Raw genomic sequence first — 57,671 nt, 5'->3', positions numbered from 1 at the left:
TGGATTTGTAAATGTCGCTGATTAATAACGATATCAATTGCCATAAAAACTCTGATCAAACAAGGAAAATAAATTTTGCTCATGATACCCAATTTTTATCAAAAAGGATAGATTGATGATCAATTAATTGTGAAAATCATGAAAATTTTGCCAAAATGCGGTAAAATGAACAATTTGAATCAATTTTTTACCGCAAGTTTATGGCTTGGCGGTTGATAGATAAGTGGGCACAGATGAGCGGTACACAAGATCAAACAGCACAGCTGAGTGCTTGGCAGGCCTTTAGCAAGGCTTATTTTAATCCGCAGGCGTTGGCGCTTGCTTTTTTGGGCTTTGCGGCAGGTATTCCGATTTTGCTGGTGTTTTCAAGCCTAGGGCTGTGGCTGCGTGAAGCAGGCATTGATCGCGCGACTGTGACGATGTTTAGCTGGGCGGCGCTTGGTTATTCGTTCAAGTTCATTTGGGCGCCGCTTGTCGATGCGCTGCCGTTGCCTGTTTTGACGCGCTGGTTGGGTCGTCGTCGCGGCTGGCTGCTACTCACGCAGATTTTGATCATCACAGCCCTAGTATTGATGGCGATGACCAATCCACAAGGCAGCGATGCGATGCTGTCAGTGATGGCGGCAGGCGCGGTATTACTTGGCTTTTCGTCTGCATCCCAAGACATCGTGATCGATGCGTATCGTATCGAAGCTGCACCTGCGGATATGCAGCCTGCACTGTCTGCGACTTATGTGGCGGGTTATCGCATCGGCATGATCGTCTCGGGTGCAGGCGCGCTGTATTTGGCGGATTATTTCGGCTCGGCGATGGATGCGTATAATTATGCCGCATGGCAAAAAACTTATCTGATCATGGCGGCGGTGATGCTGATTGGCGTAGTGACGACGCTTGTGATCCGCGAGCCGAAGGTCGCCATCAAGCCGATGACTTCTGAGACTACCGACTATCTTCGCTTGGTGATTGTCTTTATTTTGTCTGTGCTTGGCTTTATTTTCACTTATCGCATTGTCGGTGGTATGTTGCCTGAGACTGAGAGCGTGCTGGCAGGGTTTTTGTACGGCTGTGTGCAGTTTATCAGCAGTATTATTGCCTTTGCAGTGGTTGGCTGGCTACTGGTAAAAGTCGGCATCGTCGCTCAAGCGGTGGCGATGAAAACTTGGGTTGAGCCTGTGGCGGACTTTTTTGCACGCTATGGCAAAAAAGCGATGCTGCTGCTTGCTTTGATCGGGCTGTATCGCATCAGTGATGTCATCGCGGGCAATATCTCAAACATCTTCTACCAAGATCTTGGCTTTAGCAAGACACAGATTGCCAATGCAGTAAAACTGGTCGGTGTCGTAGCAAGTATCGGCGGTGGCTTTATCGGTGGCTGGCTTGCTCAGAAGATGAATATCATGAAAGCAATGACCGTGGGTGCGATTTTAGCCTGCGCGACCAACTTGCTATTTATCCTGCTATTTATGACGCCGACCGTGCCGATGATGTACACGGCAGTGGTGGTGGATAACTTAGCGGCAGGCCTTGCCAGTGCGGTGTTTATCGCTTTCTTGTCTGCCTTGACATCGATTCGCTTTACTGCGGTGCAATACGCGCTGTTTTCATCATTGATGACTTTAGCGCCAAAATTGATCGGTGGCTATTCAGGCGCAATCGTTGATGCCACAAGCTATGCTTTTTTCTTTGGTTTTACTTTCTTGGTCGGTATTCCTGTGCTGCTATTGATTTATCTGGTCAATAAGCACATCGATATCGAGCAGCCAAAAATCGGTGAATGACGGTGCAAAATCCACAAACCTTAAGCGCACCTGATGTGACACACCTGTCAATCGCAGAGATTCGGCAGGTGTTTGCATCGATAAGTAATGACAAATTGCCTTTGCATTGGCTCAATGGCTGGCTGCTTGCGGTGATTGATCAGCCGTCCAGTTTTTTGATCACTGATGGCGATTTTGTGCCAAGCATTGAGCAGGCGAAACGACTCAATGATGGCATCGTGCGCATGATGGCGGGCGAGCCGTTGGCATATTTGGTGGGTTCTCAGGGCTTTTGGGGGCGTGATTTTGCGGTCAATGCACACACGCTGATACCACGCGCTGATACTGAGATTTTGATTGAGACTGTGCTAAGGCTTTATCATGATGACAAGGCGGCAAGCACGCCTAAGATTTTAGACCTTGGTACAGGTACAGGCTGTATCGCGATTACTTTGGCAAAAGAGCTGCCATCATCGCAGGTGTGGGCGGTGGATTTTTCTGATGGGGCATTACAAGTGGCGCGCGCCAATGCCAAATCACTTGCCGCTGATAACTGCACGCTGCTACAGTCGGATTGGTACACGGCGGTTACGGAGCGATTTGACATCATCGTCAGTAATCCACCTTATATCGATAAAACTGATGCGCATCTGGCGGATCTTCACCATGAGCCGATTAGCGCACTGGTCGCCGATGATGCAGGACTTGGTGATATTATGACCATCGTTACAGGCGCAGGTGCACATTTGAACGCAGGCGGCGCGCTATTGATTGAGCATGGCTATGACCAAGGTGCGGCGGTGCGTAAGATTTTTGAAGATGCAGGCTTTACCCAAGTTGCCACCATTCAAGATTATGGCGGCAATGATCGCATGACGATGGGTTTTATTAAAATAATTAAGTAATAAATTATAAAAACGGAAAAAAATCATGACTACGGCTGATGCGCTATCCGATGACGAACTGATGCGATATTCACGGCAAATCCTACTTGATGGCTGGGATATCGATGCGCAAATTTGCCTAAAAAACAGCCATGCCATCATCGTCGGCATGGGCGGACTTGGCTGTCCTGTGGCGCAGACTTTGGTGCGTGCAGGTGTGGGGCAGCTGACATTGATTGATGATGATGTTGTCGATGTCAGTAACTTACAAAGACAAAGCCTATACACAACCCTTGATATCGGCAAGCCCAAATCCGTCTGTGCAAAGTCTGCACTATCTCATCACAATGAATACATCGCCATCACTACCATCACCGAGCGTATCAGCGCGGACAATATCTGTAAGCTGGTTGGCAAGACGGATTTGGTGATTGATTGTACGGATAATTTTGCCGTGCGTGATTTATTAAATCGATACACAAGAAGCCAAAACTTGCCGCTGCTATCGACTTCTGCCATCGCACAGGTTGGGCAAATCGCGCTTTATACTGAGCAAACAGGCTGCTATCGCTGTGTGTTCGGCGATGATGATGGTGATGAGATGACTTGCGCGACTTCTGGCGTCTTGGCAAGTACGGTGGCGGTGATTGGCGCGATGGCGGCGCAAGTGGCGCTGGATTTTCTTGGTAGGGGTGTCAATCCCATTGCAGGTAAATTGCTGCTGTGGCAAGGCGCGACTTTATCATTAAAACAGCTAAGCTTTAGCCAAGATGTCAACTGTCCTGTGTGTTCGGCTGAGTAATTAATAAATTTATATCAATTAAATCATCAAAAATTTTAAACCATTATGCCAAAATTATTGCCCAAAAATCCACTGAATTTCGCCAAAAAACAGCTCAGTCACGGTGTCAATGCCTTATCACGCCTACAAAAAACCGCCAGTGTCGCAGGCTTATCCGCCTTGCGCGTGGCAAAGGGCGATAAGATGGATGCGCAGTTGCTGCGCGAAGCCTTTGAGCAGATGGGTGTGACTTATATCAAGCTTGGGCAGTTTATTGCCAGTACACCATCGATTTTTCCGCGTGAATATGTACTGGCGTTCCAAGGCTGCCTAGATCAGACCACGCCTGTGCCTTTTGCCAAGATTCGTCAGGTACTGATCGATGAGCTTGAGACTGACAGTCGTGGGCTTGGCGATATTTTTTCTTATATTGATCCTGTGCCTTTGGCATCGGCAAGTATCGCACAGGTGCATAAGGCGGTGCTTGCTGATGGACGGCAGGTCGCGCTCAAGGTACAAAAGCCTGATGTTGATACCATTATGCACACCGATTTAAGCGTGCTGTATGGCGCGTTTTGGGCCTTAGAAAAAGTTGTGCCAAATTTAAAAGCAGCAAGCCTTGCGCCGATCGTCGATGAGATGCGCGCGCGAATGCTTGCCGAGACTGATTTTCTTGCCGAAAGTGCGCATATTGATAAATTCTTGGCACATCTAAAGCAAGTGGGTAATGACAAAGTCACCGCACCGACGGTACATCACGCGCTATCGACCAAAAAAGTGCTGGTGATGGATCTACTCATGGGCAAGTCTTTGATCGATGAGAGTTTGATTTGGGATGGTACAGCAGGGCGCGACAGCAAGCAGATCATGAGTGATGTGTTAGACACTTGGTTTTTATCATTGATGATGACGGGCGAGTTTCACGCTGATTTGCACGCGGGCAATCTGATGCTGCTTAATGATGGACGCATTGCCTTTTTAGATTTTGGCTTGATGGGGCAGATTGCTCCAAGCAGCTTGCAGGCGTGTTTTGGCTTGGTACAGAGCCTGCAAATCAATGACTATCGCGGCATGGCACAGGCGATGGTCGCCATCGGTATGACGCATCGGGCGGGTAAGATAGATATCGATCGCTTGGCTGATGATTTACAAAAAATACTTGGCAAAATCACGCCAAATGCCTACGGTCAGCCGCCCAAGCCCGCACAAATCGGCGCAGAAGGCAATGATGGCCTAAATGCGATGATGCTTGAAATGGTAGAAATCGGCAAACGCCACGGCATTCATTTCCCCAGAGACTTTGCGCTCTTGGTCAAACAGCTGCTGTACTTCGATCGCTTTATGGTGACTTTAGCACCTGATATGGAGCTATTTGAGGGCGAGCGGCTGAGTTTGGTGAAGGAGTGAATTTTGCAAAAATGCAAAGCGTTTTTGTCAAATGCGCGCTGTTTACCATCACGCAAAATTACTATAATGAACACATCAAATCGACAGCAAAATAATAAAAGGAGTTGTCACCATGTTTAATCCCAATGTAAGCTTTAAAAATGCCTTTGAAAACACTAACTTAGGTCATTTGGTCAATTTATTATGCCGCGCTTTGCTGTTGTGGTTGTTTTTCGTATCTGGTTGGGGCAAGGTTGTCAATTATGACGCGGTCGCTGCTTACATGGGAACGGTGGGCTTGCCATCATCATTGCTGCCTTTGGTGATTTTGCTGGAATTGGGCGGCGGTTTGGCGATATTATTCGGCTTTCAGACGCGCGTGATCGCAGTATTTATGGCGGTGTATTGTATCTTGTCAGCGATCTTGTTTCATGCAGGTGCGGACGATGCCAATAACTTTATGAAAAATTTCGGCTTTGAACCGACCCCCAATTCTTAGACACTAAGATTAACGGTTAAGGTTTCATCAAGGACTGAGTTCTGTATTGTACAGGACTCAGTCCTTTTAATTTGCTCTTTATTCTATCATGGTTGTAGTAGTGAATGTACTCATCAATCACTTTTCTAAGCTCATCTGGTGAAGTGAATTTAGTTTTCTCATAAAATATCTCTTCTTTTAATGTCCCAAAGAAACTCTCTATCACTGCATTATCCAAGCAGTTACCTTTTCTTGACATACTTTGGATAATGTCATTGTCTTTTAAGGTTTGTTGGTAATTGCTCATTTGATAATGCCAGCCTTGGTCAGAATGCAAGATGGGTTTGTCATCACCAGTTAGCGTTGTTATGGCTTTGTGTAGCATGTCTTGCACTAACTCATAAGTCGGTCTGTCTTTGATACTGTAGCTAATGATCTCACCATTATACAAATCAATGATGGGTGATAAATACGCCATTATGTAGCACTTGCACAAAACAATTGTTTAAAAAACAAGGATGATTTACCCAATCTTTTTCGGTTTGACGGCTAGTATATTTTCAATTCCTCGTTGCATTCTTTGCTCTGCATCGTATAGTTGTCTTGCTAATTCATTATAGCTAACTATATAATCCTGTACATACGCATCTTGCTCATCTTTGGGGATGTATTCTATCAAATACTCCGAAAACACAGTGTCGCCTATTGTTAGCTTTGATGAGCCATCCGCTAGGTCCGATACAATTCTTTCTCTAATGGATGAAAAATACACGTTGTAAAATTCCAAATTTACTGGATAGTCGTTACTTTTCGGCGTTAGGATTAAGCATAAATTACTCGCAATAAATTTACCATTTACATAATGTGTTCTACCTAAAGAGCCCGCTGCCTTTACAGCGTATACAATTGCCTCGCAGTCATGTGTAAAGTCAGAATGTTTTTTCCATTCGGATGATGCAGTAATAAAGTCGTATTCGCCATCCTCGCTATTGTCACTTGCCAGAGAGCCAGTTTCAATATTGAACAAGTCTGATATCTTAACCAACTTGTAATGACTGTTTTTGGTATTTTGAACACCAGACGCTATTAAAACATTTTCTTTGTAAATCTTTCTCTTTTCACTTACTCCATCAATTTCTTTTGAGTTATTAACAGTATTAATAATTTGACTCTCAATATCATTCCATTTGTTAAATTTATCCACTCTACCCTTATGTTGAACGCTAACTAAACCATCCTCTTTAAGGTGATAAAACAGCACTTCATCGTCTGTATCGTGTGGTGTTTTTGTAAAGCCAAAAATAGAGGTATTCACCGTTCGTTTTTGCTCAGAAAATATATTCATCGGCATTTTTATAACAAAATCTAATTTCGCTATCTTTAAGATATCATGGGTTATTCCTCCTGACCTCTGGTTTTTGGTTAAAGTTGGTGTCGGCATGATGATAATTAACCTGCCGTTTGGTTCAAGATACTCTAAAGCTTGTTTGGTGAACAATATCGGATTTTTGTTTTCATAAGGTGGATTTATGATACATTTAGTCGGCTTTAATTTTCTAATATAGTCTAACAAATCTTTGTCAGTGCTGTTAACAATATTTTCACTGCTGTCTTGTAATAAGCTGGAGCGGTAAAGAAGGTTTGTTTTGCCATCGCCGTGTAAGAACATATTAGAACAGGCAAGTGCAAACAGGACCGAATCCACTTCAAACCCAATAAGTTGTTTTTCCTTTATCCTTTCTATGATTTCATCGTTATCATTAGCCAGGTTTATTAGCTTTTCCATAGCGTCCATAAGAAAGCCGCCACTGCCAGTACAAGTATCCAACACCACATCATTAATGTTTAGACGAGCCAATTTAATCATCAAGCCTTTGATGTGGTCTGGTGTTAGGATAATATTTTTATTTTCCGCACTGCCTGCTCTAGATAAAAATATTTTATAGGCTTTTCCTAAAATATCTTGTTTTTCATCCAAAGTGTAAGGGGTATATATTTTTTGTTCAATTTTTTGAATAATATTTTTATATTCTTCTAAAGAATAATCGATAGTTTTAATAAATGAGAACTTATCAGCCCAACTAAACTCTTTTGATAAATTATTGATTTTTGATTCCAGTTGTTTGGTGATGGCTTCAATAATTGCCTTATTCAAATGATGTGCCTCCAAAACAGCGACTTTAACTGATGATAATTCTTCTTTGGAGGGGGCGGCGATGTTCTGGTATATACTTCGAAAATTATTATTTGTCAAAGCTATCATTAAGCCTGAAAAAAATAAACTTCGATCCGTATCCCGTATCTTATTTTCAGCATGGAAAGTCTCATTGAGCTCTTTTAAAACACATATTAATTCGTCTTCACTGATAAACTCACCATTTTTATGCTTTAGAAACTTTTCGTGCAGCGATTCAAGAGATATGAGACTGTCTTTAATTTTAAAAGGCAATATTTGTTCTGAACCTTTTAATTTGTAAAAGTAAGATACTTTGACCTGACTAGCATCTTGTCCTGAGACGGCGATGCCTATCAAATCTTTATTGATTTTATTATTTGCCATGTAAAATTGTATGTCAGATTCCGCTTCTGAATGCTTGACAGCTTTTGCTTCAACTACAATAGCATAATCTAAACCTTCCACATCTTTGAAAAAATCAGGGTAACCCTCTTTGTCCGTACCATTTTTTGATAAAAAACCATAATAACTAGGAATGGCGGATTTCTCAATAAACGTACCAACTCCATAGTGGGTCCTAAAGATATTCTCAGTTATGGTTTCACTCAGCTTAGTATTGCTCACATCAACCCCCAATTACTTGCAAGGCTGATGTTAAAAGCGTTACACTTGTGCTGTGCTGTGCTGTGCTGTGCTGTGCTGTGCTGTGCTGTGCTGTGCTGTGCTGTGCTGTGCTGGAGCATTGCAGTTCCTTATAATTTAATCAAGAATTTTTTTGTGATTACCGATATCTAATTTATCAAATAATTTTAAGGTCGGTGCATCCAATCGCAGTTAATACCTGCAACATAAAATCAGCCCCAAAAGCACCTCGAGTGATTTTGTTGCTTAGGTTTTGGGGCGTTTCTTCAATACCAATTTCTTTGAGTTTTTCAACGACATCGGCATAACTAAGATTTCGTAGTGCAATCTCAGACTTTAGAATGCCTTTGGCTTTATTTCGCCACAAGGCTTGTGTTTCTTTATTCATGGATACGTACCAGAAAAATCATTTAACAATTTTTTTCATTATAAACGATATTTTTATACTTGTCAAAGTTTGGTTCTTGGTATATAATCATCATATACGATATATTTATATTGGAGAACACCATGCCCCAACACTTCCTGCTCTCTGCCGAAGCACGCAATCTATCACCGATTGCTATTGCTCGCATGAGTGAATATGAGGCGGTGATGACAATGAAGAAGTTGCATTGGAGCGCAGGTGGAGAGGTAGCATGCCCTCGTTGTGGCGAGAAACACCAAGCCTATTTCATTAAAACACGTCATCAATGGCAGTGTAAACACTGCAACTATCGCTTTTCAGTCACAGCAGGCACTTTGTTTGCTCATCACAAATTGCCGCTTCGTGATATTCTGTTTGCCTGTAGCTTATATGTCAATGCTGCTAAGGGTATCTCAGCACTACAGATTGCTCGTGACTTAAATGTGCAATATAAAACCGCTTTTGTACTGCTACATAAAATCAAAGAAGCTCTAAAGGTACATAAGCAGCGTGAAGCGATGCAGCTGAGCGGTATTGTGCATATGGATGCCACTTATGTCCATTCTAGTCAAAAACCCAAAAATAAAAAGAGTGAGCGTGTTGATAGACGCTTAAAGCAACATGAGAACCCGCTAAAGCGTGCGATTTTGGTTATGCGAGATAGTTTTGCCAAGCAAGATGATAAACAAGACGCCAAGCAAATCGGCGCAAGAAACACCATTGCTTTTGTTGCTAAGTCTGAAAACAGCAAAGTTGTTAATAATCTTGCCAATAAACATATTGCCAAAGGCAGTACCATCCATACCGATGAAAGCCCCGCTTATGACAACCTGATTTATTTTCATGACCTAAAGCGCGTCAACCACCAAAAGGAATATCGCTCTGATGCTGGTGTGACCAATAACTTAGCAGAAAGCTATTTTAGTCGCTTTAAGCGCATGTACTACGGGCAAGTTCACAAAATGAACAATACCTACCTATACGAATACGCCAATGAAGTAGCTTATCGTGAAGATACTCGCCGTCTTAGTAATGGTGTTATTTTTAATGATGTGGTATCCAAATGCTTAACCAGTTTGCCTTCTGATGATTGGCGTGGTTATTGGCAAGGCAATAAAAAGCGCGTCGAAACTTTGGCAGCGTAGTTTTATGATTGCGATAGATTGCGATAACTTACGATAAACTACGATAAATAACAATTCATCACTGGGGTATATATGGCTCAATCTCATGTCACAAGCGGTATCGCCAACAAAATCAATCTCCTAAATAAACACAAGCAAGCTTTACTTAAGCAAATCCAAGATATCGATCAACAAATCAGCATTCTCACCCAAGCAGCTTACATCATGGGTGAGATAGAACACTTACCAAAACTGAGGAGTTCGGCATTTAATCAAAGCATTAAAACCCTTGTTGTACAGGTGCTTAAGCAAGCAACACAGCCCTTATCCGCCAATGAGATTACAGAACAGGCAGTGTCACTTGACAACCAACCACAATCAAACCAAGAGCCCATAGGAATCACCGCCAAACACCTAAAAGCCGCTCGCAATGCGCTGAATTTTTTAATCAATGATGGTGTTGTCAGTAAAATTGGTTCAAAACGTGGAGAAGTGAAATATTTATGGGCAGCAAATCAACAAAACCTTGAATAATCAGCTACATTCACAAATAAAAACAGCCATTTGGCTGTTTTTTTTGGAGGTGGTTTTGTGCAGGTGCTACATAATGGCGGATAAATACAGCTTTTGCTCTTTGATACCGCCATCATAAGTTTTGCTTTGTATTTTAAACTCAGTGACATCTGTTGCCCATTTATGATTGGGCTTGTCTGCTTTAAAATCACGGTTTAAGACATTGGTAGCGATTTTGCCTACTCGTCCACGGTAAGTGCTGTGTTTGCTTCGCTTACGACGAATTACTGCTTTAAGCCCAAGCTCGTGCATTAGCCGTTGCACTTTTTTATGATTGATAACAAAGCCTAACTGCTTTAGTGCTAGGGTAATACGCCGATAGCCATATCTGCCTTTGTGAGCGTGGTAGATGTTTTGGATTTTATCTTTGATAACAGTGTCTTGCTCAGGTCTGCTTAATTGTTTTAGATGATAGTAAAAAGTACTTCTTGGTAAGTGTGACACGTTAAGCAAATCATCAATCAGATAGGTTTGCCTTAATTCTTGCACAATCATCACTTTTTCTTGGGTGATGATGCGTTGTGTTTTTGACGAATTAAGGCATCGAGCTTTTTTAGATAAGCATTCTCAGCTTCTAGATATTGAATGCGTCTGAGTAACTCGGCGTGTTCATTGGTTAGTGTTTTATCTGTCCTGTCCACCTTGGCTGTTTTAGCTACTTTGCTTGTTTTCGTTGCTTTGGCTACTTTATCTGATTTATTGGTTGATTTGCTCATAGGTCTTCTGCCTTTAGGTTTGGGAGTAAGTCCCATGATACCATGAGTTTGATAAGCTTTTAACCATTGAAAGAGCACACTTGGGCTACTGATGTTTAATTCAGTGGCAACTGTTGGCATAGATTTGCCAGAGAGTAATTGTAATACTGCTGTGTGTTTAAATGCTGGTGAATAACTGGCTTTGCTTGTTCTTGGGCGAATGCCATCAATCCCATGAGTTTGGTAGAGTCTCACCCAGTTTTGGATGATAGAGCTTTCTATGCCAAAAAATTTGGCTGTCTGATTGTAACTATGTCCTGTTAAATAATGTTGAATGACGGACAGTTTAAAGTCCATTGTGTATTTGGTCATAAAAACACCCCAAAGGCTGTCTAACTTTTGGGGTGCGGTTCACTTAGCGGGTGGCTTTTTATTATTAACTGTGCATGGTGCAGGTCGTTTCAGTATTGATCATTTGTTAGAAAAATAATTTATAAAAATTAACAAATCCCAGCCGATAGAATTGGCTGGGATTTTTTGTGTTTGTGATTTAAAAAGTTTCAGTTCAATGAATGCAAATGCTCAATCAATTTCACCGCCACAGCATCAGCAAACTCACTGCGTAGTGCTGTTTTATCATGATAAGCGCCATCTAGACTTGAGTAATTGGGGTGGGTTCGGGCTTTTTTAAGCGCACTTGGCAGTTTGTCACTTTGCCAAGGTAGAGTATCGCCACTGGTTGAGATGATATCGACACTGGCATGACCGCGATGGCGCAGGTGGTGATGTAGATTTTGCGCACGCGCTGCAAGCAGGGTCAAAGTGGGTGCATCAATACTAAGCGTCTGAATACCCATGGCTTTGTCTTTGATGGCGTTGGTATTTGGTAAAATGCCGCCAAGCACGCCACCGATGGCAGTGCCTAGACCAAGACTTGCGCCCAAAGTTGCCACATCAATGCCTGCACCGATCAGCATTCCTGTGACACTGCCGCCTGCGGTGCGAATGCCATAGTGGGTAAGTAGCGCGCTGTCGAATGGATCTTGCGCTTGGCTGCCGATACCGACATCCTGCTGCTCGATATCTAGATGATAAAAGCGGTACAGTTCGAGCAGTTCGTGGTGCAGGATGGTTTCGGCTTGGCGTACGGCATTCTGCATTCGTGTCAAGGTCGGTGCAGGGTCGTCATCTTCATCGATTTTTTGGCTAAAGGCGGCGACATTGACCAGAAAATCAGCGATCAATAAGCTACCTTGTTCAAGCATATTTTGCCAAGCGTCTTTGCGCTCATTTTGCAAAGTAATGATATTGACATCGTCATTACGCAGCTTGGCAAGATTCGCCCATAGTGCCATTTCATTATCAAAATCAAACGCCACCGTATCAAAGCTGCAAGCGATATGCAGTGCGCGACGCGAGAGCATTTCGCGCCAGTGTGGCATATTGTCTTGACCTTGATGAATGAAATTAAACACAGGTAAAATCGGCGTGCCTGAGCTTGCCAAGATCGCAAGCTCGTCTTTGTACTTGGACAGTACAGGCTCGCGCGCATCGATGACATATAAGGCGATGTCAGCATCGATCAGGCTTTTGATGACTTTGGCTTCTTGGCTAAAATCGCCATCAAGCCGATTATCTTTATCTGCCACTGCGCGCAAAAATGCTTGCAGTCGCTCCACGCCATCCGCGCGCCCATCGGTATGATCTTGCAGATAATCCATCACGCCCGTAGCATCTTCTAGCCCTGGGGTATCGTGCAAGGTGATCAAGGCGCGGTGATCAGCACCCAAGATATCCACCGCGGCGACATGGCGCGTGGTGGCTGATGCGTTCGCCACTTCGCCAAAGCTACTATCGCGCAGCAAAGTGCGTAGTAGGGAAGTCTTGCCGACATTGGTATGTCCGATCACGCTTAGGGTGGTCAATGTATTGTGTGTCATATTACCATTCGTGTGTTTGTAGTTCTAGGCGCAATTCTTTACGCTTTTTCGCCATCTCGAAGCGATGCTTGGCAATCTCATCACTCAGATCTAGGGGTGGCACGGCTTTGGGTTTGCGATTTTCATCGACAGCCACCATGCTAAAATAGCAACTGTTGGTATGGCGGACGGTGCGCGTTTGGATATTTTCAGCTTCGACGCGGATGCCGACTTCCATCGATGTTGTGCCGACATAATTGACACGCGCCAAAAAAGTCACCAACTCACCGACATAAATCGGCTCTTTAAAAATCACTTGATCAACGGACAAAGTCACCACATAGCTTGCCGAATACCGACTGGCACAGGCATAAGCCACTTGGTCAAGTAGCTTTAGGATTGCGCCACCATGCACATTGCCCGAAAAGTTCGCCATATCAGGCGTCATCAGCACCGTCATGGTCAGATCGGTCGGTGCGATATTGTAAGTACAAAATTCATGCATGACTACATCCTTGCTGATTGCTTAAAAATGTCAGCAAGTATAGCACAAAAAATCTGCCAGTGTGTGACGGACAAGTTCTCACTATTTGGGCTGATTTGTGCTGATAATATCACTCAAATCAGGTTTGATCTTACCCACAGTAATGATGATAAAATCCGATGGATGAACCGTGTCTTTGAGCGCTCGATTGACCGAGTCTAAAGTGGCATTATCCAGTCGCTGCAGGCGCGTGGCAAGATGGTCATCAGGATAACCGATGAATGCCAAACCGCTGATGGTCTTGTGGATCGATGCATTGCTTGAGAAAATGTCTGGAAAGCTGTTTTTGTTACCCAATCTGACCAATTCAAGCTCATCAGTTGTCACGCCATTGTTTAGCGTATCTGTAATAATATCAAGCGTATCTTTGATGGCATCGCGCGCTTTATCGCCTTGGGTAGAAAAGCGAATTGCATAACTGCCTGCTGCTTGCAGTCGCTCCACCCCGCCGTAGATGCCATAGGTATAGCCTTTTTGTTCGCGAATGGTGTTCATCAGCCGCGCGTTAAAATCCGATCCTGCCAAGATTTCATTACCCAGTGATAAATCGCTAAAAGCTTGGCGCGCTTGACTGCTGCTGTCATCTTTTGGGGCCAAATGTCCGATGATGATTTGGGTTTGGCTACTGTCATGATCGATGTGAATGTGGCGTGCAGTAGGTTTGGCAGGCTCACTGATAGTGCCTTGATAGGATTTGCCATTTGGCAGGCTGTGTGCGATTTGATTGGCAAGCTGCTTTGCGCCATCTGTACTAAGATCGCCTGTGATGATGATTTGTGCATTGTCTTTTGTTAAGAATTTCTTTTGAAAAGCTTGCAAGTCATCACGCGTCAAGGCAGCGACACTTTGCTCATCGCCTGTGCTTGCGTGCCCATAAGGGTGGTTGCCGTACAATGCGTGGGTGTAGGCAAGTGATGCGACATAGGCAGGGTTTTGCTTGCTTTGTTTTAGGCTTGTAATCAGTCGCGTTTTGTTGCGCTCAAGCACTGCGGTATCAAAGCGTGGCGCGCTCAGTACTTGGGTGAGAAGCTGAGTGCCGTTTTGTAAGGTGGCGGGGTCAGATAAGCTACGCATTGATAAAGACAGACTGTCTTTGGTGATGCCGCTGCCAAGCTCAATGCCAAGCATCTCTTTTTTGGCGATAAAAGCCTCTTCGTCAAGCACGCCTGCTCCTTGAGTCAGCATGGTGGCGGTCATGTTGGCGATACCAAAGCTATCATCACGGATTATCTCATCAGCTGCTGAGCCTGCGTAGAAATTGATGCTGACATCGACGATCGGTAACTGGTGCAAAGGTGTAAAAACCACAGCGACGCCATCATCGGTATGAAATCGCTGCGAGCTTGGCGGCTGAAAATCCAAATCACCAAGCTGATTAATACTGTCAATAATGCTATCACTTGCCAGTGTCAAACTTGTGTCTGTTAAGGCAGTTTGATGCGCTTGATTGGCGTGAACCATTGGGCTGTGTAATGCCACTACCGCCAAAATTGCCACGCTTACTTGATTCATTTTACTTAATAATTTCATGCGAATATTCCGTGTGTTTTTATTATTTGGCTTGCGGCACGATGTATAAGGTGGTCAAATTATCACGCGTCAAATACGCCTTACCAGCACGCTGAATATCGGCTTTGCTGATCGCGGCAAGCTTAGCAGGTAGGGTGTCATAGGTGTCAATCGGCAGCCCTTGACTTGCCAGTGCGCCTAGGCTCACCGCTTGATTGGCGACGCTATCATTACCAAAGATCAAGCCTGAGACTAGGTTTGTCTGTCCGCGTTTAAGCTCATCATTGCTGATTTCACCTTGACTGATGTTTTGTAATTCTTCTAGGATCGCTGCTTCGGCTTGTTCTAGGCTGACACCGTCTTTGGGTGTGGCTTGGATGGTGAATAGTTCATCACCGCGACCGACCATACTGTAGCTGATACCGACACTATTTAATAAGTTTTTCTTACGAATAAGATTGGTCTCGAAGTGAGCTGACAGCCCACCATCAGCAACATCGGAGAATAAGGATAGCGCATAAGTATCTTGGGCATTGTGCTTACTGCCTAGGCTTGGGACATTAAAGCCCATCAACAGGCTCGGCACTTGCACAGCTTGCTCAGTGGTGGCGTTTTGATAGCCGCGATAGCTTGGCTGCGATAGGCTTACACGCTCAGGCAGGGTAGATGGGGTGAGTGTATCGAAGTATTTATGCACCCACGGCATGGCTTGATCAGGCGTGACATCACCGACGAGCACCAGTACGGCGTTATTTGGCGCATACCAAGTTCGATACCAATTTTGTAAATCTTCTAAACTCAAGCCATCAATATCATCCATACTGCCGATAATCGGGCGACCTTGTGGAGCATCAGGCTGCGCCATCTGATTGAAGATTTCGTACGCTTTGGCAAGGGGATTGTCATCGGTGCGTAGGCGGCGTTCTTCTTTGATGACTTGTTTTTCAGTTGCGGCTTCATCGGCGGTCAATAGTAGATTTTTCATGCGATTGGCTTCGATTTGTAGCGCGAGCGGAAACTGATTGGCAGGCAGGCTTTCATAATACGCCGTGTAATCAAAACTGGTAAAAGCATTGGTTGTGCCGCCAAAATGACTGATCAGCCGCTGATAATCATCATGGTTGATGCCCTTGGCGTCCTTGAACATCATATGCTCCAAAAAGTGCGACATGCCGCCTTTGCCCATTGGTTCATCGCTGCTGCCGACATCGTACCAAATCTGCGTCATCACGATCGGCGCGCGAGCATCAGTTTTGATGATGACGCGCAAGCCATTGTCAAGTTTGGTTTGATAAATGCCTTGTGTTCTGTCTTGCTTAGCGGCGGTAATGGCAGGCGTGGCAGTGGTTTTGCTACTTTGTAATGCTGTGCTACTTTGGCACGCCATCAAGCTTAGACTGGTTGCGATGATCGCACTCATCGGAAGTAGTTTCATAAAAATTCCTACAAAGTTTCTTTGTGATATTTTCTTATTATGATGCTTATTCTATGATGCCAATGGGCTGTCAATTGACATAAAATCAGCGATATATCAAGATGGCTTTGGTTGATTATCAATCATCAAGGTATGTCAAAGCCTTTAATTCGCCACAATATTATTAGCTGCCGACGCCGACCATCACGCTACCTGTTGGGCTAAAGCCAATACCAGCGGCGCAGGCGGTCAGTGTAAAGATGGCTAGGATGACGGCGGTGTATTTGATCAGTTGCATGGGATTTCCTTAAATTGGTAAAAAATTAGTTCTAAAGTAGTTCTGCATCATTAAGCGTGCTTGCCATTCTATCCTTTTCGTTGATATTTAACATCAATCCATCAATTTGCCAATCAATGCCAATCGTTTCATCATTCCACACGATACTTCGCTCACTATCTTTATGATAAAAGTTTGTGGTTTTATACAAAAATTGGGTATTATCTTCTAAAGCAACAAAGCCATGAGCAAAGCCTGCAGGTATCCAAAATTGGCGATGGTTTGTTGCATTTAGTTCCACACCGACCCATTGCCCAAAGGTTGGCGAGTTTTTACGAATATCCACCGCCACATCAAAGGCACGACCTTGCACTACACGCACCAATTTTCCTTGGGCATAAGGTTCAATTTGATAATGCAATCCACGCAACACACCTTTTGATGACATGGAATGGTTATCTTGTACAAAGGTTGGCACATCAAAACCACGTTCTTTGAGTGCTTTTTCAAATACATTTTGGTTAAAACTTTCCATAAACCAACCACGCTCATCAGCAAAAACACGTGGTTCAAAAATCAATAGTTCGGGGATTTTAGTTTCTATGACGTTCATGTTCGCACCTTAACCATTGTGTTCTTTATGTAATTTTAATAAATATTGTCCGTAGCCTGTTTTCTTAAAAAACTCTGCTCGTGCCAATAGTTGTTCATCATTTATCCAACCATTAGCATAGGCAATTTCTTCTAAACACGCGACTTTTAAACCTTGTCGATGCTCAATGGTTTGTACAAATCGGCTTGCATCAAGCAATGAGTCGTGCGTTCCTGTATCTAGCCAAGCAAAACCACGCCCGAGCAATTCAACATTAAGCGTATCTTTTTGTAAATACACATTATTAACATCAGTGATTTCTAATTCACCGCGATGCGAAGGTTTGATATTTTTGGCGATTTCTACCACATCATTGTCATAAAAATAAAGTCCAGTTACGGCATAATGTGATTTTGGCTCAGCAGGTTTTTCTTCAATGCTTAAGGCTTTGCCATTTTTATCAAATTCTACCACGCCAAAACGCTCTGGGTCATTCACATAGTAGCCAAATACGGTCGCTCCAGTTTCTTGTGCTGATGCACGGCGTAATTGTTCGCTAAAATGCTGACCGTAGAAAATATTATCACCCAAAATTAAGCAAACATTATCATTGCCAATAAATTCTTCACCTAAAATAAAGGCTTGAGCCAAACCATCTGGGCTTGGTTGAACTTTGTAGGATAATTTTAAGCCAATCTCTTCACCTGTTCCCAGTAATTTTTCAAAATTTGGTAAATCTTCAGGCGTTGAAATAATCAAAATTTCTTGAATACCTGCCAACATCAGCACCGATAATGGATAATAAATCATCGGTTTATCATAAATTGGCAATAATTGTTTTGATGTTCCCATGGTGATTGGGTATAGGCGAGTGCCTGACCCGCCTGCCAGGATAATGCCTTTACGGTTTTTAGTTGCCATGAATCAGTTCTCCAAGCACTTGGCGAACGCCTTGTTGCCAATGTGGTAAATGTAATGAAAAATTGCGTTGTAATTTGCTGGTATTAAGTCGTGAATTGTGTGGACGCTTTGCAGGGGTTGGGTAATCCGCTGTGCCAATGGCATTGACTTGTTTTACCATTAAGTCCGCTCCCTTTTCGCGAGCCACGTCAAAAATAAACTTAGCATAGTCATACCATGAACATTCGCCTTGTGGTGCAAGATGGTAATGCCCCATCTCAATACTTGCAGAGTTCAGCTGATATTGGCGAATAATTTGGGCGGTAATGTCTGCAATCAAACTTGCCCCTGTTGGGCTGCCAATTTGGTCAGCAATAATTCCGAGCGTTTCACGGCTTGCTCCCAGTTTTAACATGGTTTTGATAAAATTATTGCCATGTGTGCCATAGACCCAACTGGTGCGAAGGTTGATAAAGTTTGCTCCGCTTTGTTCAAGTGCAAGTTCGCCTTGACGCTTAGTTTGCCCATACACATTGATAGGGCCCGTGCTATCTTCTTCTGTCCAAGCAGTTTCGCCTGTACCATCAAACACATAATCGGTTGAATAATGTATCAATAGGGCTTGATGTTGTTTTGCTAATTCTGCCAAATGTTTTACAGCCAAATGGTTAATTAACTCTGCTTGCACGGTATCAGTTTCGGCTTTATCAACCGCAGTATAGGCTGTTGCATTAACCACAATATCAGGGCGAATTTGCTGAAATACGTGTGTCATCGCATCAAAATTCGCCACATCGCCACATAAACCATCAGCATTGCTATGGCGGTCTAGGGCATAGACTTGTCCTAAAGGTTGTAAACTTCTGTCTAATTCCCAACCGACTTGACCATTTTTACCTAAAAGTAAAATTTTCATCGTTTAACCTTGTTATGGCTTATTGATATTGCTTGTTAATCCAGTTTTGGTATTCACCACTTTGAACGTGCCCGACCCATTCTTGATTATCCAAATACCATTGCACGGTTTTACGCAAGCCTGTAGCAAAGGTTTCTTGTGGTGTCCAGCCTAAATCTGTCCCAATTTTACTAGCATCAATGGCGTAGCGTAAATCATGTCCAGGGCGGTCTTTGACATAAGTAATTAAATCTGCATATTGAGCAACACCTGTCGGTTTATTTGGTGCAAGCTCTTCTAATAATTCACAAATGGCTTTGACCACATCAATATTTTTCTGCTCATTATGTCCGCCAATATTGTAAGTTTCACCGACTTTTGCCGTGGTTGCCACTAAAAATAAGGCACGAGCATGGTCTTCTACATAGAGCCAATCACGGATTTGTAATCCATTGCCATATACAGGTAAAGGCTTGCCATTTAACGCATTTAAAATCATTAATGGAATTAATTTTTCAGGGAAATGATAAGGTCCGTAATTATTTGAACAATTGGTAATCACCACAGGCAAGCCATACGTACGGTGCCATGCTCGCACTAAATGGTCAGAACTGGCTTTACTGGCGGAATATGGTGAACTTGGAGCATAAGGTGTGGTCTCAAGAAACAAATCGTCTGTCCCTTCCAAATCGCCATACACTTCATCGGTTGAAATATGATGGAAACGGAATGTTGCCTTTTTATCATCGCTTAAACTATGATAATAATGACGAGCGACTTCTAATAGGGTATAAGTACCAATAATATTGGTTTGAATAAATTCGCTTGAACCCGTAATAGAGCGGTCTACATGACTTTCTGCCGCTAAGTGCATAATGATATCTGGAGCAAATTCATTAAACAATCGCTCAATTTCTGCACGATTACAAATATCTGTTTGGCTAAATTGGTAGCGTGGATTGTCAGATACAGGCAATAACGATTCTAAATTGCCTGCATAAGTCAATTTGTCCACATTTAACACTTGATGCTCGGTTGTTTGTAAAATATGGCGAACCACTGCTGAACCGATAAAGCCTGCACCGCCTGTGATTAGGATATTCATGGGGTTTCCTTGTGTGAATTTTTTAATTGATTAATTTTCTCATCAAGTAGTTTTTGACTATTTTCAATCATTTCTCTATAGGTTGCATTGTTAAATCCCCATAATGTGGAATCCAAATCTTCTTTATGTCCGACTAAATACGGAGATATAACCAAACCTTTAATGCCACCATGATTTTCAATGTATCGGTCAATAGTGTTATTGACAGAGCGATTAATATGACTCCATTGATATATTTTAGCATAACTTGATTTATTGTAAATATTAAACACCATGCTTACCAGTTTATTTAAGGCATAAAACTCTTCTTGTTGTGATGTTATTTCGGAGTTAGAAATAGATGTATCATCTGATAAATCCGCAATCAGACCTGAAAATACATCCCAATAATGGTGCGTATTTTTTAATGTGTCTATCACATCAGCATAGCGGGTTTTAAAATTTTCATAAAATAATACATCATCTTCGCAGATAGCAACTTGGGATAAGCCAAGCTCTTCTGCTTTTTTCATCATAAATTTATAGCTAAGACCGCAACCAATCCAGCCGATATGATGTCTAAGCCCTGTAAATAGCCAAATATCATATTGATTGTCTTTGATAAAGTCTTTGCGGCGCAATGTAGATTCTGGCAGACTTAAACACCAAAAGTCACCCATTGGCTTGATGTAGTTCGCACAAAGTTCATAAAATTTATCAAAGTCTAGCAGGTCTTGTGCTAATAAAAATCTGTAAAAATAAAAGTCAAATTTAGTGGTTTGATTTTTAAAATTGATAATATCTTTTAGTCTTATATCAAATTCGCTAGGTGAGTTTAGCCAATGACGAATTCGTCTAATCATTGCATCTATGTCATCTACATCGGTAAAATCAATAATACCACTTAATTCTTCATGCTCATCTTGATCGCTACCTTTTTCAGAAACAACAAGCTTTCCTAGCGACAAACACTCATACAGCCTTGTTGTTTCTAACAGTGCATTTTCATAATAATGAATATTGACAATAATTTTGGCTTTTTTTAATTCATTATGCAACTCATCACCAAAGACTTCAGAAATAACTTTCACATTAAAATGTTCTTGAAGTTTTTGTAAGAATGCTTTTCTCCTATCACAATTTGGATCGCCATAAAATGCAACATCATATTCATAGCTAGTTTGTGCTACAGTGGTATCTGATTTAGTCTCTGATAGTGTCCCAATGGGCATATAGTATAATTGACCAAATGGAATTTCATGATTATGCAAATATTCAATATTGGTAAGAGAATAGTCAAAAACAAAGCGAGCATTTTTAAGTCTATTGAAATAGTCTTCGGTAAACCATCTGCTTGAAACGCTTTGCTCCATTTGAAAGGCGATATAATGCTGTGGCAGACTTTCAAAGATTTGCGGACAGATGACTATATGCCATTGATCAGTATAACCTGCGCTTGGCTTTTCAAATATAATACTACTATTAATATCAATTTTTTTAAGAGCATTTGCAATTAGTTTGGCGATATAATGGGTGTGTTTTGTGGTGAGAATCACTAAGCCATCAGACAGATTGAATTCTTTATCTGTCTGAGCTATCCAATAATTGGTGCTACCACTTTGTTTGTATAAGATATCTTTTAAAAATGCCTTAGTAGGCTTAAAACCGTGGGCTTTGTAATATCGTCTTATTGTTTGATAAGCTTTACCAAAACTACCTTTTTCACGCATCAGGATACGAAACGCTTTGCGATAGCGATTAAGTGAGTGTAAGCCTTGCTCTAGTTTAATAAATGGCTTAAGCAATCTAATAAGCAATAAACGCTTGTACTGTGCTTGGCTGTCCTGAAGCTGAACTAACCGATGATTGAGTTGCTGATTTTCTTTAGACGCAGATCTTGATGCTTCATCTAAAGTGGCTTTTAATGCTTTTAATTCATGATCTTTGCTAGCTAGGCTAAGTTGTCCTTCTTCAAGCAGGGTTTCTAAATGTTGGGATTTTTTGACGGCGTTTTCTGCCGCAATTCTCAAAGAATGAATAGCGTTCAGGTTATTAAGATGTAAATACTTTAACTGTATAGTATATGCTGAGTTAACCTTGCCATAACCATGCGTAATGCCTTCTTTATAGTATGGGGGTATGCCATATGTGCGAGCCATCTCACGACATTCATCAATATTGATTTGATAATTGTTATCAGCGATTTTGTTTTGCATTTCAAAGATGTGAAAAGATTCACCTTCTTCTATTTTTCTACTGCTCACTGCAATGGCGGTGTTTAAAATCTTATTGATGACTTGTTTTGGTGAGCGAATAGGAAAGTGAGCCAATGCAATATCATCAAATACCATCTGATGAATAGGCTCATTGGTGTCTTTCTTATACAAAAAGTGATTGCCTTGAGACAGTGTAATCTGATCCAATAATTCACGGGCATAAATAACCTTTTGATGAATCAAAAGCGCCTGATTACACTCATAAAATTCATCAAAATGGTTGATATAATCATCATGATTATTATCAATGGGTAGAAAATTCAACCATTTTATGGCATACAAACCGCGCTGCACAACTTTATTAAGCTGTGATGTGAAAAACTGCTTACGCTCATCTTGTGACTGATGATAGATAGGTGAGCTTGGGTGAATGCAGATAAATTCATCAGCATCCAAGAACATAAAAACATCAGCATCAGTCTGATTTTTAATGCTGTGAAGCAAATTGGTAGAGAGTTTTTGTTGTTGGTGACCTGTGGTTGCGTCCTGAAAGAGATGTATGGGCAATCCTTCATCTTTGAGATGTTGTAGAATTAAGAAAGTATTATCGGTACTGCCATTATCCAAAATAAACATTTCATTAGCGAATTGTAAATTATGGCGAACAAAAGACTCAATGATATCCGATTCATTTTTTACCATTGCTAAAAGTGCTAATTTCAACATTGCTTCATCCCTTGTTGGAAATGTTCATCATTGCTTTGATTTGTTAAAAAGTTTTTGTATTTTTTGCTTGGTGGATAATTGGCAAACCAATCGGTAAATAAGGCTCTTTATCCAGCACATAGTGTAACCAATTACCAAAACTATACTTTTGGTAAATTTCATTTGGTAGTTCATGATAAGGCAACTCAAGAAATTCTTCAATATTGCTAAAATTCTCACCGTCCCAAACTAAGATATTGTTTGGATGATAAAACTCATAATGAATAATTTCTTTATTAGTTGTAATAAGCTTCTTGCGATAACCCAAAGCTTCAAAGGTACGAAATGATAAGCCGTTATGTTCATCAATTACAAAGTCAAGTAGTACGCGTGCTTTTTGGGATAGTTGCGTATTGATACTAAAGGGAATGATTTTATCCAAAATAGAGATATTGGGGTTTGGATAATATGCCTTTGCATTGTTTTGAATCCCTAAGGGAAATATGGTTAGGTTTGCGCTTAGACCTTTATCTTGGATGAATTGCGCAAAGTTTATAACGACTTGATGCCTAGATGGATGATGTGCGCCTAGGTAATAAAAATCATACTCGATGCGAGTATTGGGATCAATATTATGATCAAAATAAAAATTGGTGGCGGGTAATAGGGTATATTGATTGTTTTGAACATCTTGGGTGTCAAAAACAAAAAAACGATCAAATAAGGGGATCTTATCAAAAATAGATGGGTAGCGATCCAAGCCATCAAATTGATAGCCGACAGCGCCATTTCGGCAGATGCCAGCCACAGATTTGATAAAATCACTGCTGTATAAGTCGCTGCGAATGAATAGCGCATAGACTTCCCCAGTGGTATGGCGAAGGTGTTTTTCTAGCGCTTGAAAAGCCGCTTGTTCTTTGTATCTTTGTCCAGTTTGGCTGTCACGAAAGCACAGCTTACGGTATTTGGCATGGCATTGTGCCCAAAAGGAAGGGTACTTGCGATATGGTTTGATCAATTTAAATGGATCAAGAACTGTATAGCCTAGATGTTCTAGAGCATCCTTCATCAATAGCGATAAATCGGATATCGCAGGCATGACAAGTATTATGGTCTTGGTCACAAATATTCCCTAAAGTGGTTACAACATCTAGTGAGCAGCTGTACTCAAATTCCTAAGCTTGGCATAATAGCCAGCTTTTGCCATCAGCTCATCATGTGAGCCTTGTTCGATGATCTTGCCTTCATCCATGACGATGATGCGATCGGCTTGTTCGATGGTAGTCAGTCGATGAGCGACGATGATACTGGTACGACCATGCATCAGTCGCTCAAGCGCTTGTTGCACCAAGCGTTCCGATTCATTATCTAGAGCGCTGGTTGCTTCATCAAGCAGTAGAATCGGCGCATCTTTTAAAATCGCACGCGCGATAGAGACACGCTGACGCTGACCGCCTGAGAGCTGACCGCCATTAGCACCGATCGGCTGATTGAGTCCTTGGGGGTGCTTATGAACCAGCTCTGTCAAATTAGCTGCATCAAGTGCCGCCATGACTTCGGCTTCCGTGGCATCAGGGCGTGAGTAGCGTACATTTTCTAGCAAGGTATCATCGAACAAAAACACATCTTGCGAAACCAATGAAAACTGCGCGCGCAAATTCACCAGTTTCACTTCATTGATATCCACACCATCGATGGTAATCATACCTGCAGTTGGGCTGATGAAGCGCGGTAGTAGGTTGATCGCTGTAGATTTGCCCGATCCTGATCGACCGACCAGAGCGACTTTTTCGCCTGCACGGATCGATAGATTAAAATCATCCAATGCTTTTTTGTTTTCTGATTGATATTTTACATCAACATGACTAAATTGCAAGTTTCCTGCAACATTAATTAGCATAATGTCACCTTGGTCTTTTTCAGGTTCGGTATCCAAGAATGCGCAGACAGAATCTGCTGCCAAAAACATCGTCTGCATCGGAATGGTGATGTTGGCAAGGTTTTTGATCGGACCGAACATCTGCATCATTGCGACGATGAATGCCATGAACTCACCGATGGTGGTCACGCCATTTTGGCTTTGCCATAGCGCGATAAAAATCACCGCTGCCAATGCTGCTGAACCGATGGCTTCGCTGATCGGAGAGCGTGCTGCGGTGGCTTGCATGATTTTTTTGCCCAGTCGTAAGATGGTGCTATTGACACCGGCAAAGCGTCTGGTAGCTTGCGTTTCACCGCCAAATAGCTTGACGACACGATGCCCTTGATGAACTTCATTAACAGTGCTATTGAGTGTACCGATAGATAGTTGCGCGCTATTGATGATGTTTTTTAGGCGATTGCGATAGTAGCGCGTGATGACTGACATGATAGGAAACATGATCATGATTGCCAGTGCCAACTGCCAATTTAGATAGATTAAAACACAGACTAAACCAATGACGATCAGCGTATCGCGCGTCAATACGATAAAGACATTGCTAGCGTTATTGATAGAGTTTTCTGCCATCTGCACGATGTTCATCAAGACTTCACCTGATGAATTTTCCAGATAATACTGCGATGGCAAAGACAGCATTTTATCAAACATATCGCGGCGCAAATGGCTGATAGCGACGACCGCCACCCAAGTCATCAGATACTGGCTGACAAAACGACAAATTCCACGAAAAATCACCAATGCCATAAAGAAAATCGGCACTATCCAGACCTTGCTCTCAGTCCCCCAGATCATGTAGGTGAAGCTGTCTTTTAGGTGTTTGGCAGTCGCAATAAAGCCATCGCCGTCTTGGATCGGCGCAATGCCATCAGGTGCGGCAAAGCCTTGGTTGATCAAGGGTGCAATAAATGCCGCCAAATAACTTTCAGAAATGGCAACACCAACGATCGCCAGAAGTGCAAAAATAATACGCGCTTTGTAGGGTTTGACATAAGTCATCAGACGCACAAAGCTTTTGGTGTCTTCTTTGCTAAATAGTCCAAAGGTAAGGGTGCTGATCATATGTAAAAACCCGTATTATTCTAATGTAAATGAATGTTGCTAATTGAGTTTACCAAAATAAAAATAGATCTTAGTTTGGTTTGGTTTGATCAATTAAGATTGTTTATATTTAACTGAGAAAGTTTTGCTATTATACGCTAAAATTAATAGACTGCACATTGTAATTTGGTGTAAAATATAATTACTTAAATGTTTCTAAATTGATAAAATGTATAATTTGTGCCATTTTTATTGATAGCGGTAATTGGTGGAATGGCATTTTGTATTTTTGCATGGATTGGTTAAAAAAATTGCATTTAGTACAGTTTGAGTGTTTGTTTGAAGTGGTAAACTCCAGTATTTTCTGATGGTGTATGAATGAAGATATTTGTGATCAATATGGATAGCAGGTCAGATCGTTTGAACTTCATTACTCAGCAAATGGATGGGCTTGGTCTGAGTTTTGAGAGAATTAGGGGTGTTCCGGGTGCGCAATTATGTCATGATGAACTTTGTGTATTTGATAAAGAGCGTTTTATTGTACAATTTAAAAAACCCATAACACAAGGCGAAATGGGTTGTGCGGTATCTCATCGTTCAATTTGGCAAAAAATGATTGATGAAGATATCGATCATGCTTTAATACTCGAAGATGACATTAGAATTGATCGTAAATTGGTTGAATTTTTGTCACAACCACGACATTATCAATGCTTTGATTTTTTAAACTTGTCATCCAATGAACCATATCGACTTGATCAATCGGCACTCAGCACACTAAAAGCCATGCAACTGACAGAGCGGCCACCGTTTTGGCAATCACGCAGTGTATGGCGGCAGATCGAATGGCGCCGTAGTTGGCGGATTTACCGATTGCATTTTTTTGATAAATTTATTTGTTGTGAGTGCAATTTTGCACCAGCGCTAGGTAGTGGCTATATTTTATCCCAAAAAGCTGCAAAATCACTACTCAAAACCAGCGAAACAATGTATTATCCGATTGATCTGACATGGCGATACTCATCTGACCTGCTTAGACAGGCCTTTTTGGCAGAGCCAATCATACTTCAATGTTTGAATGATACAGACATTGCGGGACGAAATCATCCTTATCAGATGAGCATTTGGCAGAAAGTTAAGCGTACCTGTATTAGAAGTAGATATATTGGCAGGCGTTTGGCGACGATGAAGCTGTATGGATTATCCAAGCTTTAGTGCTGTGTTATCAAATTAAGATATTTTTGGGCGGCATAGTCAAGGTAAAACCATTCTTGAAGAGCGCTTTGAAACTTCACAGGTTTTTCACATACTTCATCAATCTTATTCGCCAAAGCATCAATATCTTGTACAGGTACCAAATTATTCATCGGTAAAATCTCAGCAGGCCCCGATGGGCAGTCGGTGCTGATTACAGGCGTGCCAAGTGCTAACGCCTCCAAAATTACCAAGCCCAAACCTTCAAAGTCTGATGATAAAATCATTGCATCGGCGTATTTGATCCAAGGATAAGGATTTTTTTGAAAACCTGAAAAAATCACTTTGTCCTGTAGATTAAGTGTATTGACCAACTGCTCGCATTCTGTTTTAAGCTCACCTGTACCGACAAGCACCAAAGGCTTGAGCTGCTTAGATTTGGCATAGGCACGGATTAATATATCATGGCGTTTTTGTGTTTTAAATTTACCAACATGCACCAAATAATTACGCTGATCGATGTCAAATGTATCAGCATCAGCTTGTATAGTCTGCACATCGATGGGGTTGTAGATGGTTTGGATTTGTGATTGATCACCAAACAATTTTACAAAATCATCACTCACGCCTTGACTGACACCGATGCAGGGCTTGGCAAGATAAATGCTTTGTAAGTGCTTGATCATTGCTTTATCTGCATGGTGATATTCAGCACTCATGGTGTTATGAATCACCAGATGTACATTAGGCAATTGGCTTTTGTGCAGGATTAAATCCACAGGATAAAGATTTGATAATACCAAATCAGGCGTGCCAATGCGTGTCTTGACAAAATGGTCAAAAGCACGCGCCGCGATACTGGGACGACAAAATTTCGGTAAAATGCGGTATTTGGCATAGTCAAAATGATGCAGTTGCACACCATCTGGCACAGGCAGATCAATGATTGGCTTAAAATAAACAATGTGCGCATCATGACCTGCATTGACCAAGCCCTTGGCAATCGTCAATGCAAAACGCTCAGCGCCATTGCCCTGTAGGGTAAAAATCGCCAAAACAATGGTTTTTTTCATCAAAAACGCTCTTTATCCAGTTGAATCATTCTTCGTTCGGATTTGCTTAACACTGATAATTGTCGTATACCCATGCGTAGCTGCGCACTGATGCGCCGCATTTTGAAGATCGGCTTTTCAGTCCATGAGCGGTATTCGACCTTATGGTGTTCAGATCGTCCGATGGTCGAGTCAAATCGCAGATCATCGGTCAGCCCATAGGCTTGCATTTGGTCTTGTTGGATCATCATTGCAGGTTCGGTTTGATAGCTGTTCAACTCATAGCTTGCGCAGATAAAGCCATCGGCGATCGCAGGCGCGGTGTGCTGTAGTCGATCAAGCAGCTTGGCAGCACCTGTGGGGAATAACACATAGCTGCCAGCGCCTGTACGATCTTGATATAGGCGATACAGTTGGCACTGACCGTCTAATAAAGATGCGGCAGGGCGTTTGCTGATGATTTTTTTGCGGCTGCGCACTTCTAAATTCACCAAATCTGTATCCACAGGCGTGGCAGTCTCAATGTCGTGTAATAGCTGCGCCAAATCCTGCACCAGTACCGCATCATCTTCTAGGATTAGGCAGGGCTTGCCATGTTCTAGCACGGTTTGCCAAGCTTTTTTGTGGCTTAAAAAACACGCCAGCTCCACCTTTCGAAGCGGTCGCTGCCACCCAAATGCGTCACGCTGATACGCTGAATCACTGATGTCATTGACCGACACGGCAGGCAGGACATCGAAGCTTAAGCCAAGCTTGGCAAATTGTGCTTGTTGAAATGCCAAACGCTCAGTCGATGTCGCCAAATTGATCAATAAAATTTTCATACTTACCACCAGCGTGTGCGTTCGCGCGTGTGCCGCTTGCGAAAACGACTATATACCGTATCGTGATTTGGGTTGGATAATCGCTCAAAAATTTCGATGACGATTTGCCCAAGCTCATGGCTGCCACACACTTTATCCAGTCGCCAGCGCATATTGCGAATGCTGTCATCGGTACCGACGGCGAATGCTGATGTGCCATCAAATAAGGTGACGCGCTCGTTTTGTAGTTGGGTGCGTGTTTGCTCATTCTCGCGCAAGGACACATCACACAGCAGGTGTTCAGTTTCTTGTAGTTTTAGCGTATTGATCAGCACCACCGCATTCATCAAGATCGCCTGTAGCGTCGCGTTATCATCATAATCAATAAAAGTATCGCACGCTGAGATCAGCCATCGTGTGTTCAATGTCTGTAATAAAAAATCGCGCTCAGTCTGCCACAATGCCTTGAATTTGGCGAAATTTGCCACCGCATCAATATCACGGCGAATCAGCACGATTAGGCTTGCGTGATAATGTGCCAGCTCTGGGCTGCCGATGAACTCTTGGCGTAGATTGGCGATGTGTGTCTGCAGATCCTTATCCGAGCCAAAGGTATAAATAGGGACATCGCCATCAATGATGGTCGATTTGAGCGTAGCGATATCCACACTTGCCAGTGCTTGCGCCACTTTATCGCTGCCAGCACGGCGCTTGTGTCGGCTTAGAGAAAACCATTGTTCGAATTTGGATTTTTGTCTGGGTGGCATAATGTGCTTTGGGCTCTATCATTGGGTTTGTAAATTTGGGCTGATTCAGCTGCCCGTGATGGGATTTTTATTAAAAAATTCAATGTACAATCCATCAAGATATCTGTTTATTTTACTTGAAATAAAGGGTATGTGCTAGTGAATTTTGAAAAATCCAAGCAGGTGCAGCACTAGCCAAAGCGCACAAACTTCAGTACAATAGGACAACTTTTATTTAAGCCATGAAAATTATGTTTTTGCCAAAAATCTGTTCTGCCGCCATCTTTGGCGCGCTACTACTCACCGCCTGTTCGAACGATGCATCAGCACCTGTCAAGTCTGCCGAGCCTACTCAGTCCGCCCAAGCAGCAAGCAGTAATTTTCAAGGCTGCTACACCATCGAACAAAGTGCGCCTGCACAGATCAAAATCAGTGGTGACAATGGTAACTATGTCATGCAGATGAAAGAAGGGCGTGATAAGTCAGATACATGGGATCAGCCTGAGAAACTGCTTGTGCAGCCTAAGAAAGACGGTTGGAAACACTTCTCAACTAACGCGCTCAATCTATCGGTGAGTGATGTTGTCGGCGAGATCATCGCGCGTCCTGATGGTGTGATGGCACTGGCGCAGATCGATAGTGCAGTTGCTAATACCAATCCTTTTGTCGATAGCAGCTATGTTGTCGCGCTGATGGGTGCAGTCAATACGATTTACCAAGTACCGTGTGACGACACGCGCGTCGAACTTGCGACAGCCAAGGAGTAATCATGGGATTTTTGGGTTATTTATTGATGGGTAGCATTGTCTATGTCATCGCTTTTATGATGAATCTTAAGCTGTTGCGTGCCAAGCGCAAATCAGGCGAGATTACATCCAGCACGCATCCGATTATTCTATCATGGCTCATCACTTGCTTTGTGATTATGCTTGGTGTCTCGGCGCTGATTGGGCGATTTATCCTTGATCATGACGGCTTTGACTGGGCGTTTATCGTGGTCAATAGCCTTGTGGCAACGGTGGTGTTTTATTTTGGATTAAATCCTGATACTTCGCAGATGAATCTGCCAGATTGATTGATAAAATTGATAAGATTAGAAAGAAAACTTGATAACGACTATAAAATCACACTATTTTACTGATGGTGTGATTTTTTTTATACCAAAAATTTGTCAATTGCCATCAGAAAACCACAACAAGGCAGGTTGAAAGATGCGAAAAATCTCCAAATTTTCAGTATTTTTAATTATAAAAACATATGTAAAAATAATAATATCTTATATATTTAGAAAATATCATGATATTTTAACTTTTTAATTTATAATTAAATATTCAACGAATTTTTATCATGAAAATAAAAACATTAAAATACAACAAGTTATAGAAATTTACTTCGAAAAACTATCCATTTTAGCAAGTTTTATCATGAATTTTTATATATTTATAGTATTTTATGATAATAGCATAATTTTTGCTGATTGACCCTTTACCTTTACCAAAAAAAGGCGTATCATTATTCACAAGCCAATGAAGAGACGGTGAATTGGTTCAATTTGTTCAACAGAACTGATCTGGATTCACCACTTCAGCATCGTTTCACAAGCTTTTAAAAAATCAAGCTTTTATATCAAAAAAGGAGAGCATTATGTCAAACAGGCTATTTGACTTGATCGAATCATCAGGCGCAAAATGGGTGGATTTTCGTTTCACCGACACCCATGGTAAAGAGCTACACCTAACTTTCCCTGCCAATACTGTCGATGAAGACACTCTAGAAGATGGCAAAATGTTTGACGGCTCGTCAGTCGCTGGCTGGAAAGGCATCGAAGCATCTGACATGATCTTGCTACCTGATCCAGAGACTGCTTATGTTGATCCATTCTTTGAAGCACCAACTGTGGTGGTCACTTGTGATGTCATCGAGCCTGCTACACTACAAGGCTACGAAAAAGACCCACGCTCTATCGCTCGCCGCGCTGAAACTTATCTAAAATCAACTGGCATCGGTGATACTGCATTCTTCGGTCCAGAGCCAGAGTTCTTCGTATTTGATGAAGTGAAATGGGACATCGACCAATCAGGTGCGCGCAACACCATCGTATCAGAAGCTGCTGCATGGTCAACGAACAAAGACTACGCATGGGGCAACAACGGTCAGCGTCCACATGTCAAAGGTGGCTATGCGGTGACTGCACCAGTCGATCACTACCACGATATGCGTGCGGTAATGTGTGATCGCATCGAAGACATCATGGGCGAAGGTCGCGTGGAAGTACATCACCACGAAGTTGCATCTAGTCAGCTTGAGATCGGTGTATCGTTCAATACCCTAGTGAAAAAAGCGGACGAAGTACAACAATTTAAATATGTCGTACAAAATGTCGCGAACCAATTTGGCAAAACTGCAACCTTCATGCCAAAACCAATCGTCGGTGACAACGGCTCAGGTATGCATGTGCATATGTCAATCTCAAAAGATGGCGTGAACACTTTCTCTGGTGATGAATACGCAGGTCTATCAACCACTGCACTACACTTCATCGGTGGTATCATCAAGCACGCTCGTGCATTGAATGCCATCACCAACCCAACGGTGAACAGCTATAAGCGTCTAGTACCACACTTTGAAGCACCGATTAAGCTTGCTTATTCAGCATCAAACCGCTCAGCATCGATCCGTATTCCGCATGTGTCAAGCCCGAAAGCGGTGCGTATCGAAGCGCGCTTCCCAGATCCAGCAGCGAACCCATACCTTTGCTTTGCTGCACTATTGATGGCGGGTATCGACGGTATCGAGAATAAGATCGACCCAGGTGAGGCTGCAGATAAGAACCTATACGACTTGCCACCGGAAGAAGAAGCATTGATCCCAACCGTGGCAGAAAACCTAGAAGCCGCCCTAAAAGCACTTAAAGAAGATCATGCATTCCTACTAAAAGGCGATGTGTTTTCAAAAGAAATGATCGATGCTTATATCGACCTAAAAATGCAAGAAGTTCACAAGATGAACGAAGCGGTACACCCGCTTGAGTTTGACTTGTACTATCGCTGCTAATGTATTTAATAACTAAGTATTTCAATGACTTAGTGATTAAATAAAGTTGGAGTAAGCCCTAGAATTGGTGGAGATTCTAGGGCTTACTTCTTTTTGTTTGTGTTAAAGGTGGTGTGTGGTAATGATGTATTAAGTGTGTTTTTGGGCAGATTTTGGGGATTTTGGTGTAAATTGTCCCAATTGTCCCAAGGAGATTTATGAGATTACCTAAAGTGTATTAAAGTGCTATAATAGCAAGCAATAAATTCGTTGATTATTTGGATAAATTGGTGAAATTACGAACAAATTACGATTTTATCATCATCGGTGCAGGCACAGTCGGTATGGCGTGTGCGATCGCTTTGGCGCAGCGTGAGTATTCGGTATTGCTGTTGGATAATAAGCCTGCACCGAGCGCGGATGATTTTGCGAAGCGGCTAGCTCAGCGAGATGCGCGTGTCTATGCGCTCAATACCGCAAGCATTGCACTGTTTGACGCCGTCGGCGTATGGCAGAACATGACGCGCCGCGCTGATTATACCGCCATGCAGGTCTGGGCAAAAGATGGGCGCGGTGAGCTGAAATTCGGCGGTGATGATGTGCTTCATCCAAGTATTTTGGGTTCGATGGTTGAGCCGTCGGTGATTGATCATGCCTTGTGGCAAAAATCCTTAATGCTTAGCGATCATCTGCACATTGGCTATGGCGCACAATTATTAGGCGATGGCATGGCATTTGATGTACTGAGTGATGGTGTGATGGTGCGATTTGTCATGGATAATCAGTCGTACGCTGCCAGAGCCAGCATCGTACTTGGTGCAGATGGTCGCGGCTCGATGGTGCGCACGACGCTTGGCATTGAGCTTGCGCGCCTTGATTATCATCAAACTGCCATCTGCTGCGCCATTCATACTGATAAGCCACATGGTCAAACCGCCCGTCAAGCGATGCTACCGACTGGGACTTTGGCGCTGTTGCCATTGGCGGATTTGCACGCGGATGATGGCGGTCATTGGCAATCGGTGGTGTGGACGCTGCCAAGTGCTTTGGCGTATGATTATTTAGACAAATTTAAACAAGATCCGCAGTTTTTACTCCATGAGCTTGAGCAGGCAAGTGGCTTTGAGCTTGGTGCGATCAGTCAGGTAGAATCGGTGGCAAGCTTCCCCCTATCGGCACAAATGGCGGCGCGCTACCATATCGGTCGCGTAGGGCTGATGGGCGATGCGGCACATGGCGTGCATCCATTGGCAGGGCAGGGGCTAAACTTAGGTCTGGCAGATGTCATCGCGCTACTTGATAGCGTGGATAAATACAAACATCAGCACCGCAAGCTTGACGCGCGGCTGCTGCACGACTATGAGCACGCGGTTAAAGGGTATAACGCACTGATGATGCACAGCTTTTCTATGATTAATTTTGCATTTGCATCAGGTGTGGCGGATTTGCACAGCTTTGGTTTTGTGCGCAGTGAAGTGATGAATTTGCTCAGTAAAAACCGCGCGGCGATGGCATTTTTTGAGCAGCACGCCAATGGGCAGGGCTGATCGATGTGATCATTGCCAAATCAATGGGTGATTTTTACAAACATTTATTATATTTATCAAATTTATCATAGCATTCACTAAATTTATCATTATTGCAACTACTGGCTGATTTCTTTATAATTTAGCGAAATTTGTGGGTGATTGAATAGTTTTGCCCCAAAATTTGTACAGTTTTTATACAATTTTTAGCCAAGAAAAGGATACAGTATGTCTATCGTCGCCATGAAAGATCTGGATTTAGCAGCCAAGCGCGTATTGATTCGTGAAGATTTGAATGTGCCGATTAAAGATGGCGTCATCACCAGTGATGTGCGATTGCAAGCGGCTTTGCCGACGCTAAAAGATGCATTGGCACAAGGTGCGGCGGTGCTTGTGGCGTCACATTTGGGTCGCCCAACAGAAGGCGAGCCTGAAGCAAAGTATTCTTTGGCGCCTGTGGCTGAGTATCTTGCCAAGCATTTGGATGCCAAAGTGCGCTTTGAGACTGATTATCTAAACGGCGTAGAAGTGGCGACAGGCGAGCTTGTACTACTTGAAAATGTGCGCTTTAATGTTGGTGAGAAGAAAAATTCTCAAGAGCTATCTGAGCGATATGCCAATCTGTGCGATGTCTTTGTGATGGATGCCTTTGGTACTGCGCACCGCGCACAAGCATCGACCGAAGGTGTGATTCGTGCCGCTGCTGCTCAAGGCAAAGCTGTCTGTTCGGGCAATCTATTGACCGAAGAGCTGAATGCTTTATCGCGCGCGCTTGATAATCCTGCCGCGCCTGTACTTGCGATCGTTGGTGGTTCAAAAGTATCAACCAAGTTGGATGTATTATTAAGCCTAGCTGATAAATGTGACAGCATCGTCGTCGGTGGCGGTATTGCCAATACTTTCCTTGCAGCGACAGGTGTGAATGTCGGTGCATCGCTATACGAGCCTGACTTGATCGACACCGCTAAAGAAATCATGAGCAAAACTCAGATTCTGCTACCAAATGAAGTGGTGGTTGCGGACAAATCACAGATTGATTTTGAAGATTTTCTAGGTTCGCTGGCTAAGGCGGATGCGGTGGTCAAGTCAGTCGCTGATATCGGTGATAATGATATGATCCTAGACATCTCAGAAAATAGCGCGAATATCATCGCCGATCATATTAAAAACGCTGCGACTATCCTTTGGAATGGCCCTGTGGGCGTGTTTGAAGTGGATAAATTTGGCACTGGTACTAAGATTTTGTCATTAGCAGTCAAAGACAGCGCGGGCTTTAGCATCGCAGGTGGCGGTGATACTTTGGCAGCGATTGATAAATATCAAGTAGCAGACGATGTCAGCTACCTATCAACAGGCGGCGGCGCGTTCCTTGAGTTCGTCGAAGGTAAGACCTTGCCTGCGATTGCTGCGTTAGAGCAGAGCAACAATTAATTAGTATTGACACGCGTTACTCAAGCCTTTGTTACTTTTTGTTGCATATTGGCTATTGCACTTGTCAAATTTGCGTTTGCAAGCTAAACTATCGTGTGTCAATAACTAATCCTGCATCGGACAGGCAATCAACAAGAGAGATTAATTATGAAAAAGATCGCATTGGTTGCAGCAGTGGCTGCATTGGCACTGGCAGCCTGCTCAAAGCAAGAAGAAAAAGCGGCTGAAGCACCAGCTACTGAGCAAGTAGCACAAGAAGCAGAAGCGGCTGCACAAGAAATTGCGCCTGCCAATGAAGCGACAGCAACTGCAGAAGCAAGCGCTGATACCGCAGAAGCGAAAGTTCCTGAAGATCAAAAATACTAAGCTGATCATAGATTGGCAAAACAGCATTGATAAACGGCGTTTGTCAATGCTGTTTTTTTATGCAGTTATACAAACTTGCAGTGCATTGCGGCTAAAATTTTGCTATAATCAGCACTGAAAATGACCTAAAATTTCGGACACATTCTAAACCAATTTGGGAGATACTCATGGCACTGGTTTCACTACGCCAACTACTGGATCATGCAGGTGAGCACGCTTATGGCTTGCCGGCATTTAATGTCAATAACCTTGAGCAGATGCGCGCCATCATGATGGCAGCGGACAAGACCGATTCACCGGTTATCGTGCAGGCATCGGCAGGTGCGCGCAAATACGCAGGCGCGCCATTTTTGCGTCATCTAATCCTATCAGCTATCGAAGAGTGGCCACACATTCCTGTGGTTATGCACCAAGACCATGGCACTAGTCCTGCAGTGTGCCAACGCTCAATTCAGCTTGGTTTTAGCTCAGTGATGATGGATGGCTCGTTAAAAGAAGACGGCAAAACCCCAGCAGATTATGACTATAATGTCAGCGTGACTCGCGAAGTCGTGAAAATGGCTCATGCGTGTGGCGTGTCTGTCGAAGGCGAAATCGGCTGTCTAGGTAGTCTTGAGACTGGTATGGCGGGCGAAGAAGACGGCGTGGGTGCAGAAGGTGTGCTTGACCACAGTCAGCTATTGACTTCTGTCGAAGAAGCGCGTCAGTTTGTCGCTGATACCAATGTCGATGCGCTTGCTATTGCTGTCGGTACTTCACATGGTGCGTACAAATTCACGCGCCCACCAACAGGTGACATCCTAGCGATCGATCGCATCAAAGAAATTCACGAAGCACTGCCAAACACCCATCTTGTCATGCATGGCTCAAGCTCAGTGCCACAAGAATGGCTAAAAATCATCAACGAAAACGGCGGTGCTATCGGTGAAACTTATGGCGTGCCAGTTGAGCAGTTGGTCGATGCCATCAAGCACGGCGTGCGTAAAATCAACATCGATACCGACCTGCGCCTAGCATCTACTGGTGCGATTCGTAAGTTCATGAACGAGCATCCTGCTGAATTTGATCCGCGTAAATACTTAGCAGCATCGATGAAAGCGATGGAAGAGATCTGTGTGGCACGCTATGAAGCCTTTGGCGCAGCGGGTAATGCCAGCAAGATCCGCCCAATCAGCCTAGAGTCGATGGTCGGGTATTATAAATAAATGATCGGCATGATTACAGGGCAGGTGCATTCGCTGAATGCGCCTGTCGCTTGCGTGATGACAGCAGGTGGGGTGGGCTATGAGATTGAATTGCCGATCCCGTCTTTTTGCCAATTGATTTTGGGCAATCACATCAGTGTTTATACACATCTGGTGGTGCGCGAAGATGCGCACAGCTTGTTTGGCTTTATTGATAAGCAAGACCGCGATGTGTTTCGTAAATTGATTAAAATCAATGGTGTGGGCGCAAAAATGGCAGTTGCCATGCTCTCAACCTTAACCGCAAGCGAAATCAAACGCGCGGTCGATCAAGATAATGATGTCGCCTTGGTGCGCGTACCGGGTATCGGTAAAAAAACCGCTCAGCGCATCATTCTTGATTTAAAGGGCAAATTGGCAGAATTTAGTGATATGAGTGCAGAGCCAAGCGATGGTTTGTTTGCCGATACCACATCAGCCAATCCGATGCAAATCATTGCTGAAGTGGAAAGTGCCTTGATCAGCCTTGGTTATAAAGAAAAAGAAGCTCAAGCTGCGATCAAAGCAGCACAATCTGATGATGTAGCGACCACCCAAGCTTTATTAAAAGCAGCGTTACGCCAATTGTCAGGGTTTTAAGTTTTTAAAATCTGGCTTTAAAAGTTAAATTTTATAAAAATACCAATGCGTATATTGACGACATTGGTATTTTTTTTCATCTGTTTTTCTAAGTGATTAATGATATAATCAAACAAATTTGAAAAGAGCTAAAAAATGAGCGAAGTTGTACAAGTAGTGCTACAAGTCAGTTTGACTTGAGTATTATTTCAAAGTTGACAGGCTATAACAACACTGGATTATCGGATTTGTCATCAATCGACAACATCGATAAGAGCGCCTGCATACTGGCTGAGCGCGTCAAATTCGGATTGGTCACCACGCCCAAATGCCGCTGAAGTTCGATATTTTCTGCCATATCAATTTTAATCAAATCCTGATTAATCAAAGTCTCAGGCAGTACCGACCAACCCAAACCCACCGACACAAGCATGCGGATAGATTCCAATGGATTGGTGCTCATCGTCGCATATGGACGCAGATTGTGCTTGGCAAATTCTGCCAAGGTGATCTGACTGGTGAAAGTATTCGCCGCAGGTAAAATCGCAGGATAATGCGCAAGCTGCAGTAGGCTGACTTTGGATTTTTGGGCAAGTGGGCTTAGTGTCCCTGTGACGAAATATAAAGGATCGCTCCACAGTGTGTGGTAATTGAGCCTGCGATCAAAGGTCGGTGGTAGTGTCAAAAAGGCAAGGGCGATCTCACCTTCGAGCACTGCTTTATGCGCTTCTTCAGAATCAACAAACCGCACTTCGAGCTGTACCGCAGGATAAGTTTGGATAAATCTTTTTAGCACAGGTGCAAGGTGATGTAAGCCAATGTGATGACTTGTACCGATGACTAAGCGACCCGATGCTACTTCTTTGGCGTGCTGCAGGCTGGCTTTGCACGCTTCATAATCATCGAGCCAACGACGCACAAACGGCAATAAATCATGTGCTGCAGCAGTAGGGATGATGCTGCGACCCACGGTGTCAAATAGCACCGTGCCAAATTCATCTTCAAGATTTTTGATGCGTTTACTCACCGCAGGTTGGGTGATGTACAGCTTTTCGGCAGCGCCTGAGATGCTACCTGTTTGCATAACGGCGACGAAAGTGGCAAGGTTGGTCGTATTCATAGTATCATCCTAAATTTGCACAGGGCAAAGACAGCGGTGATTAACGGTATGATCAATTGCCTGCAGTGGCTTAGCCATACCAAGTCAATGCAAGTTGGCTGATTGATTATTTGGTTAATTCACCATATTTTCCTATGAATAGCTTAATATATTCCAAAAAGTTTTGCAATGATAATTTCTTGGAAATAGCAAATGAGAGACATCGGTCTATTTATTGACTGCTTGATGACATATTGGCGATCAATCATGATAAAATTCATGTGCTTTATATAAAATCAGCAACAGCGAGCCATAGCAGAAAATGCTGACCAAGCACAAGATTAAAAAGGCAATACTTGTCTGCTCAACAGATGCCTGCTCGGCAAAAGGGTTGTGCACCATGCCTGCGCCTAAGAAAAGCCAATTGACAATGATCTGTAGTACAAAACCAACAGCACAGATGCGTGTGACGAGTTTTTCGGCGTGCTGATTGGCGATTTTTCGTACAATGATAAAACTAATCACAAAAACAAGTGCGATCAAAATCGCAGAAACCAAATATAGCATGGCTATTCCTTTAAGAATAATGAACAGTTTATAAATCAAATCAATGGATTTGGACTGGTTATCGCAAGTTGTACAAGTTTCATTGAAATTTATAAACCTTATCATAAAATAACACAAAAAGTACAACCGCGCAATGATCGGCAGGTTTATCAATTCCAAAAGGTTATTAAATACATAAAAATAATAAATTATAATTATGGATTTATTTTTGCTATAATTGCGTATATCTATTAAACTATAGCTAATGATTGTGGCGGATGAATTGCTGTGCCATTGGATGATGCGCATACCGCATACAGCAAAGTTGTGATTGACATGATGTTGATTTGTATTTAATTTTCCATGATAATGCTAAGTTTGATTATTTATTAATTTTAAATTACCAACCATTTAGGAGTGCAAAATGGCAGGCAGAACGCTTTATGATAAACTTTGGGATGATCACTTGGTGGCAAGCCGCGATGATGGCTCAAGCTTAATTTACATTGACCGCCAATTATTACACGAAGTAACATCACCACAAGCCTTTGAAGGCTTAGAGCTTGCAGGTCGCAAGCCTTGGCGTTTATCGGCAAATGTGGCAACACCTGACCACAATGTTCCGACATCTGCCAAAGAGCGTAGCGAAGGCGTAAGCGGAATCAAAGATGAAACTTCACGCATTCAAGTACAAACTTTGGACGAAAATTGCCAAAAATTCAACATCACTGAATTTACCATTAATGACATTCGTCAAGGTATCGTCCATGTGGTAGGGCCAGAACAAGGCTTGACCTTACCGGGAATGACCGTTGTCTGTGGTGATAGCCATACTGCAACACATGGTGCATTTGGTTGTCTTGCTCATGGTATTGGTACCAGTGAAGTTGAACACGTTTTAGCGACACAATGCCTAGTCCAAAAGAAAATGAAAAATATGCTGGTGCGTGTGGACGGCAAACTTGGCAAAGGCGTTACCCCTAAAGATGTGGTACTCGCTATCATTGGTAAAATTGGTACAGCAGGCGGAACAGGACACGCCATTGAATTTGGCGGACAAGTCTTCCGTGATATGTCTATTGAAGGACGCATGACCGTTTGTAATATGGCAATCGAAGGCGGAGCAAGAGTCGGCTTAGTTGCTGTTGATGAAAAAACCATTGAATACGTTAAGGGTCGTCCGTATGCGCCAACAGGTGCTGAGTGGGATAAAGCCGTAGCATATTGGAACACCTTACATTCAGATGATGATGCCCATTTTGATACCGTGATTGTGATGAATGGTGAAGACATTGAACCACAAGTCTCATGGGGAACATCACCTGAAATGGTCATTCCAGTAACGCAAAACGTACCAACTCTTGAGCAAGCAAAAGACGATGTACAAAAAAATGACTGGACGCGTGCTTATCAATATATGGGTTTAACGGCAGGACAATCCCTTGCTGATATTCAACTTGACCGAGTATTTATTGGCTCTTGCACCAATTCACGCATTGAAGATATCCGTGCGGCGGCTGAAGTGGTTAAAGGACGTAAAGTTGCTGATACCATTAAACAAGCGATGGTTGTTCCGGGGTCTGGTTTGGTGAAAAAACAAGCAGAAGAAGAAGGATTAGATAAAATCTTTATCGATGCAGGTTTTGAGTGGCGTGAACCGGGTTGCTCAATGTGCCTTGCGATGAATGCCGATAAATTACAAGCAGGCGAACATTGTGCCAGCACCAGTAACCGTAACTTTGAAGGTCGTCAAGGTAATGGCGGTCGTACGCATCTGGTGAGTCCAGCGATGGCAGCGGCAGCAGCGATTGCAGGGCATTTTGTCGATGTGAGAAGTTTTTAAGGGGATAAGATTATGAAAAAATACACCATTGAAACAGGCATTGTTGCACCACTTGACCGTGCCAATGTTGATACGGATTTAATTATCCCAAAACAGTTTTTAAAATCCATTAAGCGCACAGGTTTTGGCGATAATTTATTTGATGAATTACGCTACCTTGATGAAGGCTATTTGGGACAAGATATTGCTAAACGCCCAAAAAATCCTGACTTTGTGCTCAACCAAGAGCGTTATCAAGGGGCAACCATTTTGCTGACTCGCAGTAATTTTGGTTGTGGTTCAAGCCGTGAACACGCGCCTTGGGCATTAAATGAATATGGATTCCGTACCGTTATTGCCCCAAGCTATGCCGATATTTTCTTTAATAATAGCTTTAAAAACGGTATGTTGCCTGTCATCTTAACTGAAAGCGAAGTTGATGAGCTATTTAAAGACTGTGAAGCAAATGTGGGTTTTACCTTAACCGTTGATTTGGAAAACCAAAAAGTCGTTTCGCCATCAGGTAAAGAATATCATTTTGAAGTGGACGCATTTCGTAAACATTGTTTGTTAAATGGTTTGGACGATATTGGTTTGACCTTGCAAGACAGCGATAGCATTCGTGCCTTTGAAGAAAAAGCCCGTGCGGATAGACCGTGGGTGTTTAAGGATTTGGCATAATTGTCAGTTGAGAGTTAAGGGTGGTTTTCGCCCTTAACTTGTTTTAATTTTAAGGAAATAACAATGACCAAACACATTGCAATTTTAAACGGTGACGGTATCGGACCTGAAATCGTTGCCCAAGCGGTGAAAGTGCTAGATAAACTGATTGCTGATGGCTTAGATGTCACTTATGAATACGCCAAATTGGGCGGTGAAGCCTATGATGCCTATGGCTCGCCATATCCTGCCGAGACTCAAGAAGTTGTGCGAAAAGCAGACGCTGTACTGCTGGGTGCGGTTGGCTCGCCACAATATGACAATTTAGAGCGTCCACTGCGTCCTGAGCGTGGGCTACTTGCCATTCGTAAGGACTTGAATTTATTTGCCAATTTACGCCCAGCGATTCTTTATAAAGAGCTTGCCAACGCATCCACCCTAAAGCCTGAAGTTGTGGCAGGGCTTGATATTCTCATCGTGCGTGAACTGACGGGTGACATTTATTTTGGTGAGCCACGCGGTATTCGTACGCTTGAAAACGGCGAGCGTGAAGGCTTTAACACCATGAAATACTCTGAGAGTGAGATTCGCCGTATTGCCAAAGTGTCGTTCGAAGCGGCACAAAAACGCGGCAAAAAGCTGTGTTCTGTCGATAAGGCAAATGTGCTTGAAGCGACCGAATTGTGGAAAGAAATCTTTACCGAAATGGCAAAAAATTATCCAGATGTCGAGTTGAGCCATATGTATGTGGATAATGCCGCAATGCAATTGGTCAAAGCGCCGAAGCAATTTGATGTGATTGCTACAGGTAATATCTTTGGCGATATCCTATCTGACCAAGCATCGATGCTGACAGGCTCTATCGGTATGCTGCCATCAGCAAGCCTTGACGAACATGGCAAAGGTCTATATGAGCCTAGTCATGGTTCAGCACCTGATATCGCAGGTCAAGATAAGGCAAATCCACTGGCGACCATTTTGTCGCTTGCCATGCTACTTCGCTATAGCCTGGGCGATGAAGCACGCGCCAAGCAAGTAGAAGATGCTGTTGGCAAAGTGCTTGAGCAGGGTCTGCGTACTGCGGATATCTATGAAGATGGCACAACGCTCGTTTCATGCTCAAAGATGGGTGAGGCGGTACTGGCTGCTTTGTAATGTTACCTTGCGCATAATTTGCATGATAATCCACACGATGATCATGCAAATTTTCTAATCAATAAAATCGCCAGTTTGATGATGAACTGGCGATTTTTTATGCATAATATTAAGGCTTAAATGATAAATCTTTGATCAGATAATTATCCAATGGATCATCATTAGAAAAACCTGATACATAAGGCTTGACCAGTCGCACGCTCAATGCTGAAAATAGCGGAATGACCGCAGTATCTTGGCTGATGAGTATCTCAACTTGGGTGTAGGCTTGGGTGCGCGCGGCGGCATCAGCATGATCACTGAGTGTACTGGCAAGCAGGGCATCGTATTGGGCATTGCTGTATTTGCCCGTGTTATTGCTATTGCCAGTTTTTAGCAGATTTAAAAAGCTGGATGGTTCATTATAATCCGCGCACCAGCCTGACAGCGTGATGGTGTATTTGCCTTGATTTTTACTATCCAAGAAGGCTTTCCACTCTTGATTATTCTGCGTGACATCGACTGCGCCATTGAGATTTTGTTTCCACATGGCAGCGACCGCGCTTGATAGCATCTTGCCAGTTTCACTGGTCGCGTACAAAAATTCAAACCTCAAAGGATTGGCGGTGCTGTATCCCGCCTGCGCCAATAAGGCTTGTGCTTGCTGATTGCGCTTGTCTTGATCCAGCTTTGTCCACTCAGGACTGATTTCGCCCATACCTTGAGTGGCGCTCGGTGTCAGCTGATAAGTCGGCACTTCACCACGCTTTAGCGCCTTGACCAACGGATCGCGCATCACCGTCATCGACAGCGCTTGGCGAATGCGTGTGTCATTGAGCGGTGCGGCGGCGATGTTCGGTTCTAGATAAAAGGTGCACAGCTTGGGCGCGGTGTGGATTTCGCTTGGTAGATCGGCTTTGATTTTCTCAAGCTGCTCACCAGGGACGGGCGCGATATCCGCTTCACCTGCCAGATAGCGATTCAGACCATTTTGGGCAGTGATGGGTAAAAATTGCACCTTGTCAATCTGTGTTTTGGCATTGTCATAATAAGCCAAATTGCGCTCAAGCTTGATATGGCTGCCAATCGTCCATTCGCTCAAGCGATATGCACCACTGACGACGATGTGCTCAGGATTGAGCCATTTTTCGCCAAATTGCTCAACGACCTTTTGTGGTACAGGGTAGGTCACAGGCAGCGCAAGCATATCGACAAAGTACGGCACGGCTTCAAGTAGGCGAATCTCGACGGTTTTATCATTGAGCGCGCGTACACCAAGCTGATCGCGGGGCAGCTTAGCTTCGGTGATTTCATGCGCATTGACCACCTTGGCATCCGCCAAATAACTCGCATACGGCGATGCAGTGGCAGGATCGACCAAGCGGCGCAGTGCAAAGACGACATCATCCGCGCGGATCGGTTCGCCATTTGACCAGTTGGCATCGCGTAGGGTGAAAGTCCAAGTCTTGTGATCATCACTGTGCCACGATGTCGCCAGTGCAGGCACGGTTTTGCCTGTGGCATCGGTCGTCACCAAGCCTTCGAACATCTGCCGAATGATTGCCGAACCGTGCGTGTCTTGGGACAGCTGTGGATCAAGCGAGCTTGGCTCTGCGCCATTGATGATCACCAGCGTGTCTTTATTGGCAGGTAAAGTGGCGCTCGTGTTCGGCTGACTGCACGCACTGAGCGCAAGAATACAGCAGGCAAGCGCAAGTTTTGGTGAGTTCATGGCAAATTTCCTTAAAACAGTAATGCGATAAAAATCATTATTTCATGCTAACAAATGTGTAGGATTTGGTCAAATGGTTGCAGAAAAATTTGTCGTAATTGATTTTAAATGTTATACTATTACATATTGATGAGAACGATTATTTATTGAGAAAAAATGTCAATTTGTGCGAAAAGTGATTGAATTTTTTGAAAATCAAATTATAATATGATGATTGATAATCGTTATCGTTTTTATTTATATTATTAAACATACAAGAATAATTGCCGAATTGGTCAAAATGGGTGAGTTTCGTGTTGGATTCGACAAATAAAACCAAAGCTGTGGCGTTGGCTGTCGCCTTGGTATTGCATGGGGTGGCAGGTCTTGGTATCGCAACGATGCAGATGAAGATTTTGACACCGTCAAAAATCACACCGCCGCTTGAGATTGAGTTTATCAAGCCGGAACCCGAAAAGCTCATTATCAATAATGAAGAGTCGCCAGATCTGACACCGATCGAGACGCCTAAACCTGTCAAGCAGCAAGCGGCACGCCAAATGAGTGAGGGTGCGGCACAGCCACAAGCGGTTACGCCGCCAAAGCTAGTTGTGCCACCGCAAGTCTTCAAGCCTACGCCCAAGCTTGTGAATGAGCCAAAGCCTGAACCTAAGCTTGAGTCAAAATCCGAACCTGCGCCACAAAAACCTGTGGTTGATCAAGAAAAAATCTTACTTCAAAGACAAGCTGAGCAAGCGGCATTTGAAGCACAAGAGCGCGCACGCCTAGAAGAAGAAAAGCAAAGACAAGCCCAAGAATTGGCACGACAGCAAGCAGAACAGCGCACTCGCGAGCAGCAAGCCCAAGCAGCGCGTGAAGCGGCTGAGAAAGAAGCGGCACGCCAAGCCAAACTTGCCCAAGAAAAAGCTCAAAGAGAACAAGCCGAACGCGATAAAGCTGAACAAGTGCGCAAAGATGCTGAAGCGCATGCCAAAGCGCAAGCAGCTGCCCGAGCCAAAGCTGCCCAAGGTACAGGCAAGCAAGGTGATGGCAAAGATGACAAAACCCAAAACGACAAAGGCGGTAAAGATGATAAAGACAACCAAGGCGGTGTCATCGGCGGTCAGGATTTGGGCACGATTTCTAATGCCAGCTGGGCGCGTAAGCCGAATTTTGTCAATGTAAATTCTAATAAAATCACAGGCAATGTCAGTACCACAGCGACCTTGACCATCGATGATAAAGGGCGTATCACTGCGGTCAGCGGCGTCTCCACAGGTGATAAGCAGCTGGATCGTGACATCGTCCGCGAGATCAAGCGTGCACGCTTAAAGCCATTTAAAAAGGGTAATAATACGCTGTCAGGTACAGCAACTTTACCAATTAACATCAACTTATCATAGCAATTTGTTATTATAAATTTATAAATCATATAAAATAGGTAATTAATTATGGATTTTGCATTTTATTGGTCGCATACTGATGCGGTGAGCAAGACTTTGTTTTTTGTACTGCTTGTGCTGTCATTGGCATCGTGGGTGATTGGTATCATGCGCGTGCTCAATTCGCGCCGCAGTGCCGACACCATCAGCCAAGATCTAACCAGTGCCATGGCGGATAATGATCTGAGCGGTTTGGATTTTAACCAAAAAAAGATGATCACCGAACAAAAGCTGCTGCAGCACATCGCGCGCCATCGTTATCAGCTTGAGCAGGGCTTGCCTGTGCTTGGTACGACGGCATCGATCGCGCCGTTCATTGGTTTGTTCGGCACGGTGTGGGGCATTTTCCACGCGCTTGCCAGTATCGGTGCGAGCGGTCAAGCAGGTCTTGCGCAGGTCGCAGGCCCTGTCGGTGAAGCGCTGATCATGACAGGTCTTGGCTTGGCGGTGGCGATTCCTGCGGTGATTTTTTATAATGTGGCGATGCGCTTGAACAAAAAAGCACTGCACATTGCCAATGATACCGCGCATCAAATCTTGGCAAAAACTGCACAATAAGGGGGCGGTATGGCTTTTGAATTGGGTGATAACCAAGACCAAGGCATGAATGAGATGAATCTAATTCCGCTCATTGACATCATGCTGGTGCTGATGATTATTTTTCTGGTGACGGCGACGGTGATGAACCCGACCATTCCGTTGGATCTGCCAAAAGCAACAAGCAGCATCAATGACGCGCCACCACAAGTACTACAAATCAGTATCGATGCCAACAGTCAGATTTATTGGGATAAAGAGCCTGTGAGCCTAGATGAGCTGTCGCGCCGATTCGGTGAGCAAGCGCAAGCAGGACAAAACCCACAGATCAATCTGCGTGCGGATAAAGCGGGTAAATATGATATGGTCGCGCAGGTGCTAGGCGCAGCTTCAGATGCAGGCTTGAAAAAGATTGCTTTTGTGAGTGAATGATGATTTCGCTTATAGATAAGCAAAAACCACTTAATTAAGCGATTAAGTGGTTTTTTTTGTTTGGTGCTTGGCAATTATTCATCGATCACCAAAATGCCATTTTCTTGCATTACTGCCTGCCAAGCGGTGAGATGGGTGTCTTTACCAATAAAGCAGACGATAAAGCCCAAGTCAATCGCTTGCAATAATTTAATTTTTCTTAAAATACCACGATCAGGTGGTGTACTGGTATCGATACCAAGATACAGCTGTGCTTGCTTGTGATTGCACAATGCCACCGCCGCCAAAATCTCATCTTTACTATCAATCACGCCGATGTCTTGTGAGCACTGCGCCGTCATTTGGTTTGCACTGTCTGCACGCTCAAGTGCTGCTTTGATTAACGCTGTGTGGCGCGGATACTGTATCGGCTGCGTATCTAGGATAGGGCTGGCTTGATAATCATCAGTGTCGATCACGCTTTGGCGAAATTGGTCAAGCAGCTTGGCATAATAGGGCGCACCAGTGTCGATGGTAAAGCTTAACTTGGCACGAGCTTGACAAAATGCATAGGCAAGGGCTCGCGGCACAATGCCATACAGCACAATACACGCCATCACTAAGTATGCAAACTGCGCAGGCGTGCTGTCAGTAGCGGTAGGCAGGGTCAGTCCAAGTTTGGCAGGAATGTAGCCGATCACGCCAAGCAGCTGATAAAAATGCGTATCATCAAGCAAAGTGGACTCAAAGCCAAAGCCATAACGACGAAACAAAAACAATCCCAATAAACCAAGCAAACTGCCAAACAGCCCAGCCAACCAAGCACCATGCAGACGCGCCGACAGATACCAACGGCGTACAGGGGCGATGGTCTTGATCATCACGGCAAGTGCAGCCTTATGAACGCTGTCATTGTCATGGGTTAGGTGCTTGTAAATGGGGTTATGAATCGTGATACGCTCAATGGCGCGTTCAAATAAGCTATTTTTTGGGCGTATAAGTCCAACAAACCACCACAAAAGCGAAAGTGTGTGCCAACCTAATAGCGCGATGATAATGTAGAAAAAATTAACAACACCTGCACCCAATACACCTGCCACACCCAGTAAACCCAATACAAAATACACCCCATAAATCAGTCGCACCGATGCACCGATGGCATCTTGGGTGGTGGTGAGTGCATCAAGCAGCTTATGATTACTATCAATCTTCTCGGCGCGGATAAATAGCCGATCATAAGCAGGCGTGGTATCGAACTTAAGCGCATCGGTGATGGGCTTTGGGTCTTGGGCGAAGATGAACTGCTGTGATTCTAGCTGTGCAATCATCTCAAGGCGTTGGTGCGCCAAGGTGCTGTCGTGCTTTGGGGTCATGGGCTACTCTCAAGTTCGGTAAGCTGTGCATTGAGCGCATCGAGCTTGGCAGTCAAATCATCACTTGGGTGCGCTGTCAATTGTTTGTTCAGTTTTTTGATTTGCGTGCGCAGTTTGGCGGCGGCGATGGTATTTTTGGCAGTGGTTTCATCGATCACGGGGGTGTCGCTGCTATGTAGCACATTGACCATCTGTGATTCGATGATGCTGACCACAGGCTTTGTGCCATCTTCGATGGTCTTGGCGACGCGGTTTAGGTGGTGGTGATAGCGTTTGCGCAAGTGGGCTTGTTCTTCGATGCGCTCATCATCGTCGATGTGGCGTGGGTATTCGACCAAGTCAATACAATCAACAGGACAAGGAGCAAGGCACAGCTCGCAGCCAGTACACAGATCGGTGATGATGCTGTGCATATGCTTGGCAGTGCCGATGATGGCATCGACAGGGCAGGCGGGGATGCACTTGGTGCAGCCGATGCAGTCGGATTCGCTGATGATGGCGCGCACTTCGATGGGGCGTAAGGTGGCAGGATCGGTGCGCCATTTGCTTTGGCTGGCAGGTAGCGGCTTAACATCCATGATCTTGGCGATGGCATCGGTGACGGCTTGCCCACCAGGTACGCACAGATTAATGGCGTCAGCGCCTGTGACGATGCCATGCGCATACGGCAGGCAGCCATCGTGATGACCGCACAATCCGCACTGGGTCTGTGGCAGAACAGCATCGATTTGGGCGATGGCGATGCGTTTGGCGTCGTCAAGCTCGGATAATGCCAAAGGGTGAAAAAGTACAGGTAAGTCGGTTAGGCGATCGGTGATGCTCATAAATCGGTATATTGTTTAGATAAATTAATCATGAATAGCGCGCAATGACATGTTGGATCAGCTCGTGAGCGATCGTACCTGCTTTTGGGATGCTTGGCAAATCATCCAAATCAAAAAATTTAGCATCGCTGATCTCACCTGCTTGTACACGAATCTCACCACTTTGGAAGCGTGCGATAAAGCCTGTCATCAGATTACTTGGATATGGCCAAGGCTGTGAATGGATGTACTCAAGCTGATCAATGCGCACACCCACTTCTTCAAATGCTTCACGCTTTGCCGCCATCTCCAGTGTTTCACCCACTTCGACGAATCCTGCGATCAAGCCATAGACACCATTTGTACGGTGGCGATGATGCAGTGCCAATAAAATCTGTGGCTTGCCTGTCTGTGGATGAGTGCGCGTGATGGCAGTGATGACGCAAGGCTGGACGCGCGGATAAGCATGATGGCGGCATTTTGGGCAGACTTTGGCGTGCTCACCTTGTGCGTGATTTATCGTCTTAGTGCCGCAGCGTGAGCAGTAGGCGTGATCATTTTGCCATTGCACCAGCATAATGGCACGGCTGATGATATGCAGGGTCGATTGATCAAATAAATTTAACAATTCTCGAAAGCTAACCGTGCGCAGATTTTGCACCGATTTACCATCATAGCCATCGCCATAAGGGAAAATCAGTCCAAGATCACAGGCGATCTGTGCATCTAGCGCGTGTGTCACAGGCAAGGGGTCAAGCGGTACTGTCGGCTCGTAGTGCGCTTGATGCGTCTCGCCAAAGCCTAGGCTTATCGCACCTTTCGGGGCTTGATCAAGCATCAGCACAAAGGGCGCACCATCGTGGCACAGTAGTGCATCGCGATCAATGATCCACAGGCTGATCATGACAGCACCTTATCACGCCATGCTTGATCAGCAGTGGTATCGCTGTGCGATCTGACCAAAAGATTAGCAAGATTGGCTAAATTATTAAACTGTACATCTTCGCCGATGCTTTCGGTGTCTTTGCGCTCATCTTCCATCGCAAAGCTCATCTGACCTGCCGTCATCGCCAAATAAACTTCAGCCAAGATCTCAGAGTCAAGCAAAGCCCCGTGGAAAGTACGGTCTTGATTGCCGACACCTAGGCGTATGCGCAGTGCGTCAAGGGAGTTTTTTTGCCCCGGATACAGCTGCTTGGCAAGGGCGAGCGAGTCGGTGATGGTAATGGATTGTAAAAAGTCTGGTAAGCCTGCCTTTGTAAACTCCATGTCCAAAAAGCGCATATCGAAAGCAGCATTGTGCGCGATGACTTCACTGCCAATCATAAAGTCATAAACCATCTGCGCAACTTCTGCAAACTTCGGCTTATCCGCGACAAACTCATTACTAATGCCGTGAACGCGGATGACATCTTCATCCATCTGCTTTTCAGGATTGATATACACATGCAGCTGATTGCCCGTGAACTTACGATCCACCAGTTCAATGATACCCACTTCCACGATGCGATCACCGCCTTGATCATAAAAACCTGTGGTCTCCGTATCCATGATTAGCTGACGATTTGGCATACCGCGATTGACAGGCTTGGGTAGAATTGGCCAAAAATCAGGATTGGCGCGACTGGTATCACCATCATAAGCAGGATTTTGGACGGTGTTATGATCGCTTAATTTTGGGGCGGATTGCGTGGATGTTGTCATATGATTTTGATCATTATTATATAGATTTTCTTCATGATTGCATTGGGTTTGTTGTGCAGAATTGGTAGAACTAATCAGCTCATCGCCGCTGCCATTGACGCCCAAATTGGCAAGTTTATCCGCCATTTCATTGCCTGCATGACCTGCATGACCTTTGATCCATTGCCAGTCGATATGGCGATTTTGGGTTAGGTTGTCCAGTCGTTGCCACAGTTCAAGATTTAATACAGGCTTGCCGTCGGCTTTTTTCCAGCCGCGCGCTTTCCAATTGACGATCCATTTGGTGATGCCATCTTTGACATAGCCTGAATCTGTCCAAATTTGGATCGGTGTGTCGGCAGGGGTGCTTTCAAGTGCGACTATCGCCGCCATCAGCTCCATGCGGTTGTTGGTGGTGTCAGGCTCGCCGCCCCACAGATTGTGCACATCACCATTGGCAAATTGCAAATGTACGCCATAGCCACCAGCTGCTGCTTGCGCCTGTCCATTGCCTTTGCACGCGCCGTCGGTGTATGCGATAATCGGGTATGTCATGATGCTCGGTTGATTGAAAAATTTGCTTTATTATAAAGCATCAAGCGATGAAGTGCGAATGTTTTGTGGGGTTTGTCAAGGCAAAGGCTTGGATTAAAACAACTGCTACTTCAAAATTGGCAAGCTGTTCTTCTAACTGGGTGCGTAATTCACGCTCTTTTTTCATCTCGCCCAGTAGCTCAGTATTCTTGTTTTTTTAGCCCATCCACGCTTGGCAAGCCATTGATGGCCGGCTGATAACCGCCATCGTTTTGCTTTTGATAAAAGCCTTGTAGCTTTTCATCTAAATTGTTAAATCTTTCTTCATTGATATTAAAATCTAACATGATTACTCCAATAAAAAAGCCCTGCAAAAGCAAGGCTAATCAAAAAAATTCTATTATGGGGATATTTGAGCAATGTAATTGTCTGCAAATCCTGCTTGTTTCAAAACAACTTTTACATCCATATCATTGCCATATACGCGTGCCAAATAACAAGCAGCCGCATACTGTTCATCAGGTGGATATTGATCAAGGTATTGGCGTGCAGTCATGACCTCAATATCATCATCATCTTCTTCTTCATTCGATAAAGTCTCAATATACGCCTGTACTTGTTTTTTCCATTGGCTAAAGTCATCAAACTTCATCTGTTTTGCCAATGCTTTTTGTTGATCTAAAGGCAAATTGAAAACCGTATGTTCTTGGCTATCAGTAGCTCGTGCTAATTGTAGCATTTGCAATGCATTCATTCTGTTATCTCTAAAAGCTCAATTTCAATGTAGCTAATCCCATCTTTTTTCTTTCGCTTAGATGATTGTACCACATGTTTGGTGTCAGCAGGCAACAACACTTCTTTTTCATGTGTATGCTGACTGAACCGTTCAATTTTTTTGCCTGTTTTATGGACGATAACCAAACGCACATTTGAATTTGAGTTCAAGTCAATTTTTTGTCTTTATCATAGGTTGTGCTTGTAAAAGCAGGTAATTTAATCTCTTTGCCAACCTGATATTGCTCTAGCAACTCATTGGATAAGTTTAGCCAACGATATAATCGCTTTTCACGAGCCTTGGGTAACTGCTCCAAGCTTTGATTTAGTAGAGACTTAACACTATTAAACAAAACTTCTGCCTCTGAGTCAATCTCTTTTACACCATTAAGATAAGCATTTAGTTTTTCATAACCGCTACCTGTGTAGTGATAGATTGATGCAAATTGCTCATAACTTAACTTAAATTCAGCTTTATTAATACCAATGTAGGCATTTTTGGCATTATTTCGATAATACGATGACAGCCATTTATCAATCGTTTCACCATCACTAAGTTTTGCAACAGGTTTTGTGCTAAAAAATTCTGGTGCGATTTTCTCAATCTCTTTAAGCGTCAATGGCTCAAAGTTTTTATCAAGTTGTAACTCTTGAATCGCTCAGCACTCATTTTATCAAACAGATTGGCTCTCTTTACATCTTTTGATTGAGATTTTAGCCAGTCAAAATAGCTGACATTGTCCGTCTCACCGTTCATACTGGCGCGTTTATCAGACTGTTTTTCGCCTTTGAATACCAATTGGAAATTTGAGCGGCAATTGTAGTGATATGGCGGATATTGCGCCTTATCAATTGGCATGATTTCAGGGTCAAGATGTCGGCAAATCGGACTTGTGCGCAAATCCAGCGTGGCAATGATACGAATGCCAGTGACCAAGTCAGGATTGTCACGGATAAACTGCTGTTTGGCTTCAGATACCATCACCGCTGTACCAGTGCGCAGGATGGTGGCAGCGTTTCTTGTGCTGATGGTCAAGATGCCATCTTTATAGTGATTGGCACGGCTGCCACATCATTTCCCCAAAAACCCACGCCATCTGCTATAATGCATCTTTTTAGCCATCGATTATTCTTATGCAACAGCAAGTCAGCCACCAATTCACACGCTTATTTCATCCTGAATATTTGCACGCGCCAAAATCTTTGTCATCACAAGATATGGATAAAATACATACATGGCAATCACAAGATACACCGCTATTTTTAGAAATCGGTGCAGGTAAGGGCAAGCACGCTTTGCTATTTGCCGCTGCCAATCCTGATAAGCGATTGATCGCTGTTGAGCGCACCAGTGAGAAGTTTGCATCATTTGATAAACTTGCTGATAACTCATTAGAAAATCTACTTAATATCCATGCAGATGCCATCGCTTTTACTGCAAAATTACTGAAGCCGAATTGCTTAGACGGTGTGTTTTTGCTTTATCCCAATCCTGAACCGCATAACAAAAATCAACGCTGGCTGAATATGCCGTTTTTTGAGTTTTTATTATCCAGAATGAAAGCAGGTGCGACCATCACGCTTGCCAGTAATATCGAAATCTATATTGATGAAGCGGCGGATTTATTAACTGACACATGGCAGCTGCCTTTTGTCAAATCAAGCATTGCAGCAGATTCGGCGCGTACGCATTTTGAGATTAAATACTTGGCGCGCGGTGAGCATTGCCAAGAGCTAATCATTACTAAGCCTGAAAATTATTGCACGCGCTTTGATGATTATACAGCTGATTTGTTGGTTTGATATTTTATATATACTAAATAATATACGCATAAAATGAGAAAACAAGTAGCGATCATCGGCGCAGGCGCGGCAGGCTTGATGGCGGCAGAAGTGCTGTCAGGCTATGATGTCGATGTGTCTGTTTATGACCAAAAACCAACCGCTGCGCGCAAGATTTTGATGGCAGGTAAAACGGGTCTGAACATTTCGCATAATGAACCGATTGAGCAATTTATCACGCGCTATACGCCCAGCGAGTGGATCGCGCCATTTGTGCGAAGCTTTGGCGCTGATGATATTCGCGCATGGATGGCCAGTTTGGGCATTGAGAGCTATGTCGGTTCGACGGGACGGATTTTCCCTGTAGAAATGAAAGCGTCCAAGCTTGTGCGCGCATGGCTTAATCGTCTGAATGATTATCAAGTAAAATTTCATTATCGATATCGCGCGACTTTACTACACGATCGCCATATTGCCTTTGAAGTGATGGATAATAAAGGCGTGGTGCTTGAGCAGTTTACTAAGCAATTTGATGCAGTGATCGTGGCTTGCGGCGGCGGCTCGTATGCGGCACTTGGTAGTGATAGTGCGTGGCAGGCGTGGTTTGATCCATCTGAGTTAAGCTCTTTATACGCCAGTAATGTCGGTATTTTACGAGATTGGTCGGCTTTTATGGCAGATCATTTTGGGCAGCCGCTTAAGCGCGTCACTGCATGGGTGAATACCGATCATCGCCATCAAGGCGATATCATCATCAGTCATTATGGGCTGGAATCAGGGCTGATTTATCGACTGAACAGTGATATGCGTGCGGCTCAGTCGGCAGATGGATTTATACTATTTTTGGATTTATTACCCGATAAATCGTCAGATGATATTTTAAAAATATTTCATAAAAACAAAAAACAATCACTCAATACTTTATTAAAAAAATGCGGACTGGATGCGGTAAAAATTGCTTTATTGCGTGAATGCACAAATAAAACCGACTGGTCGGATTTAAATAAAATGGCAAATCATATCAAACAGCTTGCCATTCACTGCACAGGCTTTCGACCGATGAATGAAGCCATCAGCACAGGTGGTGGTATCAAGCGCGCGGCAGTCGGTGATGATTTGCAACTAAAATCTTGTGCAGGGGTGTTTTGCTGCGGAGAGATGCTTGATTGGGATGCGCCAACAGGGGGTTATTTATTAACGGCGTGCTTTGCCACAGGGCGAGCAGCAGGGCAAGGGGTGGTGGATTTTTTGGGATTAAACCACAAATAAGCCCATAATCAAACCAAAATATAGCAAAAAGCCGTTTAGCAAAAATTGTTAAACGGCTTGTTTTTGGTGTTGTAGTCAATTTGCTTTATAATCATTCATTGATATATTTTAAACAGATAGAATGATTTACAACGATTTGATTTTAAAATAGATTTGTAGAGGCGTATTGTATATGCCTGCGGATGATTTTGATTTGAATGAGCAATATTTCGGTTTTAAGATTGTGCAAACTTCCCAACCAATCCATCAGCATCGGTGCGCGCATCCAGTGCCACAAGCAGAGCATAAGCACCGATAAATTTACGGCTGATGAACATCATTTCTTTGGGTGGTAGGGTGAATTCTAGCGATTGCATACCATTTTTGGCAGTCGTCATCACGCGCGCATACAGATCGCTCTCCGCCCAAATATAGCGACCATCGGCATCTAGGTGTGGCGAATTGCCATCATGAACAGCGTTCAATCGCGCCGCTTGAGCAAAAGGCTCGCACGCCATCAAAAACACATCCGCCATGTCAGATTTTGGCTTGCCAGTGAGCTTATCAAAAAAATTATAACCCGTCATCGCCGTCATCATCGCATCTTTATCTTGGCTGTAGCCTGCGGTGATCAGACCGCGCGCGATGGTCAGTAGATGTGGGTCAAACTGTTTAATCGCACCGAAATCTAATAAGATTAGCTTATCAATGCCATCTTCAAATCGTACCAAATAATTCCCAAAATTCGGGTCGGTCTGCATCTCACCCCACTCGAATAACTCACGGATGACCACTTCGATGGCGGCTTGACCTAAGGCATTTTTACGATCTTGAGGTAGTTGTTTTAGCGTATCATCATTGAGCGATACGCCATGCTCAAAACTCATGCAAATCAAGCGTGGCGTACTGTAATTATCATAAATCGTCGGCACGACATAGCGTGGATCATCCGCAAGATAGCCTGCAAAGCGCTTGGTGGTGTTGGCTTCGAGTGTGTAATCCACTTCGCGATGCAGAAGCTCACCGATCTCACCAAACCATGCATCCAGTGCCTTGGTCTGTGGCACAGCATTGGTAATTTTTAATAAATGCTTAAAAATAGAAAGGTCTGAATCAATCGACTGCGCCACACCGGGGTATTGGACTTTTAGCACGACTTCACGGCCAGTATATTTGTGCACCGCCTTATGTACTTGGGCTAGGCTTGCTGTGCCAATCGGCGCGCGCTCAATCTCAAAATCACTAACGCGCTCACCAAGCTCTGCCTTGATGGCATCATAAATGATGTGCCAAGCCAGCGGCGTGGTGTTGGCATCAAGTGTGTGCAGTGCATCAAGCACCTGTGGCGGCAAAAAATGTTCGCCGTATAATGCAAGCATCTGACCTACCTTGACCACTGAGCCTTTGAGTTTGCCAAGCTCACTCACCAAATAATCCGCTTGTTCTTGGAGTAGGGCGTGTTTGGCATTGGCTCGCTGTTCTTGACTCATAAACAGGCTGCCGACACTGGATTTTGCCCAGTTTTTGCCGATGTTGAGCGAAGTTTTGGCGATGGATAGGCGGCGCGCAAACGGAGAAGTTTTGAGCTTGTCGATTGGTTGGGTCATTGTTTTATTGCTTATTGCTAAATTTTTGCATTATAGCAAATTTTGCTAAATTTGACACCTTTATAAACTGATGCGTACAAAACGCGGTCAACGCCAAGGTTTCAGCCAGTTTCTATGCTTTTAATGGTTACGCGCATGGCGTAGGGCTTTGTATAATGCTATTAGGATTTGCCAAAAGGGATGGCCATGACAAGCATTCACGCGCTGCACGAAATTTTCACCGCTCAACAACGCGCCTATCAACAAAACCCCATGCCGACAGCAAGTGAGCGGCTGATTTGGCTTGAGAAACTTAAGTCTGCCTTATTAATCTATCAAGACACCATCACCGCCGCCATTCATCAAGACTATGGCAATCGCAGCTTTGCCGAAACGAAAATCGGCGAGTTACTCACTTGTATTGAGCATATCAAATATTACCAAAAGCATCTTGCCGCATGGATGAAGCCGCAAAAACGCCACATCAGCCTATTGCATCAGCCTGCCACAGGCGCGGTGGCGTATCAGCCTTATGGTGTGATTGGTATCATTGTGCCTTGGAATTATCCTTTGTTGCTCGCGATTTCACCGCTCGTTTGCGCACTTGCTGCGGGTAATGTGGCGATGATTAAGCTG

58 protein-coding genes and 1 pseudogene (2 of these 59 cut by a window edge) are annotated in these 57,671 nt (G+C 43.8%); 25 read left to right on the top strand and 34 right to left on the bottom strand.

What is annotated here, in order from left to right:
• Positions 1 to 44, bottom strand: partial view of a LysR substrate-binding domain-containing protein gene (locus tag NKU06_RS11515; protein WP_253223773.1) — the 5' portion only. The gene continues 904 nt to the left of window position 1, outside the view; 44 of the gene's 948 nt are visible here — the first part of the coding sequence; its start codon is at positions 42 to 44; its stop codon lies beyond the left edge, outside the window.
• Positions 45 to 233: 189 nt separating this feature from the next.
• On the opposite strand from NKU06_RS11515, the gene NKU06_RS11510 reads away from it, so the two are divergent.
• The 5 genes from NKU06_RS11510 (at position 234) to NKU06_RS11490 (ending at position 5,307) form a co-directional block, all read left to right on the top strand.
• Complete coding sequence (locus NKU06_RS11510; RefSeq protein ID WP_254731320.1) at positions 234 to 1,778, top strand: MFS transporter; 1,545 nt, start codon at positions 234 to 236, stop codon at positions 1,776 to 1,778.
• Positions 1,779 to 1,780: 2 nt separating this feature from the next.
• Complete coding sequence (gene prmC / locus NKU06_RS11505; protein ID WP_254731317.1) at positions 1,781 to 2,662, top strand: peptide chain release factor N(5)-glutamine methyltransferase; 882 nt, start codon at positions 1,781 to 1,783, stop codon at positions 2,660 to 2,662.
• Positions 2,663 to 2,687: 25 nt separating this feature from the next.
• Positions 2,688 to 3,443: a HesA/MoeB/ThiF family protein gene (locus NKU06_RS11500; RefSeq protein ID WP_254731313.1), complete on the top strand. Its 756-nt coding sequence runs from the start codon at positions 2,688 to 2,690 to the stop codon at positions 3,441 to 3,443.
• A 45-nt stretch (positions 3,444 to 3,488) separates the two neighbouring features.
• Positions 3,489 to 4,829 (top strand): AarF/ABC1/UbiB kinase family protein, encoded by a 1,341-nt coding sequence (locus NKU06_RS11495; RefSeq protein WP_254731310.1) that lies wholly within the window; start codon positions 3,489 to 3,491, stop codon positions 4,827 to 4,829.
• 112 nt (positions 4,830 to 4,941) lie between these two features.
• The gene (locus tag NKU06_RS11490) at positions 4,942 to 5,307 is read left to right on the top strand and encodes a DoxX family protein (protein WP_254731307.1); all 366 of its coding nucleotides are present in this window, start codon (positions 4,942 to 4,944) and stop codon (positions 5,305 to 5,307) included.
• Positions 5,308 to 5,323: 16 nt separating this feature from the next.
• Here NKU06_RS11490 and NKU06_RS11485 read toward each other — a convergent pair.
• The 4 genes and pseudogenes from NKU06_RS11485 to NKU06_RS11475 form a co-directional block, all read right to left on the bottom strand.
• Positions 5,324 to 5,758, bottom strand: a pseudogene (locus NKU06_RS11485) (IS3 family transposase); the annotation flags it as partial.
• Positions 5,759 to 5,809: 51 nt separating this feature from the next.
• Positions 5,810 to 8,086: an N-6 DNA methylase gene (locus NKU06_RS11480; RefSeq protein WP_254731304.1), complete on the bottom strand. Its 2,277-nt coding sequence runs from the start codon at positions 8,084 to 8,086 to the stop codon at positions 5,810 to 5,812.
• Positions 8,083 to 8,205, bottom strand: coding sequence for a hypothetical protein (locus tag NKU06_RS11650; RefSeq protein ID WP_256521263.1), 123 nt, complete (start codon positions 8,203 to 8,205; stop codon positions 8,083 to 8,085). The genes NKU06_RS11480 and NKU06_RS11650 overlap by 4 nt, the downstream gene beginning before the upstream one ends.
• 56 nt (positions 8,206 to 8,261) lie before the next feature.
• Entirely contained in the window at positions 8,262 to 8,492 is a 231-nt protein-coding gene (locus NKU06_RS11475) for a DUF6471 domain-containing protein (RefSeq protein ID WP_254731301.1), read from the bottom strand.
• A gap of 122 nt (positions 8,493 to 8,614) precedes the next feature.
• Between NKU06_RS11475 and NKU06_RS11470 the strand changes: the two genes are divergently transcribed.
• Positions 8,615 to 9,655 (top strand): IS1595 family transposase, encoded by a 1,041-nt coding sequence (locus tag NKU06_RS11470; protein ID WP_254731298.1) that lies wholly within the window; start codon positions 8,615 to 8,617, stop codon positions 9,653 to 9,655.
• 72 nt (positions 9,656 to 9,727) lie between these two features.
• Complete coding sequence (locus NKU06_RS11465; RefSeq protein WP_254731295.1) at positions 9,728 to 10,168, top strand: hypothetical protein; 441 nt, start codon at positions 9,728 to 9,730, stop codon at positions 10,166 to 10,168.
• A 66-nt stretch (positions 10,169 to 10,234) separates the two neighbouring features.
• Here the strand turns inward: NKU06_RS11465 and NKU06_RS11460 are convergent, their stop codons facing one another.
• From NKU06_RS11460 to msbA, 13 genes are all read right to left on the bottom strand, one after another.
• On the bottom strand, positions 10,235 to 10,702 hold the full coding sequence (locus NKU06_RS11460) for an IS3 family transposase (RefSeq protein WP_254731292.1): 468 nt from the start codon (positions 10,700 to 10,702) through the stop codon (positions 10,235 to 10,237).
• Entirely contained in the window at positions 10,702 to 11,274 is a 573-nt protein-coding gene (locus tag NKU06_RS11455; RefSeq protein WP_254731290.1) for a helix-turn-helix domain-containing protein, read from the bottom strand. Before NKU06_RS11455 ends, NKU06_RS11460 begins: the two co-directional genes overlap by 1 nt.
• A gap of 188 nt (positions 11,275 to 11,462) precedes the next feature.
• Complete coding sequence (locus NKU06_RS11450) at positions 11,463 to 12,842, bottom strand: DUF3482 domain-containing protein (RefSeq protein WP_254731287.1); 1,380 nt, start codon at positions 12,840 to 12,842, stop codon at positions 11,463 to 11,465.
• A gap of 1 nt (position 12,843) precedes the next feature.
• Positions 12,844 to 13,326 carry an acyl-CoA thioesterase gene (locus tag NKU06_RS11445; RefSeq protein WP_253223766.1) on the bottom strand — a complete coding sequence of 161 codons (483 nt, stop codon included), beginning with the start codon at positions 13,324 to 13,326 and terminating at the stop codon, positions 12,844 to 12,846.
• Positions 13,327 to 13,407: 81 nt separating this feature from the next.
• Positions 13,408 to 14,895, bottom strand: a complete 1,488-nt coding sequence (locus NKU06_RS11440) for a pitrilysin family protein (RefSeq protein WP_254731284.1) — start codon at positions 14,893 to 14,895, stop codon at positions 13,408 to 13,410.
• A gap of 22 nt (positions 14,896 to 14,917) precedes the next feature.
• Positions 14,918 to 16,309, bottom strand: coding sequence for a pitrilysin family protein (locus NKU06_RS11435; RefSeq protein WP_254731281.1), 1,392 nt, complete (start codon positions 16,307 to 16,309; stop codon positions 14,918 to 14,920).
• A gap of 308 nt (positions 16,310 to 16,617) precedes the next feature.
• Entirely contained in the window at positions 16,618 to 17,178 is a 561-nt protein-coding gene (gene rfbC / locus NKU06_RS11430; RefSeq protein WP_254731278.1) for a dTDP-4-dehydrorhamnose 3,5-epimerase, read from the bottom strand.
• Positions 17,179 to 17,187: 9 nt separating this feature from the next.
• Positions 17,188 to 18,078 carry a glucose-1-phosphate thymidylyltransferase RfbA gene (rfbA, locus tag NKU06_RS11425; protein WP_254731274.1) on the bottom strand — a complete coding sequence of 297 codons (891 nt, stop codon included), beginning with the start codon at positions 18,076 to 18,078 and terminating at the stop codon, positions 17,188 to 17,190.
• Positions 18,068 to 18,973 carry a dTDP-4-dehydrorhamnose reductase gene (gene rfbD, locus NKU06_RS11420; RefSeq protein WP_254731271.1) on the bottom strand — a complete coding sequence of 302 codons (906 nt, stop codon included), beginning with the start codon at positions 18,971 to 18,973 and terminating at the stop codon, positions 18,068 to 18,070. Before rfbD ends, rfbA begins: the two co-directional genes overlap by 11 nt.
• A 19-nt stretch (positions 18,974 to 18,992) precedes the next feature.
• Positions 18,993 to 20,057 (bottom strand): dTDP-glucose 4,6-dehydratase, encoded by a 1,065-nt coding sequence (gene rfbB, locus NKU06_RS11415; RefSeq protein ID WP_254731268.1) that lies wholly within the window; start codon positions 20,055 to 20,057, stop codon positions 18,993 to 18,995.
• Complete coding sequence (locus NKU06_RS11410) at positions 20,054 to 22,978, bottom strand: glycosyltransferase family 2 protein (RefSeq protein WP_254731265.1); 2,925 nt, start codon at positions 22,976 to 22,978, stop codon at positions 20,054 to 20,056. The genes rfbB and NKU06_RS11410 overlap by 4 nt, the downstream gene beginning before the upstream one ends.
• Before the next feature lie 43 nt (positions 22,979 to 23,021).
• Entirely contained in the window at positions 23,022 to 24,080 is a 1,059-nt protein-coding gene (locus NKU06_RS11405; protein ID WP_254769561.1) for a hypothetical protein, read from the bottom strand.
• A 27-nt stretch (positions 24,081 to 24,107) separates the two neighbouring features.
• Positions 24,108 to 25,958 (bottom strand): lipid A export permease/ATP-binding protein MsbA, encoded by a 1,851-nt coding sequence (gene msbA, locus NKU06_RS11400; protein WP_254731259.1) that lies wholly within the window; start codon positions 25,956 to 25,958, stop codon positions 24,108 to 24,110.
• A 357-nt stretch (positions 25,959 to 26,315) separates the two neighbouring features.
• Here msbA and NKU06_RS11395 point away from each other — a divergent pair, with 357 nt between their 5' ends.
• Positions 26,316 to 27,152, top strand: a complete 837-nt coding sequence (locus tag NKU06_RS11395; RefSeq protein WP_254731256.1) for a glycosyltransferase family 25 protein — start codon at positions 26,316 to 26,318, stop codon at positions 27,150 to 27,152.
• Here the strand turns inward: NKU06_RS11395 and NKU06_RS11390 are convergent.
• From NKU06_RS11390 to NKU06_RS11380, 3 genes are read right to left on the bottom strand one after another with little or no spacing between them, the layout of a single operon-like run.
• The gene (locus NKU06_RS11390) at positions 27,149 to 28,204 is read right to left on the bottom strand and encodes a glycosyltransferase (RefSeq protein WP_254731253.1); all 1,056 of its coding nucleotides are present in this window, start codon (positions 28,202 to 28,204) and stop codon (positions 27,149 to 27,151) included. The genes NKU06_RS11395 and NKU06_RS11390 overlap by 4 nt on opposite strands.
• The gene (locus NKU06_RS11385; protein ID WP_254731250.1) at positions 28,204 to 29,007 is read right to left on the bottom strand and encodes a glycosyltransferase family 25 protein; all 804 of its coding nucleotides are present in this window, start codon (positions 29,005 to 29,007) and stop codon (positions 28,204 to 28,206) included. The genes NKU06_RS11390 and NKU06_RS11385 overlap by 1 nt, the downstream gene beginning before the upstream one ends.
• Positions 29,008 to 29,009: 2 nt before the next feature.
• Positions 29,010 to 29,753, bottom strand: coding sequence for a hypothetical protein (locus NKU06_RS11380; RefSeq protein ID WP_254731247.1), 744 nt, complete (start codon positions 29,751 to 29,753; stop codon positions 29,010 to 29,012).
• Positions 29,754 to 29,983: 230 nt separating this feature from the next.
• On the opposite strand from NKU06_RS11380, the gene NKU06_RS11375 reads away from it, so the two are divergent.
• From NKU06_RS11375 to ruvA, 8 genes are all read left to right on the top strand, one after another.
• Positions 29,984 to 30,499 carry a hypothetical protein gene (locus NKU06_RS11375; protein WP_254731244.1) on the top strand — a complete coding sequence of 172 codons (516 nt, stop codon included), beginning with the start codon at positions 29,984 to 29,986 and terminating at the stop codon, positions 30,497 to 30,499.
• Positions 30,500 to 30,501: 2 nt separating this feature from the next.
• The gene (locus tag NKU06_RS11370) at positions 30,502 to 30,807 is read left to right on the top strand and encodes a hypothetical protein (RefSeq protein ID WP_254731241.1); all 306 of its coding nucleotides are present in this window, start codon (positions 30,502 to 30,504) and stop codon (positions 30,805 to 30,807) included.
• A 569-nt stretch (positions 30,808 to 31,376) separates the two neighbouring features.
• On the top strand, positions 31,377 to 32,786 hold the full coding sequence (gene glnA / locus NKU06_RS11365) for a type I glutamate--ammonia ligase (RefSeq protein WP_254731238.1): 1,410 nt from the start codon (positions 31,377 to 31,379) through the stop codon (positions 32,784 to 32,786).
• A gap of 269 nt (positions 32,787 to 33,055) precedes the next feature.
• Entirely contained in the window at positions 33,056 to 34,312 is a 1,257-nt protein-coding gene (locus NKU06_RS11360; protein ID WP_254731235.1) for an FAD-dependent monooxygenase, read from the top strand.
• A 207-nt stretch (positions 34,313 to 34,519) separates the two neighbouring features.
• Positions 34,520 to 35,722: a phosphoglycerate kinase gene (locus NKU06_RS11355; RefSeq protein ID WP_254731232.1), complete on the top strand. Its 1,203-nt coding sequence runs from the start codon at positions 34,520 to 34,522 to the stop codon at positions 35,720 to 35,722.
• A 147-nt stretch (positions 35,723 to 35,869) separates the two neighbouring features.
• The gene (locus NKU06_RS11350) at positions 35,870 to 36,088 is read left to right on the top strand and encodes a lipoprotein (protein WP_254731229.1); all 219 of its coding nucleotides are present in this window, start codon (positions 35,870 to 35,872) and stop codon (positions 36,086 to 36,088) included.
• Positions 36,089 to 36,255: 167 nt separating this feature from the next.
• Complete coding sequence (gene fba / locus NKU06_RS11345) at positions 36,256 to 37,293, top strand: class II fructose-bisphosphate aldolase (protein WP_254731226.1); 1,038 nt, start codon at positions 36,256 to 36,258, stop codon at positions 37,291 to 37,293.
• Entirely contained in the window at positions 37,294 to 37,911 is a 618-nt protein-coding gene (ruvA, locus tag NKU06_RS11340; RefSeq protein WP_254731222.1) for a Holliday junction branch migration protein RuvA, read from the top strand. It begins immediately after the preceding gene.
• A 202-nt stretch (positions 37,912 to 38,113) separates the two neighbouring features.
• Here ruvA and NKU06_RS11335 read toward each other — a convergent pair whose 3' ends face one another.
• Positions 38,114 to 39,010 carry a LysR family transcriptional regulator gene (locus tag NKU06_RS11335; RefSeq protein WP_253223746.1) on the bottom strand — a complete coding sequence of 299 codons (897 nt, stop codon included), beginning with the start codon at positions 39,008 to 39,010 and terminating at the stop codon, positions 38,114 to 38,116.
• 240 nt (positions 39,011 to 39,250) lie between these two features.
• Positions 39,251 to 39,556 (bottom strand): hypothetical protein, encoded by a 306-nt coding sequence (locus NKU06_RS11330; RefSeq protein ID WP_254731219.1) that lies wholly within the window; start codon positions 39,554 to 39,556, stop codon positions 39,251 to 39,253.
• 403 nt (positions 39,557 to 39,959) lie between these two features.
• On the opposite strand from NKU06_RS11330, the gene leuC reads away from it, so the two are divergent.
• The 3 genes from leuC to leuB all read left to right on the top strand — a co-directional run bounded on the left by leuC (position 39,960) and on the right by leuB (position 43,172).
• Positions 39,960 to 41,378: a 3-isopropylmalate dehydratase large subunit gene (gene leuC, locus NKU06_RS11325; RefSeq protein WP_254731216.1), complete on the top strand. Its 1,419-nt coding sequence runs from the start codon at positions 39,960 to 39,962 to the stop codon at positions 41,376 to 41,378.
• Positions 41,379 to 41,390: 12 nt separating this feature from the next.
• Positions 41,391 to 42,038, top strand: a complete 648-nt coding sequence (gene leuD / locus NKU06_RS11320) for a 3-isopropylmalate dehydratase small subunit (RefSeq protein WP_254731213.1) — start codon at positions 41,391 to 41,393, stop codon at positions 42,036 to 42,038.
• A gap of 63 nt (positions 42,039 to 42,101) precedes the next feature.
• Complete coding sequence (gene leuB, locus NKU06_RS11315) at positions 42,102 to 43,172, top strand: 3-isopropylmalate dehydrogenase (protein ID WP_254731210.1); 1,071 nt, start codon at positions 42,102 to 42,104, stop codon at positions 43,170 to 43,172.
• A gap of 109 nt (positions 43,173 to 43,281) precedes the next feature.
• On the opposite strand, the gene NKU06_RS11310 is transcribed toward leuB, so the two are convergent.
• Complete coding sequence (locus NKU06_RS11310) at positions 43,282 to 44,883, bottom strand: ABC transporter substrate-binding protein (RefSeq protein ID WP_254731207.1); 1,602 nt, start codon at positions 44,881 to 44,883, stop codon at positions 43,282 to 43,284.
• 293 nt (positions 44,884 to 45,176) lie between these two features.
• On the opposite strand from NKU06_RS11310, the gene NKU06_RS11305 reads away from it, so the two are divergent.
• Genes NKU06_RS11305 through NKU06_RS11295 form a run of 3 tightly spaced genes read left to right on the top strand, consistent with a single transcriptional unit; the run spans position 45,177 to position 47,273 of the window.
• On the top strand, positions 45,177 to 46,265 hold the full coding sequence (locus NKU06_RS11305) for a cell envelope integrity protein TolA (RefSeq protein ID WP_254731204.1): 1,089 nt from the start codon (positions 45,177 to 45,179) through the stop codon (positions 46,263 to 46,265).
• Positions 46,266 to 46,313: 48 nt separating this feature from the next.
• A complete protein-coding gene (locus NKU06_RS11300; protein WP_254731201.1) occupies positions 46,314 to 46,862 on the top strand; it encodes a MotA/TolQ/ExbB proton channel family protein in 549 nt (182 codons plus the stop codon).
• 9 nt (positions 46,863 to 46,871) lie between these two features.
• The gene (locus tag NKU06_RS11295; RefSeq protein WP_253223737.1) at positions 46,872 to 47,273 is read left to right on the top strand and encodes a biopolymer transporter ExbD; all 402 of its coding nucleotides are present in this window, start codon (positions 46,872 to 46,874) and stop codon (positions 47,271 to 47,273) included.
• 74 nt (positions 47,274 to 47,347) lie between these two features.
• Here the strand turns inward: NKU06_RS11295 and NKU06_RS11290 are convergent, their stop codons facing one another.
• The 9 genes from NKU06_RS11290 to NKU06_RS11255 all read right to left on the bottom strand — a co-directional run bounded on the left by NKU06_RS11290 (position 47,348) and on the right by NKU06_RS11255 (position 53,455).
• A complete protein-coding gene (locus tag NKU06_RS11290; protein ID WP_254731197.1) occupies positions 47,348 to 48,625 on the bottom strand; it encodes a DUF2868 domain-containing protein in 1,278 nt (425 codons plus the stop codon).
• Positions 48,622 to 49,449 (bottom strand): RnfABCDGE type electron transport complex subunit B, encoded by an 828-nt coding sequence (locus tag NKU06_RS11285; protein WP_254731194.1) that lies wholly within the window; start codon positions 49,447 to 49,449, stop codon positions 48,622 to 48,624. Before NKU06_RS11285 ends, NKU06_RS11290 begins: the two co-directional genes overlap by 4 nt.
• A gap of 28 nt (positions 49,450 to 49,477) precedes the next feature.
• Positions 49,478 to 50,332: an NAD(+) diphosphatase gene (nudC, locus tag NKU06_RS11280; protein WP_254731191.1), complete on the bottom strand. Its 855-nt coding sequence runs from the start codon at positions 50,330 to 50,332 to the stop codon at positions 49,478 to 49,480.
• Positions 50,329 to 51,666 carry a DNA polymerase III subunit epsilon gene (dnaQ, locus tag NKU06_RS11275; protein WP_254731188.1) on the bottom strand — a complete coding sequence of 446 codons (1,338 nt, stop codon included), beginning with the start codon at positions 51,664 to 51,666 and terminating at the stop codon, positions 50,329 to 50,331. The genes nudC and dnaQ overlap by 4 nt, the downstream gene beginning before the upstream one ends.
• A 40-nt stretch (positions 51,667 to 51,706) precedes the next feature.
• Positions 51,707 to 51,832: a hypothetical protein gene (locus NKU06_RS11645; RefSeq protein ID WP_256521261.1), complete on the bottom strand. Its 126-nt coding sequence runs from the start codon at positions 51,830 to 51,832 to the stop codon at positions 51,707 to 51,709.
• Between the two features lie 13 nt (positions 51,833 to 51,845).
• The gene (locus NKU06_RS11270) at positions 51,846 to 51,992 is read right to left on the bottom strand and encodes a hypothetical protein (RefSeq protein WP_254731185.1); all 147 of its coding nucleotides are present in this window, start codon (positions 51,990 to 51,992) and stop codon (positions 51,846 to 51,848) included.
• Between the two features lie 53 nt (positions 51,993 to 52,045).
• Positions 52,046 to 52,384, bottom strand: coding sequence for a hypothetical protein (locus NKU06_RS11265; RefSeq protein WP_254769560.1), 339 nt, complete (start codon positions 52,382 to 52,384; stop codon positions 52,046 to 52,048).
• A 202-nt stretch (positions 52,385 to 52,586) separates the two neighbouring features.
• Entirely contained in the window at positions 52,587 to 53,039 is a 453-nt protein-coding gene (locus NKU06_RS11260; RefSeq protein ID WP_254731179.1) for an ADP-ribosyltransferase, read from the bottom strand.
• Positions 53,036 to 53,455: a hypothetical protein gene (locus NKU06_RS11255; protein WP_254731176.1), complete on the bottom strand. Its 420-nt coding sequence runs from the start codon at positions 53,453 to 53,455 to the stop codon at positions 53,036 to 53,038. The genes NKU06_RS11260 and NKU06_RS11255 overlap by 4 nt, the downstream gene beginning before the upstream one ends.
• Positions 53,456 to 53,553: 98 nt before the next feature.
• On the opposite strand from NKU06_RS11255, the gene NKU06_RS11250 reads away from it, so the two are divergent.
• The gene (locus NKU06_RS11250) at positions 53,554 to 54,222 is read left to right on the top strand and encodes a tRNA (guanosine(46)-N(7))-methyltransferase TrmB (protein ID WP_371928015.1); all 669 of its coding nucleotides are present in this window, start codon (positions 53,554 to 53,556) and stop codon (positions 54,220 to 54,222) included.
• 33 nt (positions 54,223 to 54,255) lie between these two features.
• Positions 54,256 to 55,470, top strand: a complete 1,215-nt coding sequence (locus NKU06_RS11245; RefSeq protein ID WP_254731173.1) for a TIGR03862 family flavoprotein — start codon at positions 54,256 to 54,258, stop codon at positions 55,468 to 55,470.
• Between the two features lie 215 nt (positions 55,471 to 55,685).
• Here NKU06_RS11245 and NKU06_RS11240 read toward each other — a convergent pair whose 3' ends face one another.
• Positions 55,686 to 57,056, bottom strand: coding sequence for an AarF/ABC1/UbiB kinase family protein (locus NKU06_RS11240; RefSeq protein ID WP_254731170.1), 1,371 nt, complete (start codon positions 57,054 to 57,056; stop codon positions 55,686 to 55,688).
• Positions 57,057 to 57,236: 180 nt separating this feature from the next.
• On the opposite strand from NKU06_RS11240, the gene NKU06_RS11235 reads away from it, so the two are divergent.
• On the top strand, positions 57,237 to 57,671 hold the 5' end (the start) of the coding sequence (locus tag NKU06_RS11235; protein WP_371928014.1) for a coniferyl aldehyde dehydrogenase. The gene runs 1,011 nt beyond the window's last position; 435 of the gene's 1,446 nt are visible here — the first part of the coding sequence; it begins with the start codon at positions 57,237 to 57,239; its stop codon lies off the right edge, out of view.

This window comes from Moraxella sp. FZLJ2109, assembly GCF_024296965.1.
Classification (GTDB): Bacteria; Pseudomonadota; Gammaproteobacteria; order Pseudomonadales; family Moraxellaceae; genus Moraxella.
Note: the sequence above shows the minus strand (reverse complement) of the source record. Positions and strands in the feature narration are given on the sequence as shown.

Excerpts from the sequence above, each read along its gene's own strand:
- NKU06_RS11465 (WP_254731295.1), top strand. The coding sequence starts at position 9,728 with ATGGCTCAATCTCATGTCACAAGCGGTATCGCCAACAAAATCAATCTC.
- NKU06_RS11350 (WP_254731229.1), top strand. The coding sequence starts at position 35,870 with ATGAAAAAGATCGCATTGGTTGCAGCAGTGGCTGCATTGGCACTGGCA.
- NKU06_RS11285 (WP_254731194.1), bottom strand. The coding sequence starts at position 49,449 with ATGAGCATCACCGATCGCCTAACCGACTTACCTGTACTTTTTCACCCT.
- NKU06_RS11335 (WP_253223746.1), bottom strand. The coding sequence starts at position 39,010 with ATGAATACGACCAACCTTGCCACTTTCGTCGCCGTTATGCAAACAGGT.
- NKU06_RS11375 (WP_254731244.1), top strand. The coding sequence starts at position 29,984 with ATGTTTTTGCCAAAAATCTGTTCTGCCGCCATCTTTGGCGCGCTACTA.
- NKU06_RS11330 (WP_254731219.1), bottom strand. The coding sequence starts at position 39,556 with ATGCTATATTTGGTTTCTGCGATTTTGATCGCACTTGTTTTTGTGATT.
- NKU06_RS11455 (WP_254731290.1), bottom strand. The coding sequence starts at position 11,274 with ATGACCAAATACACAATGGACTTTAAACTGTCCGTCATTCAACATTAT.
- NKU06_RS11445 (WP_253223766.1), bottom strand. The coding sequence starts at position 13,326 with ATGCATGAATTTTGTACTTACAATATCGCACCGACCGATCTGACCATG.
- rfbC (WP_254731278.1), bottom strand. The coding sequence starts at position 17,178 with ATGAACGTCATAGAAACTAAAATCCCCGAACTATTGATTTTTGAACCA.
- NKU06_RS11450 (WP_254731287.1), bottom strand. The coding sequence starts at position 12,842 with ATGACACACAATACATTGACCACCCTAAGCGTGATCGGACATACCAAT.
- msbA (WP_254731259.1), bottom strand. The coding sequence starts at position 25,958 with ATGATCAGCACCCTTACCTTTGGACTATTTAGCAAAGAAGACACCAAA.
- rfbD (WP_254731271.1), bottom strand. The coding sequence starts at position 18,973 with ATGAAAATTTTACTTTTAGGTAAAAATGGTCAAGTCGGTTGGGAATTA.
- NKU06_RS11510 (WP_254731320.1), top strand. The coding sequence starts at position 234 with ATGAGCGGTACACAAGATCAAACAGCACAGCTGAGTGCTTGGCAGGCC.
- nudC (WP_254731191.1), bottom strand. The coding sequence starts at position 50,332 with ATGATCAGCCTGTGGATCATTGATCGCGATGCACTACTGTGCCACGAT.
- NKU06_RS11270 (WP_254731185.1), bottom strand. The coding sequence starts at position 51,992 with ATGTTAGATTTTAATATCAATGAAGAAAGATTTAACAATTTAGATGAA.
- NKU06_RS11380 (WP_254731247.1), bottom strand. The coding sequence starts at position 29,753 with ATGCCACCCAGACAAAAATCCAAATTCGAACAATGGTTTTCTCTAAGC.
- fba (WP_254731226.1), top strand. The coding sequence starts at position 36,256 with ATGGCACTGGTTTCACTACGCCAACTACTGGATCATGCAGGTGAGCAC.
- NKU06_RS11435 (WP_254731281.1), bottom strand. The coding sequence starts at position 16,309 with ATGAAACTACTTCCGATGAGTGCGATCATCGCAACCAGTCTAAGCTTG.
- NKU06_RS11495 (WP_254731310.1), top strand. The coding sequence starts at position 3,489 with ATGCCAAAATTATTGCCCAAAAATCCACTGAATTTCGCCAAAAAACAG.
- NKU06_RS11390 (WP_254731253.1), bottom strand. The coding sequence starts at position 28,204 with ATGAAAAAAACCATTGTTTTGGCGATTTTTACCCTACAGGGCAATGGC.
- rfbB (WP_254731268.1), bottom strand. The coding sequence starts at position 20,057 with ATGAATATCCTAATCACAGGCGGTGCAGGCTTTATCGGTTCAGCAGTG.
- NKU06_RS11490 (WP_254731307.1), top strand. The coding sequence starts at position 4,942 with ATGTTTAATCCCAATGTAAGCTTTAAAAATGCCTTTGAAAACACTAAC.
- NKU06_RS11440 (WP_254731284.1), bottom strand. The coding sequence starts at position 14,895 with ATGAAATTATTAAGTAAAATGAATCAAGTAAGCGTGGCAATTTTGGCG.
- NKU06_RS11410 (WP_254731265.1), bottom strand. The coding sequence starts at position 22,978 with ATGTTGAAATTAGCACTTTTAGCAATGGTAAAAAATGAATCGGATATC.
- NKU06_RS11460 (WP_254731292.1), bottom strand. The coding sequence starts at position 10,702 with ATGATTGTGCAAGAATTAAGGCAAACCTATCTGATTGATGATTTGCTT.
- NKU06_RS11300 (WP_254731201.1), top strand. The coding sequence starts at position 46,314 with ATGGATTTTGCATTTTATTGGTCGCATACTGATGCGGTGAGCAAGACT.
- NKU06_RS11395 (WP_254731256.1), top strand. The coding sequence starts at position 26,316 with ATGAAGATATTTGTGATCAATATGGATAGCAGGTCAGATCGTTTGAAC.
- NKU06_RS11245 (WP_254731173.1), top strand. The coding sequence starts at position 54,256 with ATGAGAAAACAAGTAGCGATCATCGGCGCAGGCGCGGCAGGCTTGATG.
- leuC (WP_254731216.1), top strand. The coding sequence starts at position 39,960 with ATGGCAGGCAGAACGCTTTATGATAAACTTTGGGATGATCACTTGGTG.
- NKU06_RS11310 (WP_254731207.1), bottom strand. The coding sequence starts at position 44,883 with ATGAACTCACCAAAACTTGCGCTTGCCTGCTGTATTCTTGCGCTCAGT.
- NKU06_RS11475 (WP_254731301.1), bottom strand. The coding sequence starts at position 8,492 with ATGAATAAAGAAACACAAGCCTTGTGGCGAAATAAAGCCAAAGGCATT.
- NKU06_RS11650 (WP_256521263.1), bottom strand. The coding sequence starts at position 8,205 with ATGCTCCAGCACAGCACAGCACAGCACAGCACAGCACAGCACAGCACA.
- dnaQ (WP_254731188.1), bottom strand. The coding sequence starts at position 51,666 with ATGACATACCCGATTATCGCATACACCGACGGCGCGTGCAAAGGCAAT.
- NKU06_RS11470 (WP_254731298.1), top strand. The coding sequence starts at position 8,615 with ATGCCCCAACACTTCCTGCTCTCTGCCGAAGCACGCAATCTATCACCG.
- NKU06_RS11290 (WP_254731197.1), bottom strand. The coding sequence starts at position 48,625 with ATGACCCCAAAGCACGACAGCACCTTGGCGCACCAACGCCTTGAGATG.
- NKU06_RS11240 (WP_254731170.1), bottom strand. The coding sequence starts at position 57,056 with ATGACCCAACCAATCGACAAGCTCAAAACTTCTCCGTTTGCGCGCCGC.
- leuD (WP_254731213.1), top strand. The coding sequence starts at position 41,391 with ATGAAAAAATACACCATTGAAACAGGCATTGTTGCACCACTTGACCGT.
- NKU06_RS11385 (WP_254731250.1), bottom strand. The coding sequence starts at position 29,007 with ATGAAAATTTTATTGATCAATTTGGCGACATCGACTGAGCGTTTGGCA.
- NKU06_RS11355 (WP_254731232.1), top strand. The coding sequence starts at position 34,520 with ATGTCTATCGTCGCCATGAAAGATCTGGATTTAGCAGCCAAGCGCGTA.
- NKU06_RS11500 (WP_254731313.1), top strand. The coding sequence starts at position 2,688 with ATGACTACGGCTGATGCGCTATCCGATGACGAACTGATGCGATATTCA.
- rfbA (WP_254731274.1), bottom strand. The coding sequence starts at position 18,078 with ATGGCAACTAAAAACCGTAAAGGCATTATCCTGGCAGGCGGGTCAGGC.
- NKU06_RS11645 (WP_256521261.1), bottom strand. The coding sequence starts at position 51,832 with ATGAAAAAAGAGCGTGAATTACGCACCCAGTTAGAAGAACAGCTTGCC.
- leuB (WP_254731210.1), top strand. The coding sequence starts at position 42,102 with ATGACCAAACACATTGCAATTTTAAACGGTGACGGTATCGGACCTGAA.
- glnA (WP_254731238.1), top strand. The coding sequence starts at position 31,377 with ATGTCAAACAGGCTATTTGACTTGATCGAATCATCAGGCGCAAAATGG.
- NKU06_RS11250 (WP_371928015.1), top strand. The coding sequence starts at position 53,554 with ATGCAACAGCAAGTCAGCCACCAATTCACACGCTTATTTCATCCTGAA.
- NKU06_RS11370 (WP_254731241.1), top strand. The coding sequence starts at position 30,502 with ATGGGATTTTTGGGTTATTTATTGATGGGTAGCATTGTCTATGTCATC.
- NKU06_RS11295 (WP_253223737.1), top strand. The coding sequence starts at position 46,872 with ATGGCTTTTGAATTGGGTGATAACCAAGACCAAGGCATGAATGAGATG.
- ruvA (WP_254731222.1), top strand. The coding sequence starts at position 37,294 with ATGATCGGCATGATTACAGGGCAGGTGCATTCGCTGAATGCGCCTGTC.
- NKU06_RS11265 (WP_254769560.1), bottom strand. The coding sequence starts at position 52,384 with ATGCTACAATTAGCACGAGCTACTGATAGCCAAGAACATACGGTTTTC.